This window comes from Mycetocola sp. Y442 (genome assembly GCF_056898615.1).
In genome coordinates this window covers 802115-858678 of record NZ_JBXHBV010000001.1, presented here as the reverse complement: position 1 = coordinate 858678, position 56564 = coordinate 802115, and the positions used below count along the sequence as shown (strand labels likewise).

Annotated in this window: 54 protein-coding genes and 2 tRNA genes (2 of these 56 running past the window's edge); 41 read left to right on the top strand and 15 right to left on the bottom strand. The window is 64.3% G+C overall.

The window, feature by feature from the left end; all coding sequences use genetic code 11:
- The 9 genes from otsA to serA all read left to right on the top strand — a co-directional run.
- On the top strand, nt 1–1095 hold the 3' portion of the coding sequence (gene otsA / locus AC1X6S_RS04065) for an alpha,alpha-trehalose-phosphate synthase (UDP-forming) (RefSeq protein WP_483404509.1). It extends 417 nt beyond the left edge of the window; 1095 of the gene's 1512 nt are visible here — the last part of the coding sequence; its start codon lies beyond the left edge, outside the window; it ends in the stop codon at nt 1093–1095.
- Complete coding sequence (otsB, locus tag AC1X6S_RS04060) at nt 1092–1877, top strand: trehalose-phosphatase (protein ID WP_483404508.1); 786 nt, start codon at nt 1092–1094, stop codon at nt 1875–1877. Before otsA ends, otsB begins: the two co-directional genes overlap by 4 nt.
- Nucleotides 1878–1912: 35 nt before the next feature.
- Entirely contained in the window at nt 1913–3607 is a 1695-nt protein-coding gene (gene ilvD, locus AC1X6S_RS04055; protein ID WP_108391398.1) for a dihydroxy-acid dehydratase, read from the top strand.
- 46 nt (nt 3608–3653) lie between these two features.
- On the top strand, nt 3654–5474 hold the full coding sequence (locus AC1X6S_RS04050; RefSeq protein ID WP_483404507.1) for an acetolactate synthase large subunit: 1821 nt from the start codon (nt 3654–3656) through the stop codon (nt 5472–5474).
- A gap of 2 nt (nt 5475–5476) precedes the next feature.
- Nucleotides 5477–5986, top strand: coding sequence for an acetolactate synthase small subunit (gene ilvN / locus AC1X6S_RS04045; RefSeq protein WP_483404506.1), 510 nt, complete (start codon nt 5477–5479; stop codon nt 5984–5986).
- A gap of 66 nt (nt 5987–6052) precedes the next feature.
- Nucleotides 6053–7081, top strand: coding sequence for a ketol-acid reductoisomerase (ilvC, locus tag AC1X6S_RS04040; protein WP_483404505.1), 1029 nt, complete (start codon nt 6053–6055; stop codon nt 7079–7081).
- A gap of 92 nt (nt 7082–7173) precedes the next feature.
- Nucleotides 7174–7662, top strand: a complete 489-nt coding sequence (locus tag AC1X6S_RS04035; RefSeq protein ID WP_483404504.1) for a hypothetical protein — start codon at nt 7174–7176, stop codon at nt 7660–7662.
- The gene (locus tag AC1X6S_RS04030; RefSeq protein ID WP_483404503.1) at nt 7659–8018 is read left to right on the top strand and encodes a hypothetical protein; all 360 of its coding nucleotides are present in this window, start codon (nt 7659–7661) and stop codon (nt 8016–8018) included. The genes AC1X6S_RS04035 and AC1X6S_RS04030 overlap by 4 nt, the downstream gene beginning before the upstream one ends.
- A 132-nt stretch (nt 8019–8150) precedes the next feature.
- A complete protein-coding gene (gene serA / locus AC1X6S_RS04025; RefSeq protein WP_483404502.1) occupies nt 8151–9740 on the top strand; it encodes a phosphoglycerate dehydrogenase in 1590 nt (529 codons plus the stop codon).
- Between the two features lie 72 nt (nt 9741–9812).
- Here the strand turns inward: serA and AC1X6S_RS04020 are convergent, their stop codons facing one another.
- Nucleotides 9813–10061 (bottom strand): DUF6458 family protein, encoded by a 249-nt coding sequence (locus AC1X6S_RS04020; RefSeq protein WP_483404501.1) that lies wholly within the window; start codon nt 10059–10061, stop codon nt 9813–9815.
- Between the two features lie 74 nt (nt 10062–10135).
- Nucleotides 10136–10723 (bottom strand): TetR/AcrR family transcriptional regulator, encoded by a 588-nt coding sequence (locus AC1X6S_RS04015; RefSeq protein ID WP_483404500.1) that lies wholly within the window; start codon nt 10721–10723, stop codon nt 10136–10138.
- A gap of 71 nt (nt 10724–10794) precedes the next feature.
- On the opposite strand from AC1X6S_RS04015, the gene AC1X6S_RS04010 reads away from it, so the two are divergent.
- The 8 genes from AC1X6S_RS04010 (at nt 10795) to AC1X6S_RS03975 (ending at nt 18907) form a co-directional block, all read left to right on the top strand.
- Nucleotides 10795–12342, top strand: a complete 1548-nt coding sequence (locus AC1X6S_RS04010) for an MFS transporter (RefSeq protein ID WP_483404499.1) — start codon at nt 10795–10797, stop codon at nt 12340–12342.
- 45 nt (nt 12343–12387) lie between these two features.
- A complete protein-coding gene (locus AC1X6S_RS04005; protein ID WP_483404498.1) occupies nt 12388–13443 on the top strand; it encodes a 3-isopropylmalate dehydrogenase in 1056 nt (351 codons plus the stop codon).
- 44 nt (nt 13444–13487) lie between these two features.
- Complete coding sequence (locus AC1X6S_RS04000) at nt 13488–14609, top strand: branched-chain amino acid aminotransferase (RefSeq protein WP_483404497.1); 1122 nt, start codon at nt 13488–13490, stop codon at nt 14607–14609.
- Between the two features lie 18 nt (nt 14610–14627).
- Nucleotides 14628–15386 carry a fumarylacetoacetate hydrolase family protein gene (locus tag AC1X6S_RS03995; protein WP_483404496.1) on the top strand — a complete coding sequence of 253 codons (759 nt, stop codon included), beginning with the start codon at nt 14628–14630 and terminating at the stop codon, nt 15384–15386.
- Between the two features lie 44 nt (nt 15387–15430).
- Nucleotides 15431–16951 (top strand): glutamate--tRNA ligase, encoded by a 1521-nt coding sequence (gene gltX / locus AC1X6S_RS03990; protein ID WP_483404495.1) that lies wholly within the window; start codon nt 15431–15433, stop codon nt 16949–16951.
- Complete coding sequence (locus AC1X6S_RS03985) at nt 16948–17856, top strand: NAD(P)/FAD-dependent oxidoreductase (protein ID WP_483404494.1); 909 nt, start codon at nt 16948–16950, stop codon at nt 17854–17856. The genes gltX and AC1X6S_RS03985 overlap by 4 nt, the downstream gene beginning before the upstream one ends.
- Before the next feature lie 58 nt (nt 17857–17914).
- Nucleotides 17915–17986 (top strand) — tRNA-Gln (locus AC1X6S_RS03980).
- A gap of 300 nt (nt 17987–18286) precedes the next feature.
- Entirely contained in the window at nt 18287–18907 is a 621-nt protein-coding gene (locus tag AC1X6S_RS03975; protein ID WP_483404493.1) for a DUF1345 domain-containing protein, read from the top strand.
- A 97-nt stretch (nt 18908–19004) separates the two neighbouring features.
- On the opposite strand, the gene AC1X6S_RS03970 is transcribed toward AC1X6S_RS03975, so the two are convergent.
- Nucleotides 19005–19127, bottom strand: a complete 123-nt coding sequence (locus AC1X6S_RS03970; RefSeq protein WP_483404492.1) for a hypothetical protein — start codon at nt 19125–19127, stop codon at nt 19005–19007.
- 423 nt (nt 19128–19550) lie between these two features.
- Entirely contained in the window at nt 19551–20204 is a 654-nt protein-coding gene (locus AC1X6S_RS03965; RefSeq protein WP_483404491.1) for a response regulator, read from the bottom strand.
- Between AC1X6S_RS03965 and AC1X6S_RS03960 the strand changes: the two genes are divergently transcribed.
- The 5 genes from AC1X6S_RS03960 (at nt 20116) to AC1X6S_RS03940 (ending at nt 26002) form a co-directional block, all read left to right on the top strand.
- Nucleotides 20116–22443 carry a GAF domain-containing sensor histidine kinase gene (locus tag AC1X6S_RS03960; protein WP_483404490.1) on the top strand — a complete coding sequence of 776 codons (2328 nt, stop codon included), beginning with the start codon at nt 20116–20118 and terminating at the stop codon, nt 22441–22443. The two genes, AC1X6S_RS03965 and AC1X6S_RS03960, sit on opposite strands and share 89 nt — an antisense overlap.
- 175 nt (nt 22444–22618) lie before the next feature.
- Nucleotides 22619–23356, top strand: coding sequence for an alpha/beta fold hydrolase (locus AC1X6S_RS03955; RefSeq protein WP_483404489.1), 738 nt, complete (start codon nt 22619–22621; stop codon nt 23354–23356).
- A 34-nt stretch (nt 23357–23390) separates the two neighbouring features.
- On the top strand, nt 23391–23753 hold the full coding sequence (locus AC1X6S_RS03950; protein ID WP_483404488.1) for a RidA family protein: 363 nt from the start codon (nt 23391–23393) through the stop codon (nt 23751–23753).
- Between the two features lie 64 nt (nt 23754–23817).
- The gene (locus tag AC1X6S_RS03945; protein ID WP_483404487.1) at nt 23818–24639 is read left to right on the top strand and encodes an alpha/beta fold hydrolase; all 822 of its coding nucleotides are present in this window, start codon (nt 23818–23820) and stop codon (nt 24637–24639) included.
- A 55-nt stretch (nt 24640–24694) separates the two neighbouring features.
- Nucleotides 24695–26002: an alpha/beta fold hydrolase gene (locus AC1X6S_RS03940; RefSeq protein WP_483404486.1), complete on the top strand. Its 1308-nt coding sequence runs from the start codon at nt 24695–24697 to the stop codon at nt 26000–26002.
- A 67-nt stretch (nt 26003–26069) separates the two neighbouring features.
- Here AC1X6S_RS03940 and AC1X6S_RS03935 read toward each other — a convergent pair whose 3' ends face one another.
- Complete coding sequence (locus AC1X6S_RS03935) at nt 26070–26696, bottom strand: DapH/DapD/GlmU-related protein (RefSeq protein WP_483404485.1); 627 nt, start codon at nt 26694–26696, stop codon at nt 26070–26072.
- Nucleotides 26697–26710: 14 nt separating this feature from the next.
- A complete protein-coding gene (locus AC1X6S_RS03930; protein ID WP_483404484.1) occupies nt 26711–27592 on the bottom strand; it encodes a helix-turn-helix transcriptional regulator in 882 nt (293 codons plus the stop codon).
- Between the two features lie 235 nt (nt 27593–27827).
- Here AC1X6S_RS03930 and AC1X6S_RS03925 point away from each other — a divergent pair, with 235 nt between their 5' ends.
- The gene (locus tag AC1X6S_RS03925; protein WP_483404483.1) at nt 27828–28244 is read left to right on the top strand and encodes a (R)-mandelonitrile lyase; all 417 of its coding nucleotides are present in this window, start codon (nt 27828–27830) and stop codon (nt 28242–28244) included.
- Nucleotides 28245–28323: 79 nt separating this feature from the next.
- Here the strand turns inward: AC1X6S_RS03925 and AC1X6S_RS03920 are convergent, their stop codons facing one another.
- Both AC1X6S_RS03920 and AC1X6S_RS03915 read right to left on the bottom strand, forming a co-directional pair.
- Nucleotides 28324–29235 (bottom strand): SDR family NAD(P)-dependent oxidoreductase, encoded by a 912-nt coding sequence (locus AC1X6S_RS03920; protein WP_483404482.1) that lies wholly within the window; start codon nt 29233–29235, stop codon nt 28324–28326.
- On the bottom strand, nt 29232–29873 hold the full coding sequence (locus tag AC1X6S_RS03915) for an NAD(P)-dependent oxidoreductase (protein ID WP_483404481.1): 642 nt from the start codon (nt 29871–29873) through the stop codon (nt 29232–29234). The genes AC1X6S_RS03920 and AC1X6S_RS03915 overlap by 4 nt, the downstream gene beginning before the upstream one ends.
- Before the next feature lie 57 nt (nt 29874–29930).
- On the opposite strand from AC1X6S_RS03915, the gene AC1X6S_RS03910 reads away from it, so the two are divergent.
- The 3 genes from AC1X6S_RS03910 (at nt 29931) to AC1X6S_RS03900 (ending at nt 32030) form a co-directional block, all read left to right on the top strand.
- The gene (locus AC1X6S_RS03910) at nt 29931–30494 is read left to right on the top strand and encodes a TetR/AcrR family transcriptional regulator (RefSeq protein ID WP_483404480.1); all 564 of its coding nucleotides are present in this window, start codon (nt 29931–29933) and stop codon (nt 30492–30494) included.
- 108 nt (nt 30495–30602) lie between these two features.
- On the top strand, nt 30603–31088 hold the full coding sequence (locus AC1X6S_RS03905; RefSeq protein WP_483404479.1) for an NUDIX hydrolase: 486 nt from the start codon (nt 30603–30605) through the stop codon (nt 31086–31088).
- Between the two features lie 168 nt (nt 31089–31256).
- On the top strand, nt 31257–32030 hold the full coding sequence (locus tag AC1X6S_RS03900; protein WP_483404478.1) for a carboxymuconolactone decarboxylase family protein: 774 nt from the start codon (nt 31257–31259) through the stop codon (nt 32028–32030).
- Between the two features lie 109 nt (nt 32031–32139).
- Here the strand turns inward: AC1X6S_RS03900 and AC1X6S_RS03895 are convergent, their stop codons facing one another.
- Both AC1X6S_RS03895 and AC1X6S_RS03890 read right to left on the bottom strand, forming a co-directional pair.
- Nucleotides 32140–33381 (bottom strand): multidrug effflux MFS transporter, encoded by a 1242-nt coding sequence (locus AC1X6S_RS03895; protein ID WP_483404477.1) that lies wholly within the window; start codon nt 33379–33381, stop codon nt 32140–32142.
- On the bottom strand, nt 33374–33859 hold the full coding sequence (locus AC1X6S_RS03890) for a cyclophilin-like fold protein (protein ID WP_483404476.1): 486 nt from the start codon (nt 33857–33859) through the stop codon (nt 33374–33376). The genes AC1X6S_RS03895 and AC1X6S_RS03890 overlap by 8 nt, the downstream gene beginning before the upstream one ends.
- A gap of 101 nt (nt 33860–33960) precedes the next feature.
- Here AC1X6S_RS03890 and AC1X6S_RS03885 point away from each other — a divergent pair, with 101 nt between their 5' ends.
- Together AC1X6S_RS03885 and AC1X6S_RS03880 are read left to right on the top strand one after the other, a co-directional pair.
- A complete protein-coding gene (locus AC1X6S_RS03885; protein WP_483404475.1) occupies nt 33961–34839 on the top strand; it encodes a helix-turn-helix transcriptional regulator in 879 nt (292 codons plus the stop codon).
- A gap of 7 nt (nt 34840–34846) precedes the next feature.
- A complete protein-coding gene (locus tag AC1X6S_RS03880) occupies nt 34847–35326 on the top strand; it encodes a PPOX class F420-dependent oxidoreductase (protein WP_483404474.1) in 480 nt (159 codons plus the stop codon).
- A gap of 45 nt (nt 35327–35371) precedes the next feature.
- On the opposite strand, the gene AC1X6S_RS03875 is transcribed toward AC1X6S_RS03880, so the two are convergent.
- Nucleotides 35372–36079 (bottom strand): NADPH-dependent F420 reductase, encoded by a 708-nt coding sequence (locus AC1X6S_RS03875; RefSeq protein WP_483404473.1) that lies wholly within the window; start codon nt 36077–36079, stop codon nt 35372–35374.
- A 288-nt stretch (nt 36080–36367) separates the two neighbouring features.
- On the opposite strand from AC1X6S_RS03875, the gene AC1X6S_RS03870 reads away from it, so the two are divergent.
- From AC1X6S_RS03870 to AC1X6S_RS03845, 6 genes are all read left to right on the top strand, one after another.
- Nucleotides 36368–36844 carry a DUF2975 domain-containing protein gene (locus tag AC1X6S_RS03870; protein ID WP_483404472.1) on the top strand — a complete coding sequence of 159 codons (477 nt, stop codon included), beginning with the start codon at nt 36368–36370 and terminating at the stop codon, nt 36842–36844.
- Nucleotides 36844–37104, top strand: coding sequence for a helix-turn-helix domain-containing protein (locus tag AC1X6S_RS03865; protein WP_108391368.1), 261 nt, complete (start codon nt 36844–36846; stop codon nt 37102–37104). The genes AC1X6S_RS03870 and AC1X6S_RS03865 overlap by 1 nt, the downstream gene beginning before the upstream one ends.
- The gene (locus tag AC1X6S_RS03860; RefSeq protein WP_483404471.1) at nt 37101–40853 is read left to right on the top strand and encodes an SCO7613 C-terminal domain-containing membrane protein; all 3753 of its coding nucleotides are present in this window, start codon (nt 37101–37103) and stop codon (nt 40851–40853) included. Before AC1X6S_RS03865 ends, AC1X6S_RS03860 begins: the two co-directional genes overlap by 4 nt.
- Before the next feature lie 138 nt (nt 40854–40991).
- On the top strand, nt 40992–41168 hold the full coding sequence (locus AC1X6S_RS03855) for a hypothetical protein (RefSeq protein ID WP_483404470.1): 177 nt from the start codon (nt 40992–40994) through the stop codon (nt 41166–41168).
- Between the two features lie 146 nt (nt 41169–41314).
- Nucleotides 41315–42727, top strand: a complete 1413-nt coding sequence (locus AC1X6S_RS03850) for an APC family permease (RefSeq protein WP_483404469.1) — start codon at nt 41315–41317, stop codon at nt 42725–42727.
- Nucleotides 42728–42769: 42 nt separating this feature from the next.
- Nucleotides 42770–43234: an SRPBCC family protein gene (locus AC1X6S_RS03845; RefSeq protein ID WP_483404468.1), complete on the top strand. Its 465-nt coding sequence runs from the start codon at nt 42770–42772 to the stop codon at nt 43232–43234.
- Nucleotides 43235–43315: 81 nt separating this feature from the next.
- Here AC1X6S_RS03845 and treS read toward each other — a convergent pair whose 3' ends face one another.
- On the bottom strand, nt 43316–45565 hold the full coding sequence (treS, locus tag AC1X6S_RS03840) for a maltose alpha-D-glucosyltransferase (RefSeq protein ID WP_483404467.1): 2250 nt from the start codon (nt 45563–45565) through the stop codon (nt 43316–43318).
- Nucleotides 45566–45733: 168 nt separating this feature from the next.
- Nucleotides 45734–46372: an MBL fold metallo-hydrolase gene (locus tag AC1X6S_RS03835; protein ID WP_483404466.1), complete on the bottom strand. Its 639-nt coding sequence runs from the start codon at nt 46370–46372 to the stop codon at nt 45734–45736.
- Between the two features lie 211 nt (nt 46373–46583).
- On the opposite strand from AC1X6S_RS03835, the gene AC1X6S_RS03830 reads away from it, so the two are divergent.
- The 6 genes from AC1X6S_RS03830 to AC1X6S_RS03805 all read left to right on the top strand — a co-directional run bounded on the left by AC1X6S_RS03830 (nt 46584) and on the right by AC1X6S_RS03805 (nt 53524).
- Nucleotides 46584–46656, top strand: a tRNA-Glu gene (locus AC1X6S_RS03830).
- A 282-nt stretch (nt 46657–46938) separates the two neighbouring features.
- A complete protein-coding gene (locus AC1X6S_RS03825; RefSeq protein WP_483404465.1) occupies nt 46939–48567 on the top strand; it encodes an ABC transporter substrate-binding protein in 1629 nt (542 codons plus the stop codon).
- Between the two features lie 73 nt (nt 48568–48640).
- Complete coding sequence (locus AC1X6S_RS03820; protein ID WP_483404464.1) at nt 48641–49762, top strand: ABC transporter permease; 1122 nt, start codon at nt 48641–48643, stop codon at nt 49760–49762.
- Between the two features lies 1 nt (nt 49763).
- Complete coding sequence (locus AC1X6S_RS03815) at nt 49764–50804, top strand: ABC transporter permease (protein WP_483404463.1); 1041 nt, start codon at nt 49764–49766, stop codon at nt 50802–50804.
- Nucleotides 50801–52489 carry a dipeptide ABC transporter ATP-binding protein gene (locus AC1X6S_RS03810; protein ID WP_483404462.1) on the top strand — a complete coding sequence of 563 codons (1689 nt, stop codon included), beginning with the start codon at nt 50801–50803 and terminating at the stop codon, nt 52487–52489. The genes AC1X6S_RS03815 and AC1X6S_RS03810 overlap by 4 nt, the downstream gene beginning before the upstream one ends.
- Nucleotides 52490–52498: 9 nt before the next feature.
- Entirely contained in the window at nt 52499–53524 is a 1026-nt protein-coding gene (locus AC1X6S_RS03805; RefSeq protein WP_483404461.1) for a DUF418 domain-containing protein, read from the top strand.
- Nucleotides 53525–53533: 9 nt separating this feature from the next.
- On the opposite strand, the gene AC1X6S_RS03800 is transcribed toward AC1X6S_RS03805, so the two are convergent.
- Both AC1X6S_RS03800 and AC1X6S_RS03795 read right to left on the bottom strand, forming a co-directional pair.
- Nucleotides 53534–55321, bottom strand: coding sequence for a glycoside hydrolase family 15 protein (locus tag AC1X6S_RS03800; protein WP_483404460.1), 1788 nt, complete (start codon nt 55319–55321; stop codon nt 53534–53536).
- Between the two features lie 78 nt (nt 55322–55399).
- The gene (locus AC1X6S_RS03795) at nt 55400–56125 is read right to left on the bottom strand and encodes a TIGR00645 family protein (protein ID WP_483404459.1); all 726 of its coding nucleotides are present in this window, start codon (nt 56123–56125) and stop codon (nt 55400–55402) included.
- A 281-nt stretch (nt 56126–56406) separates the two neighbouring features.
- On the opposite strand from AC1X6S_RS03795, the gene AC1X6S_RS03790 reads away from it, so the two are divergent.
- Nucleotides 56407–56564, top strand: partial view of a TerC family protein gene (locus AC1X6S_RS03790; protein WP_108962094.1) — the beginning only. 853 nt of this gene lie beyond the right edge of the window; only the first 158 of its 1011 coding nucleotides appear in the window; its start codon is at nt 56407–56409; the stop codon falls past the right edge of the window.

Genomic DNA, 56564 nt, shown 5'->3' with positions numbered 1-56564 from the left:
GCAACGGTCTGGGTTCACGACTACCAGCTCCAGCTCGTTCCTGGCATGCTCCGTGAGTTGCGGCCTGACCTCACAATCGGTTTCTTCAACCACATCCCTTTCCCCGCGTACGGGATTTTCTCCCAGCTCCCGTGGCGCCAGCAGATCATCTCGGGACTCCTCGGCGCCGACGTCATCGGATTCCAGCGTGTGGCCGATGCCGGCAACTTCACGCGAGCGGTTCGCCGTCTCTTCGGGTACGAGACCAAGGGCACGCGCGTGTGGGTTCCCGTCGGCGACTCATCAGACGCGACGACGGGCGACAGGTCGCACGTCAGTGGTGCACCGATGCGCCGGGTCATCGCCAGGGCATACCCGATTTCCATCGACGCTACGAGCTACGTCGAGCTGGCACAGCGCCCGGACGTGCAGGCGAGGGCACGGCAGATCCGCGAAGAGCTCGGTAACCCCAAGACGATCATGCTTGGCGTCGACAGGCTCGACTACACCAAGGGAATCGGCCACCGGCTGAAGGCATACGGCGAGCTGCTCGCCGAAGGGCGCCTCGACGCTCACGACGTGACGCTGGTACAGGTCGCCAGCCCCAGCCGCGAGCGCGTCGCAAGCTACATGCAGCTGCGCGATGAGATCGAACTCACCGTGGGGCGCATCAACGGTGACTACGGTTCCATCGGGCACACGGCGATCAACTACCTCCACCAGGGCTACCCCCGCGAAGAGATGGTTGCCCTCTATCTCGCTGCTGACGTCATGCTCGTCACCGCGCTCAGGGACGGCATGAACCTCGTCGCCAAGGAGTACGTCGCGACCCGCGCCGACCTCGGTGGTGTCCTCGTCCTGAGCGAATTCGCCGGGGCATCCGACGACCTCCGACAGGCCCTCCTGATCAACCCCCATGACATCGAGGGGGTCAAGGAAGCGATTTTGAAGGCGGTCGACATGCCGGTCGCTGAGCGGAGGAGGCGAATGCGCGCGCTCCGCAAGCGTGTTCTCGAGAACGACGTCGTGAAGTGGTCGCGGGTGTTCCTCGAGGAACTCACGCAGTCCGCCACTGAACACCCCGTATCGCACGAGCACCCGGACGACAGGCGATGACCGGGAACCTGCCCGCAGAGCTCGAGGGGGCGCTGACACGGCTGGCCGACACCGAGCACCTGCTCGTTGCCCTTGATTTCGACGGAACACTCGCCCCGTTCGTCGACAATCCCGACGATTCTCGCGCCATCCCCGAAGCCGCTGAGGCAGTGGCGAGACTCCTCGACGTGTCACACACCACTGTGGCGTTCGTGTCCGGTCGCGCGGTCGACAGCCTGCAGCGTGCCTCCCGCGCCTCAGACGGCATCCTGCTGGTCGGGTCCCACGGTGCTGAATACCGTTTCGACGGCGTCGACACCCACCCGCCGCTCAGCGACGCCGACCTGGCCCATGTCGCGACCCTCTCCGTCGCACTCGAACAGGTCAGCGAAGCCCACCCCGGAACCTGGATCGAAACGAAGCCGGCCGGGTTCGCGCTGCACACCAGGCACCTCGATGGTCACGCCGAAAACGCGGCCAATGACGCAGCGCGAGCAGCCGCTGATGCGGCCGGGGTTCCAGCCAAGGTCCGCGACGGCAAGAACGTCATCGAGTTCTCCGTACTGAGCGTCACCAAGGGGGATGCGGTGCGTCACCTGCGCGACTACACGGGGGCGACCGCCGTGCTCTACGCCGGCGACGACGTGACGGACGAAGATGCGTTCGCCGTGCTCGGCGAGGGCGACCTCTCGCTCAAGTGCGGCGAGGGGGATACGCTCGCGCGATACCGGGTTGGCAGTCCGGTCGAGGTCGCGGATGCACTGGCCCGTCTCGCCGAGCTCCGCGCAGCCACCGGCCGATGACTCTCCGGGCATGTTCGAGGTTCTAGACTCGAGGCATGTCAGAGATCGACCTGAAACCTCGCAGTAGAGCAGTCACAGACGGAATCGAAGCAACAACATCGCGCGGAATGCTCCGCGCCGTCGGCATGGGCGACGCAGACTGGGATAAGCCCCAGATCGGCATCGCGTCGAGCTGGAACGAAATCACACCGTGCAACCTGTCACTTGACCGGCTTGCGCAGGGCGCCAAGGAAGGCGTGCACTCCGGCGGGGGATATCCGCTGCAGTTCGGAACGATCTCCGTTTCCGACGGTATCTCGATGGGCCACGAGGGAATGCACTTCTCGCTCGTCTCCCGTGAGGTCATCGCCGATTCCGTCGAGACAGTCGTCATGGCCGAGCGCCTCGACGGCACAGTGCTGCTCGCCGGCTGCGACAAGTCGCTGCCGGGAATGCTCATGGCTGCGGCCAGGCTCGACCTCGCGAGCGTCTTCCTCTACGCAGGATCCATCGCTCCAGGCTGGGTGAAGCTCAGCGACGGAACCGAGAAGGACGTCACGATCATCGACGCCTTCGAAGCGGTCGGTGCCTGCAAGGCCGGCACCATGAGTGAGGAAGACCTCAAGCGCATCGAGTGCGCCATCGCTCCAGGTGAAGGTGCCTGCGGCGGAATGTACACGGCGAACACGATGGCATCCGTCGCTGAGGCACTCGGCATGAGCCTTCCGGGTTCTGCCGCGCCGCCATCGGCGGACCGCCGCCGTGACTACTTCGCGCACCGTTCGGGCGAGGCCGTCGTCAACATGCTCCGGCTCGGAATCACCGCCCGCGACATCCTGACCAAGAAGGCATTCGAGAACGCGATCGCCGTTGCCATGGCTTTCGGCGGATCGACCAACGTCGTCCTGCACCTGCTCGCCATTGCGCGTGAGGCCGAAGTAGACCTCACACTCGACGACTTCAACCGCATCGGCGACAAGGTGCCGCACATCGGTGACCTCAAGCCATTCGGCAAGTACGTCATGAACGATGTCGACCGTCACGGCGGAGTTCCCGTTGTGATGAAGGCACTGCTCGATGCCGGGCTGCTCCATGGCGACGCGCTCACGGTGACGGGCAAGACCCTCGCCGAGAACCTCGCCGAGCTCAACCCCATGCCGCTCGACGGTGAAGTCATCCGCACACTCGACAACCCGATCCACGCGACGGGTGGCATCACCGTGCTGCACGGTTCGTTCGCGCCGGAGGGAGCCGTTGTGAAGACCGCTGGCTTCGACGCCGACGTCTTCGAGGGTCCCGCTCGCGTCTTCGAACGTGAGCGCGGCGCGATGGACGCACTGACCAACGGGGAGATCTCCGCCGGGGACGTCATCGTCATCAGGTACGAGGGGCCGAAGGGTGGACCAGGCATGCGCGAGATGCTCGCCATCACCGCCGCCATCAAGGGCGCGGGGCTCGGAAAAGATGTACTACTATTGACCGACGGTCGATTCTCAGGCGGCACAACCGGCCTCTGCATCGGCCACATAGCACCCGAAGCAGTGGACGCTGGTCCCATTGCCTTCGTGCGCGATGGTGATCTGATACGGGTCGATATCGCAGCTCGGTCGCTCGACCTACTTGTCGACGAACAAGAGCTGGCAGCCCGCCGCAACGGCTGGGCACCGCTTCCCCCGCGCTATACCCGTGGCGTCCTCGCAAAGTACTCCAAGCTCGTGCACTCCGCCGCTGAAGGCGCGATCACCGGGTAACAGGACGTCCTCTTCAGATCTCCACTCTCACAAGGGAACCCATACGATGCCTGCGGATTCTTCTCCCGCCATATCGCCATCCAGCCTCAAGGCTGCCAAAACCACCGACGCCGCGGCGCCAGAGCTCCTGACCGGGGCCCAGGCCGTCGTCCGGACGCTCGAGCTGATCGGGATCACCGACGTCTTCGGGCTGCCCGGCGGTGCCATTCTTCCGGTCTATGACCCGCTCATGGACACGGAGAAGATCCGTCACATCCTCGTGCGTCACGAGCAGGGCGCCGGACACGCAGCCGAGGGTTACGCCGCGGCGAGCGGGAAAGTCGGCGTAGCCATCGCCACCTCCGGGCCCGGCGCGACCAACCTCGTCACCGCCATCATGGATGCCCACATGGATTCGGTGCCGCTTCTCGCGATCACCGGCCAGGTGTTCTCCACCCTGATGGGAACCGACGCGTTCCAGGAGGCCGACATTGTCGGCATCACCATGCCGATCACGAAGCACTCCTTCCTGGTCACGGATGCCGCCGACATCCCCGCGACAATCGCGGCGGCGTACCACATCGCGTCGACCGGACGCCCGGGACCGGTGCTCGTCGACATCACCAAGGATGCGCAACAGGACACCGTCCCGTTCATCTGGCCGCCGAAGATCGATCTCCCCGGTTACCGCCCGGTGACGAAGGCGCACGGCAAGCAGATCCTGGCCGCCGCCCAGCTGATGGTGGAGGCGAAGAAACCGGTTCTCTATGTCGGTGGCGGTGTCATCAGGGCACACGCTTCGGCCGAACTGCTCGAGCTGGCTGAGCTCAGCGGTGCTCCCGTTGTGACGACGCTGATGGCGCGTGGTGCCTTCCCGGATTCCCACCCGCAGCACCTCGGCATGCCGGGGATGCACGGGACGGTCCCTGCGGTGCTTGCGCTGCAGGAGTCAGACCTGATCGTCGCACTCGGCGCGAGGTTCGACGACCGGGTGACCGGTAAGACGGCGCTCTTCGCACCGAACGCCAAAGTTGTTCACGTCGACGTCGACCCGGCGGAGATCTCCAAGATCCGCACGGCAGACGTCCCCATCGTCGGCGATGCCAAGGATGTCATCGCCGATCTCACCGCGGCCATCACCTCGGCCCGTCGGGACACCGTCCCGGACATCGAGGTCTGGTGGACCTACCTCAATGGGCTCCGCGAGGAGTTCCCGCTCGGATTCACCACCCCGAGCGACGGCCTGCTCGCACCGCAGCACGTCATCTCGCGGATCGGCGAACTCACCGGACCCGAGGGAATCTTCGCGTCCGGCGTCGGCCAGCACCAGATGTGGGCAGCCCAGTTCATCAAGTACGAGCGGCCCAACTCCTGGCTCAACTCGGGTGGCGCTGGAACCATGGGTTACTCGGTCCCGGCGGCCATGGGCGCCAAGGTTGCCGAGCCTGACCGAACGGTCTGGGCGATCGACGGTGACGGATGCTTCCAGATGACCAATCAGGAACTAGCCACCTGTGCGATCAACAAGATCCCGATCAAGGTCGCGATCATCAACAACTCGTCGCTCGGAATGGTTCGCCAGTGGCAGACGCTGTTCTACGACGGCCGTTACTCGAACACCGACCTCAACACGGGCCACGACACCATCCGGGTTCCGGACTTCGTGAAGCTTGCTGAGGCATACGGATGCCTCGGCATCCGCGTGACATCGATGGATGAGGTGGACGCCGCCATTCAGCTGGCGCTCGAGACCAACGACCGGCCCGTCGTCATCGACTTCGTCGTGAGCGCAGACGCTATGGTGTGGCCGATGGTTCCCCAGGGTGTCAGCAACAGCTATGTGCAGTACGCCAGGGACCACAGCCCGTCGTTCGATGAGGAGGTCTAGAGATGACTACCCACGTTCTGAGTCTGCTCGTCGAAGACAAGCCAGGTCTGCTCACCCGTGTCGCCGGCCTCTTTGCTCGCCGCGGATTCAACATCGAGTCCCTCGCCGTCGGAAAGAGTGAAGTTCCCGGCCTGAGCCGCATCACCGTCGTCGTCACTGTCGAAGGCCTGCCGCTCGAGCAGATCACCAAACAGCTTAACAAGCTCGTCAACGTGATCAAGATCGTCGAACTCGATCCCGCGCAGTCTGTACAGCGCGAGCACCTCCTCATCAAGGTGCGCGTCGACAACACGACCCGCTCGCAGGTGCTCGAGGCCGTCAACCTGTTCCGCGCCCGCGTCGTCGACGTTGCAACGGACGCCCTCGTCATCGAGGTCACGGGAGACTCGGGCAAGACCAACGCGCTGCTGAGGGTCCTCGAACCTTTCGGCATCAAGGAACTCGCGCAGTCCGGGCAGCTTGCGATCGGCCGCGGGTCCAAGTCGATCACCGAACGCGTATTCAAGAACTAACGAGCGTGACGTCGCACTCTGCGACACAACGCACCGCACCAACCTCAACAACAAGGAGATAAACAAGTGGCTGAGATTTTCTACGACGCTGACGCCGACCTCTCGATCATCCAGGGCAAGAAGGTTGCCGTCGTCGGTTACGGCTCACAGGGGCACGCACACGCGCTGAACCTCCGTGACTCGGGTGTCGACGTCGTCATCGGGCTCAAGGAAGGGTCGAAGTCGATCGCAAAGGCCGAGGAGCAGGGCTTCGTCGTCAAGAGTGTTTCGGATGCTGCCGCCTGGGCAGACGTCATCGTCATCCTCGCTCCCGACCAGTTCCAGCGCACGATCTACGCTGAGTCCATCAAGGACCAGCTCGCCGAGGGCAAGGCTCTCGTCTTCGGTCACGGCTTCAACATCCGTTTCGGATACATCGAAGCACCCGAGGGTGTTGACGTGATCATGGTCGCCCCGAAGGGACCAGGACACACCGTCCGCCGCGAGTACGAGGCAGGCCGTGGCGTTCCCGTCATCGTCGCCGTTGAAAAGGACGCGACGGGCAATGCCTGGCCGCTCACCCTGAGCTACGCCAAGGCGATCGGCGGCCTCCGCGCCGGCGGCATCAAGACCACGTTCACCGAAGAGACCGAGACCGACCTGTTCGGTGAGCAGGCTGTCCTCTGCGGTGGCGCGTCGCAGCTCGTCCAGTACGGCTTCGAGGTCCTTACCGAGGCTGGCTACCAGCCGCAGGTTGCGTACTTCGAGGTTCTGCACGAGCTCAAGCTCATCGTCGACCTCATGTGGGAGGGCGGCATCGCCAAGCAGCGCTGGAGCGTCTCAGACACCGCTGAGTACGGCGACTACGTTTCAGGCCCCCGCGTCATCGACCCGAGCGTCAAGGAGAACATGAAGGCCGTTCTCGCCGACATTCAGTCCGGAGCGTTCGCGAAGCGCTTCATCGACGACCAGGACGCAGGAGCCCCCGAGTTCCTCGAACTGCGTGCCAAGGGTGAGGCGCACCCGATCGAGGAGACCGGCCGCGAGCTGCGCAAGCTCTTCGCGTGGAACGCCTCGAACGACGACGACTACACCGACGGTTCGGTCGCCCGCTAGTCACCCTCACAGATCACCCGGTCCGTGCCCTGTCCGCTTCGGCGGCAGGGCGGGGACCGGGTGTTTGTTTGTGCAGCGGTATTCTGGATGCCATGCCCCGAGACAGTGATGATGAGGCCCTGAGCTGGGCCGGTGACGATGAGCCGGCCCTGAGTGAGCGGGCCGTGAGCGTGCCCACCGACGCTCCCGCGGCAACAACGCCGACGGACCGGGCCGTAGCGCCGGGCTGGAAGGTTGTCGGCAACCCGGGCACAACAGCCGCGTCCGGGAACGACCAGCCGCGGGGCCAGATGGGTTCTGTTGCTCTCGTCGCGCACGGGGTCATCGCCGGAATCTACCTGCTCTACAGCATCGGCTGGCTCATCGTCGTGCAGCGCGACACTGCGTCACCCTCCGACATCATCGGGGGCGCGATGTACAGCCTCGGCCTGTGGCTCGCCGTACTGGCTCCAGCTCTCTGGTTCGGCGCCACGCTCTGGCTCACGCGGACGTCGGTCACGTCACGGGCGCGCCTGATCGTGCTCGCCGTCGGCGTCGTCGTGCTCGCCCCGGTGCCGTTCCTCCTGGGAGGCGCATCATGAGCGCCGAACCGACCCAGGCTGCACCAGCGCGCAGGGCTCTTCCTCGCTGGCTGGCCACGACGCTCGCCGTTCTCTTTGGTCTCTTCTACGCCTACGACGTGTGGGAGGCCGTCGGCAACGTTGTCGGCATCAGCACACTGGCATCCGGTCTCGACACGTCGATCTCCGTGCTCGGCTGGGCAGTGCTCAGCATCGGCATCGCTGTGCCGATTGTCGTCTTCCTCATCGCGCTTCGGCTCGGTCGGGGGCGGGACATTCTGGCTCAGGTCCTCGTCTATCTCGCCGGGCTCGGCGTGGTCGCCGTGGTGTCGCTCGGGATCATCGCTCTCTTCGGCGCGGGTGAATTGCTGACGTAACGCCGCTGGCTCGTGACGTAATACCGCTGACTCGTCCAGTACAACCGCTGGCTCGTCCAGTAAAGTCGAGAGAACGAGCGCTCCGACGGCTGCAGCGCCCGACATCCCCGTTGCAAACAAAGGATTTCACCTGTGTCAAAACCGGTCGTGTTGATCGCCGAAGAACTCTCCCCAGCAACTGTTGATGCCCTCGGGCCCGACTTTGACGTTCGCACCGTCGACGGCACCGACCGCCAGGCGCTTCTCGCGGCACTTGCCGACGCCAACGCTGTGCTCGTGCGCTCGGCGACGAAAGTCGACGAGGAGGCCATCGCTGCGGCTCCGAACCTCAAGGTGATCGCCCGCGCAGGCGTCGGGCTCGACAATGTCGACATCAAGGCGGCGACCACCGCCGGCGTCATGGTCGTGAACGCGCCCACCTCGAACATCATCTCGGCGGCCGAACTCACCGTCGGTCACATCCTCAGCCTCGCCCGTCACATCCCGCAGGCTCACAATGCCCTCGCCGGTTCACAGTGGAAGCGATCGAAGTACACCGGCACCGAACTGTACGAGAAGACCATCGGCATCATCGGCCTCGGCCGAATTGGCGCCCTGATCACCGCTCGCATGCAGGCGTTCGGTACCAACGTCATCGCATACGACCCCTACGTGACGAGCGCACGGGCGCAGCAGCTCGGCGTCCAGCTCGTCACCCTCGACGAGCTGCTCGCACAGTCGGACTTCATCACGATCCACATGCCCAAGACCCCCGAAACCACCGGCATGATCGGCGCCGAGCAGTTCGCTCTGATGAAGCCGACGGCGTACATCGTCAACGTCGCCCGCGGCGGGCTCATCGACGAAGACGCGCTGTACGACGCGCTGCTCGACGGAAAGATCGCCGGCGCCGGCCTCGACGTGTTCGTCTCCGAGCCGCCGACGAACGACAAGCTCCTCTCCCTCCCGAACATCATCGTCACACCGCACCTCGGTGCGTCGACGGGCGAAGCACAGGAGAAGGCCGGTGTTTCCGTCGCCAAGTCGGTGCGCCTCGCCCTCGGCGGCGAGCTGGTGCCGGACGCCGTGAACGTCGCCGGCGGTGTCATCGACCCCTACGTCCGCCCCGGCATCCCGCTGGTCGAGAAGCTCGGGCAGATCTTTGCCGCCCTCACCACGTCGCCGCTCACGAGCATTGACGTCGAGGTGCACGGTGAGCTCAGCGAATACGACGTGAGCGTTCTCAAGCTCGCGGCTCTCAAGGGCATCTTCACCAACATCGTCAGCGAGACCGTGTCGTACGTCAACGCTCCGTTGCTGGCCGAGCAGCGTGGCATCGTTGTTCGGTTGATCACGGATGACGAGAGCAACGAATATCGCAACGTCATCACCCTGCGCGGTGCGCTGAGCGACGGTTCCCAGGTATCGGTGTCCGGTACGCTGACGGGCACGAAGCAGATCGAGAAGCTCGTCGAGATCAACGGCTACGACGTCGAGGTCCCCATCTCGAGCCACCACATCGTCATGCTCTACACCGACCGACCCGGGATCGTCGCCGTCTACGGCCAGCGTTTCGGCGAGGCAGCCATCAATATTGCGGGCATGCAGGTCGCACGCCGCGAGGCCGGGGGTCAGGCGCTCAGCGTGCTCACCGTTGACTCGCCGGTGCCGGACGAAATCCTCGAGGCCGTTCGCGCGGATATTGACGCAACAGTGCTTCGCGAGATCGACATCACGGAGTAGCGGCGCACGCACGTGGCATAAAGAAGAGGGAGGGCAACGAGTGTTGCCCTCCCTCTTCTGTGCGCCTGTCGCTTAGAGCGAGTCGTTGCGCTCCGCGGTCTCGACGCGGGTTCCGGTGGTCGGGTCAACCGCTGTGCGGTTGGTCACGACGGAACGACGCTTGCGTGTCATGAGCGCGAGGCCGACGATGAAGACCACGAGGCCGGCACCCATGAGGATGTACCCGATCAGGTCGAGGTCCACCCATGCCACCGAAACGTTCACGGCGAATGTCAGGATCGCTCCGACCGCAAACAGGAAAATTCCCAGGCCAATACTCATCGTGTGTTTCTCCTCATAATTCGGTGGATCGTGCGGTGAGATCGAGTTCGATCCGAGGTCACACTACTGGCATGTCAATCGCGGGCGCTAGGGGGAGCGAGCCGCGCCAGAACTGTGAGAAGGCCGTCGATCGCCCCGGGCGAGACGTCGGCGGGGTCCGGCGTGCCCATGCCGAGCATGGCCGAATTGAAATACAGGCCGTCGCTGACGAGCATGATGGCTCGAGCCACGGCCGGGTCGCCAATGGACTCAGTGATCACCGCGAGCCACTCGCCACGAATGGCGGTGAGCGCCTCGCTCGCGCGGGGATCGTCGGCCTGGGCAAGCCGTGACGTCGCAACGAGCGACCGGTCGAGGGCGCTTCCCGAATCGATCGATGTGCGAATGAGGTAATCGACGGGTCCGGCCGGCGCTGCCCTCATCTTTCTCACGTCGAGGCCAGTGAGCTGCTGCAGTCGCTCGACGAGGCCAGCTGAGAGAGCGTCCTTTGAACCGAAGTGGTAGAGCAAGCCGCCCTTGGACACCCCGGCCCGCGCGGCGACGGCGTCGAGCGTCGCGCCCCGTTCGCCTGCCTCGATGAGCAGGTCTTCATAGGCGACGAGAATTCGGTCGCGCGTGGAAGCAGGCTCCGGCATCCGTTTCTGCTGTCCGTTGCTGGTCATGCGATTACTGTACCGTCCAGCCGGTACACTAGTCGAGCCCCGTTTTTGAGCACCCGAAGGGAAGTGACCCCATGAGCACCACAGTTCCGGCAGTTACCGAACCGACTGACGTACGCGTCGGCGTCCGTGGCTGGGTCGCCCTCGCCGTGCTGATGCTTCCCGTGCTCCTGGTCTCCGTGGACAACACAGTGCTGAACTTTGCGCTGCCCGCGGTGTCGGAGGACCTCACGCCAACGGGGGCCCAGCTGCTGTGGATGATCGACATCTACCCGCTCGTCCTCGCGGGCCTGCTCGTCTCGATGGGCAGCCTGGGCGACAGGATCGGCCGACGGAAGCTTCTCCTCATCGGCTCGGCCGGGTTCGGCGTCGTCTCGGTCATCGCCGCGTTCGCGCCGTCCATCGAGTTGCTCATCACCGCCCGCGCCATCCTCGGGTTCTTCGGTGCAATGCTCATGCCGTCGACGCTCTCGCTGCTCCGCAACATCTTTCAGGACCGTAACCAGCGTCGGCTCGCGGTGGCCGTCTGGGCGAGTGGTTTTGCCGCCGGCAGCGCCCTCGGTCCGATCATCGGCGGTTTTCTGTTGGAACACCTCTGGTGGGGGTCCGTCTTCCTCATCGCGGTTCCTGTCCTCGCGCCGCTGCTGATTCTCTCTCCCTTCCTCGTCCCCGAGTCGCGCGACCCCAACCCTGGCCGGCTTGACGTCGTGAGTATCGGGCTCTCGCTCGCCACGATGTTTCCCCTCGTCTACGGGATCAAGCACGCTGCGACCGAGGGAATCGACCTCCTTGCTGTTCTCTGCATTCTGATCGCCGTGGCATCCGGACTCGCCTTCGTCCGCCGTCAGTTCCGGGTCCAGACCCCGATGATCGACATGGCCCTGTTCCGCATCCCGCAGTTCAGCGGTGCCATCGTGGTGAACCTGTTCAGCGTCATCGCGCTTGTCGGCGGACTGTTCTTCGTCACCCAGCACCTGCAGCTCGTGCTTGCGCTGTCGCCGCTTGCGGCAGGCTTCACTCTCGTGCCGGGACTCGTGACGATGATCGTCGCCGGACTCGTCGTCGTGCCCATCGCTGCGCGGGTGCGGCCGTCGATCGTCGTCCCCGTTGCGCTTCTCTTCTCCGCTGCCGGTTACGGCGCGATCGCGGTGACAGGGGGAGATGTCTCGGCGTTCGGGATCGGAGCGTGCTTCGTCGCCCTTGGCCTCGGCATCGGTGCAGCGGAAACGGTGTCGAACGAGCTGGTTCTCGCTCACGCGCCCGCTGCCAAGGCCGGTGCAGCGTCAGCGGTGTCCGAGACCGCGTACGAACTCGGTGCCGTTCTCGGCACCGCGATCCTCGGGACAATCCTCACCGCCAGCTACCGGAACGCTGTTGTCGTACCTGACGGGCTCACCGCCGAACAGTCGCACGCCGCGTCGGAGACCCTCGGGGGAGCCGTGTCTGTGGCGGGCGAACTGCCCGCTTCGGTCGGTGACGCGTTGCTCGAATCGGCGCGGGTCGCCTTCGACAGCGGTGTCGGCCTCACAGCCTGGGTCGGCTTCGGGCTCATCGTCGCTGCGGGAATCGTCGCACTGGTGTCGCTTCGACACGTGCCGGAGGGCGTCAAGACGGCGCAGTAGGCTGGATGGCAGTCACACCCGCCTTCTCGCACACATGGAGCGTTCATGCCAGGTCCCGTCAAGCTTGCTGTCATTCCTGGCGACGGGATCGGCCCTGAGGTCGTCGCTGAGGCGATCAAGGTACTGGATGCCGTGACGGCGGCGAGCGGGACGACGTTCGAGAAGACGTGGTTCTCGCTTGGTGCGGCCCGCTTCCTTGAGACGGGTGATGTGCTCACCGACGCAGACCTCGCGAGCATCTCAGCGCACGACGCCATCCTTCTCGGCGCCGTCGGTGGAGTGCCGGGAGACCCGCGGCTGAAGGACGCGAATATTGAACGAGGACTCCTCCTCGGGCTGCGCTTCGCCCTCGATCACTACGTCAACCTGCGGCCGACGCGCGTCTATCCCGGCGTGCCCAGCCCGCTCTCGAACCCCGGCGACGTCGACTTCATCGTCGTCAGGGAGGGAACAGAGGGGCCATACGTCGGAAACGGCGGGGCGATTCGCCGCGGTACCCCGCACGAGGTGGCCAATGAGGTATCCGTCAACACAGCGTTCGGGGTCGAGCGCGTCGTGCGCTTCGCCTTCGCGCAGGCCGCCCAGCGCCGCAACAAGCTCACCCTCGTGCACAAGACCAACGTGCTCACGTTTGCCGGCGGAATGTGGCAGCGCATCGTCAACGAGGTGGCCGCGGAGTTCCCCGGTGTGAGCGTCGATTACCTCCACGTGGATGCCGCAACGATCTTCCTCGTCACCGACCCTGCTAGATTTGACGTCATCGTCACGGACAACCTCTTCGGCGACATTCTCACCGACCTGGCCGGCGCAATCAGCGGCGGTATCGGGCTGGCGGCCTCGGGAAACATCAACCCGGATGGCGCCTTCCCGAGCATGTTCGAGCCGGTCCACGGTTCTGCCCCCGACATCGCCGGGCAGCAGAAAGCGGACCCGACCGCGGCAATCCTCAGCGTCGCGCTCCTGCTCGAGCACCTCGGCCTCACCGAAGAAGCAGCGGCGGTCACCTCGGCCGTTACCGCGGATATCGCCGGCCGTGGCTCAGGGGCGAGAACAACCTCCGAGATCGGGGATGCCATCGCGCACGCTCTCGGCGCACACTAGACACATCGCGAAACGAGCATTCGCTCACTGAAGGATTGAAGATCATGGCACTGGCATCAGAGATCGAAACCGAGTACTTCCCGCTGTCGTACGAGCAGCGGCCGAATGACAGCGTCGTTGCCGAGGTCGAGCGCGAGGTCATCCTCGCCAACCCTGGGTTCGGAAAACACTTCACCGACCACATGGTCGCCATCGACTGGACGCTCGATGAGGGCTGGCATGACGCCCGCGTCCAGCCGTACGGTCCGCTCCTGCTCGACCCAGCGGCATCCGTCCTGCACTACGCGCAGGAGATCTTCGAGGGACTCAAGGCCTACCGTCACGCCGATGGTTCGGTCTGGACCTTCCGGCCGGAGAAGAACGCCGAGCGGTTCCAGCGCTCAGCGCACCGGCTCGCGCTTCCCGAGCTTTCGACCGAGGACTTCCTCGAGTCGCTCAAGCAGTTGGTCCGTGCCGACATCAGCTGGGTGCCCGACGGTGAAGACACGAGCCTCTACCTCCGTCCGTTCATGATCGCCAACGAGTCATTCCTCGGCGTTCGGGCCGCGCAGAAGGTCAGCTACTACGTCATTGCCAGTCCGGCGGGAGCGTACTTCCCCGGCGGGGTGAAGCCGGTGTCGATCTGGCTGTCCACCACGTACAGCCGCGCCAGCCGTGGTGGAACGGGTGCCGCCAAGTGCGGCGGCAACTACGCAGCGTCGCTGCTCCCGCAGCAGGAAGCCGCGGAGAACGGCTGCGCCCAGGTGCTCTTCCTCGATTCCGAGTCGGGAAACCGCATCGAGGAACTCGGCGGCATGAACATCTTCTTCGTCCACAAGGACAAGAAAGTGGTCACGCCGGAGCTGACCGGAAGCATCCTCGAGGGCGTCACCCGCGACAGCATCATCCAGCTGGCACGTGACAGGGGCTTCGAGGTCGAGGAGCGGGCGGTGACGATCGACGAGTGGCGTGACGGCGTCGAGTCCGGTGACATCACCGAGGTGTTCGCCTGCGGCACGGCAGCCGTCATCACCCCGATCGGTGAGCTCAAGGGTCCCGACTTCTCCCTCGGCAGCCCCGACGCCGAACCGGGCGAACTGACCATGAGCATCCGTGACGAACTGACCGACATCCAGCACGGGCGCCGCGAAGACGTTCACGGCTGGCTGTACCGGCTCGACGCTTAACCCAACCTAAGGACCTCTGTGAAAATCGCACGCTTCAGCCACGACGGCGCCATCAGCTTCGGAATCCTCGACGAGAGTGACTTCGTCGTTCTCGCCGGTGACCCGATGTTCCAGGGCTTCGAGACCACGGGGGAGCGGGTGCCGCTCGCCGACGCCGTGCTGCTGGCACCGGTCATCCCTCGGTCGAAGGTGGTCTGCGTCGGGAAGAACTATGCCGACCACGCGAAGGAGATGGGTGGGGATGCTCCTGCTGAGCCGCTGCTCTTCCTCAAGCCGAACACCTCGGTGATCGGGCCAAGCGACCGCATTATTCTTCCCTCACTGTCGCAGCAGGTGGAGCACGAGGGCGAGCTCGCCGTCATCATCGGTTCTGTGGCGAAGAACGTTCGTGCCGAAGACGCCGACAGTGTGATCTTCGGGTACACCATCGGCAACGACGTCACGGCCCGTGACCTCCAGCGCACCGACGGCCAGTGGACGCGGGCCAAGGGCTTTGACACCTTCTGCCCGCTCGGTCCAATCGTCGAGACCGAGTTTGACCTGAAGAGCGCGACGCTCGAGACCCGGGTCAACGGCGACGTTCGCCAGCACGCGCCGCTGTCAGACATGATCCACTCGGTCGCCGAGATCATCGCGTACGCTTCTGCGGTGTTCACCCTGCTGCCGGGTGACGTCATCCTCACCGGAACACCGGCCGGGGTCGGACCCATCGTCTCGGGCGACGTCGTCGAGGTCGAGGTCAGCGGGCTTGGCATCCTGAGGAACTCCGCCGTCTAAGCCGCAGAGGGGCGTGAGAGCGCGAGCGGCTAGGATTGTGCTCGATGTCAAGCGCAACTACACCCCAGTTTTCCACCGCCACCGGCACCGACGTTCGCGTTCGGTTCTGCCCCTCTCCGACGGGGACGCCCCACGTGGGCCTCATCCGTACTGCCCTCTTCAACTGGGCATACGCGAGGCACACCGGCGGCAAGCTCATCTTCCGGATCGAAGACACGGATGCCGCGAGGGACAGCGAAGAGAGCTACCAGCAGATCATCGACGCCCTCACCTGGCTGAAGCTCGACTGGGACGAGGGCGAGGGTGTCGGCGGAGACCAGGGACCATACCGCCAGTCGCAGCGCGCCGACATCTACACCGGCGTCATCGAGCGACTCAAGGAAGCCGGTCACGTCTACGAGAGCTTCTCGAACGCTGAGGAGATCGACGAGCGCAACGCTGCCGCCGGCCGGCCGAAGCAGTTCGGCTACGACAACTTCGACCGCGACCTGACCGAGGAGCAGAAGGCGGCCTTCCGGGCCGAGGGCCGTTCGCCAGCGCTGCGCCTGAAGGTGCCGGACACCGACCTCAGCTTCGACGACCTCGTCCGCGGCGAGATCACCTTCCCTGCCGGATCGTTCACCGACTTCGTCGTGGTGCGGCCCAACGGGCAGCCGCTGTACCCGTTCGTGAACCCCGTCGATGACGCGCTCATGGGCATCACCCACGTACTCCGCGGCGAAGACCTGCTGCCGTCGACACCGCGGCAGATCGCGCTGTACCACGCACTCATCGACATTGGGCTGACCACGTTCGTTCCCCGTTTCGGCCACCTGCCCTACGTCATGGGCGATGGCAACAAGAAGCTCTCGAAGCGTGACCCAGAGTCGAACCTGTTCCACCACCGGGACCGCGGCTTCATCCCCGAGGGACTCGTCAACTACCTCGCCCTCCTCGGCTGGGGCCTGTCGGCCGACCGCGACGTCTTCTCGCTCGACGAGATGGTTGCGGCCTTCGACGTGGTCAACGTCAACCCGAGCCCGGCCCGGTTCGACCTCAAGAAGGCCGAGTCGATCAACGGCGACCACATCCGCCTCCTTGCCGCCGATGACTTTGCGGAGCGCACGATCCCGTACCTCGTTCGTGACGGCATCCTGAGCGAACCGCTCACTGAGAGGCAGCGTGCGATCCTCGCTGAGGCCGCGCCGCTCGTCCAGGAGCGCATCGCGCTGCTCGGCGAGGCACCAGGCATGCTCGGATTCCTCTTCACGGATGCCACGGGCATCGAGTATCAGGATGACGCGCTGAAGAGCCTTCCGAAGAATGCCGTCGAGGTGCTCGACGCTGCTCTCGCAGCCCTGGGCGACGTCGATGATGCCGTCTGGAAGGCGGAAAGCATTCAGGGTGCGCTTGCCGCGTCGCTCATCGACGGACTCGGGCTCAAGCCACGGATCGCGTACGGGCCGCTTCGCGTCGCGGTGTCCGGCCGCCGGGTCTCCCCGCCGCTGTTTGAATCCATGGAGATCCTCGGAAAGGCCGACTCTCTGGCGCGCCTGGAGCGGCTGAAAGCGTTCCTCGAGTCGTGAGCGACACGTTCGACGTCGTCGTGATCGGGGGAGGGCCCGCCGGGCTCTCCGCCGCGCTGAACCTCGTGCGGGCCAGGCAGCGAGTGCTGCTGCTCGATGGCAACCGGCCGAGAAACGCCGCGACGTTGAACTCGCACGGCTTCCTGACCCGCGACGGTGTCTCGCCGCTTGAGCTGCGGAAGCTCGGTCGTGAGGAAGTGGCCGGGTACGACAACGCCGAGGTGCAATTCGGCACCGTCACCGAGGTCAGCGCCGACGACGCGGGATTCCGGGTGAAGGCAGACGGCATCCGCGGGTCGGCGGATCGCGATGTGCGGGCCCGGCGGGTCCTCGTCGCGACCGGGCTCACCGAAACGCTGCCGTCGATCGGCAACATCCGTGCGTACTACGGGACTGCGCTGCACAGCTGCTACGAGTGCGACGGTTTCGAGAAGGCGGGGGAGCCGCTGGCCATTGTCGGCGAGAGTGATGACCTGGCCCAGCAGGCGCTGCTCGCTACAGTGTGGTCACGCGACGTCATGGTCTTCACGAACGGGGTCGGAGCTGTAACGGATGCCGATGAGCGCATGCTGGCGGAACGGAACATTCCCGTCGAGCGTCGTGAGGTTGCCGAGTTCGTGGGCGAGCGCGGTGTCCTCACCGGACTGAGGCTGACCGACGGAACCGTCGTCGAACGAACCGCAGGATTTATTCGTCCGCTCTGGCACGCGACCCACTCATACCTGAGCGGCCTCCAGCCGCTCACTGACGAGCTCGGGCTGCTGCTCGTGGACGCGGGTGGGCGAACGAGTGTTACTGGCTTATATGCCGCTGGAGACATCACCCCGCCGGGGCCGGAGCAACTTATCGTTGCCGCTGGTGCCGGTGCGCAGGTCTCGGCGGCCATTGTTCGCGACTCAATTTGAGAGTGGGTCGCGGTTAGGCTACAGTTGACTCTCGGCCGGGGGTAACACTTTTGGCCATTGGGGTATGGTGTAATTGGCAACACGGATGATTCTGGTTCATTTGTTCTTGGTTCGAGTCCAGGTACCCCAGCAGTAAAAACCCTCGCTTCGGCGGGGGTTTTTTGTTGCCGTGATGGCGTCATTTCAGTCCGATTCGCGCTGGCTAGCGGTTGCGCGGTACTCAGCGCCCCGCAATAAGGCGGAGTGCGACCCCAGGTTCTGGGCACATGGTCAAGGTCAGCGCAAAAATCGCCCCGGTCGTACACGCGAGGATGACGCACCTGTGTGCGAGCATGGATGCGTGGTCGTACGGTATGTGAGTGATCTTGCGAGAGCCAACTGGAGCACGCTGATTTCCAGCGCCGCGGGACTCGCATCGGCGGCATTTTTCGTGAGCACTCGTGGTGGCAGCGATGAGCTCGAGACGTCGACGGTGCTGATGGCGGCTTACCTTGCGGCATGGCCGGCTTTCGTCGCGATTTATCTCGTGTGGACGCATGTTGTCTATGCCCAACGCGGCCCCCGCGCTCTTGCCGTGGTGGCACGACAGGAGTCCCGGTCCCTGCGACGCGTATCGGTGCGCATCTTCGGCTACGGCGGTGCGTCAAACTGGGCACTCCTGGGCGCTCTGGTCGCCGTTGCGCTGACGATCGTCGTCGCACAGAACCCGGCGTTCCAGGGCGATTGGGTCTTCATTCTGCTCGGGCTGCTCACGGTGGCGAGTTCGTGGGCTCTCATGGTGTACTCCTTTGCGCTGGAGTACCTGCGTCTGGCATTGGTGGAAGACGAGGACGGGGCCCTCATCGAGGTGAACGTCGACGGCGATCCGCAGTTCACCGATTACCTGACACTAGCCATTCTTCTTTCCACCATGGCAGCGACGGTATCAGCGAACATCCGCTCGCGACGCGCATGGACGCTCGTCCGAGTGAACGTCCTCTTCGCTTTCACCTTCAACACGGTGATTGTCGCGATGATGGTGTCATTGCTGTTCGGCGGCGCTCTCGGCTAATTCTCCGCACTCGCGAGACGAAAGGTCCACCGGCTCACCGCGATGGGTGGAGAATCGTCGCTCGTGGGTCATCCCGCTGACCGCCTCAGGGCGGCTGTCACGGTTTGTAGATTCTCAGTTCGTCCGCGGAGAAGTAGTTCTGCGCCTGAGGGGTGACCATTACCAGGTACTTTTCGCGCTTCTCGTCGATCCAGATGACGGTTCCGACGTTGCCGGTCATCACGGATCCGGTGGCCTGAACGGTGTCCCCGATCTTGAATTCGTTCTGACAGCGGAGAGCAGCAGTGGGGCAGTCAAGGCAGTAGCGTTGTTCACCGCGTGAACCATGACACCCGGCCAGACGGATTGCGTTTTACGGAAGAGCAGGCAGTGACGATGCCGACGACGAATGCGACGGGCAGAACGGGGGTCACGCCGTGTGCGACCGCGAATATCGCAGGGCTGACGAGCACGCGGAGCCAGGCTCCATATCGCTGAAGGGCGTTTGTTCTTGGTTCGAGTCCAGGTACCCCAGCAGTAAAAACCCTCGCTTCGGCGGGGGTTTTTGTTGCCGTGATTCGCGTTTCGGCGACGTTTCTGCCACGGCGCTGTGATCAACCACGCACATGCCTCCGGCACGCGCTCCGCGAATCCACCTGTGACGTCAGTGTGCCTGGTCCAGGTAGGTGAGTACGGCGAGTACTCGGCGGTGGCTGGTGTTTTCGCTGCCGAGGTCCATCTTGGCGAGTATTCGGTGCACGTGCTTTTCAACAGTGCCTTCGGAGAGATACAGGGCCTTACTGATGCCGAGATTCGATCGACCTTCCGCCATGAGTACGAGCACTTCTCGTTCTCTGGGGGTAAGTAGGTCGAGAGGGTTACGAGTCCGGCGAGCACGCACAAGCTCTTCTACGAGCGCCGGGTCGATGACAGATTCGCCGGCCACGACCCGGGCAAGTGACGCGATGAAGGTGTCGATCTCGGTGATCCGTTGCTTAAGCAGATACCCGATGCCGGAACCGCTCGTGAGGAGGTCAATGGCGTGCTCCACCTCGACGTAGGACGACAGGACCAGTATCCGGACAGCTGGACAAACCGCCCTCACGGATTTCGCGGCAACGAGTCCCTCTATCGTGTTGGTCGGTGGCATCCGGATGTCAATGATGAGCAGGTCAGGCTGGAGCACACGCACCACATCCAGAACCGCGACGGTGTCGGAGGCCTGGGCAATGACGTCCAGCCCCGTGCGAGCGAGAAGGCTCGCTAGGCCTTCCCTAAGCAGCACGTCGTCATCGACGATTACCACTCGACTTCCCATGCGCTCCGCCCCCTATCGCGGACTCAGCTTTTACTGCATTCTTGGTCTTGAATCTTCCCAGATTAGCCAACGGGACGCGGTCGGAGTCACGGTGATGGGCGAACCTCGTGTGAATGGCATCGACGGCGAACTGGCTGCGTTGCGCGCAGCTGCCGCTCTTGTAGCGGAGGGGGCTTCGCCTCGGGTGGTTCTGGAGACAGCGGCCCACCATGTGGCGGACACGGTTGACGCGGATTTTGTCGAAATCTTGCGCGTTGACAGTCGAGATCGGACTGCGGTGTTCGCAGCTTGGGCTGCGCGGGATGCGAAGATCATCGATCTCGATCACTGGTTACTCGATGATGATCACCTGGCCCGGGAGGTGATTCGCACCCAAAAGCCCGTACGTCAGGATTTTGCTCCTGACCCCACGGCAGCGGATGTGAACGTGGCCGGAAGAGGGCTCGGCATTACGTCATCTGTCGGGGTTCCGATTGTGCTCGGCGGCAAAATGTGGGGGGCGATATTCGTTCACTCGGTCGGCCGTGTCATGCTGCCAGCTGACACGGAAGAGCGGCTGAGCGGTTTTGACGAGCTGATCGGTTCCGTGCTCGCGAACAGCCGAACTCAGGAGGAGATGGAACAACTCATCGCTGAACAAGCAGCTCTGTTGCGGGTCGCCGATTTAGTCGCCAGGGAAAGTGCGGCTGACGATCTGTTTCACGCGGTCGCAGAGCAGCTTGGTCGAGTGACTCACGTGTCGGGCACGCACGTGCTGCGATTCGACGACGAGGACATGGTGACGTCTGTGGGCAGCTGGGGCACAGTGGACGGCGGCATCACAGTCGGGAGGCAACTCAGTACCCTCGGCAACAGCGTCACCGGCCAAGTCCGTGCCACAGGCTTGCCAGCGCGGGTGGAAGATGACGGTTCCATCGAAGGTCAACTCGGCGGCCTCCAACGCGCTGTGGGACTGCGTTGTGCGGTTGGAGCACCGATCCGTGCTGCCGGGCGCCTGTGGGGCGCGTTGGTGGTGGGGTCAGTCACCGGGACGCCGCTACCAGCCGAGACCGAGGCGCGAATGGTCAAGTTCGCTGACCTGGTCGGGGTGGCTCTCTCCAACCTGGACGCGCGCAACTCTCGGCAAGTTCTCGCTGACGAACAGGAGGCGCTGCGACGCGTGGCTACGGTTGTCGCGCGTGAGGAATGGAACGTAACCCTCCCCACAATCGTCCGCGAACTCGCGCTCCTGCACCGTGTTGAGGGGGCCGTTATCATCCGTTACGAGAACGACGAATTCGGGACGATCGTAGCCGCCTGGGGAGAGCCAGACCTGGACAGATTCATCGGCCAAACGCTCCCCTTTGGCGGCGATAATCCTGGCGACTACGTTTACCGCACACATCGCCCCGCCCGACAACATGGCTTCGAAGGAGGTGAGGGCCTCTTCGCACAGCTCTCTGTTCGCATGGGAATCACCGAGACACTTGCCGGACCGGTGTTTGTGGAGAACCGGCTCTGGGGGGCCATCGTCGTGGTCTCCATGGCTCCGGGTCGACTGCCGCCCGAGACCGAGGCGCGACTCGGGCAATTCGCGGAACTTATCGCGACGGCAATCGGAAACATGAAGTCCCGGCTGGAGCTCATCGAATCCCGCGCCCGCATCGTTCAAACCGCCGACCAAACACGACGTCGATTCGAGAGAGACCTCCACGACGGCATCCAACAGCGCCTCGTCTCGATCTCGATGGACCTGCGAACCGTCGAACAGCAGCTTTCTGCTGACGCGGATGCCCGCTCACGCGTGGCGGAGATCACAGACAGCCTTGTCGCAGCACTCGACGGACTCCGCGAGCTGTCCCGCGGGATTCACCCGGCAATCCTGTCAGAGGGCGGCCTTGTGCCAGCGGCTCGTTCCCTCGCCCGGCGATCCACCATCCCGGTCATGCTCAACCTGCCGAAGCCCGCACGGCATCCGGACAGCGTGGAAGTCGCCGCGTACTACGTCATGTCGGAAGCGCTCGCCAATACGGCAAAGTACGCGCAGGCGTCTACCGCTGAAATTTCGATCACCCCGACCGAAGATGTACTCATTGTCACCGTCGCCGACGACGGAATCGGCGGCGCAGACATGACCAGGGGTTCGGGCCTGATCGGGCTAGAGGACCGCGTGGAGGCCCTTGGCGGATCGCTAACGGTTCAGAGCCCGCCACGGGGTGGAACCACGATCACGGCCAGGCTGCCTTTGATCTTTGTTTAACCCCCGCCAGCAGGGGGCCACACACCCCGGAAATCATCGCCCTGGGAGGGGCGCTGGCATGGGCGACCCCGCGCTTCAAACCCGGGACCATGGGTGTTACCGGGCGAGGAAGTTCCTGGCGGGATCACTCCTCCTCGGGATCAACAACGATCCCCGACATCCAGGAGGAAGCACCATGTCCATCACCGAAACCGCCCGCGATAAGCCGACCGTCGTTCTCGTGCACGGCGCCTTCGCCGAATCATCGAGCTGGAACGGGGTGATCTCTGGGCTTCTCGCCGAGGGGTACCCGACAATCGCGGTCGCCAACCCGCTCCGAGGAGTCACGTTCGATTCCGAGTATCTCCGCGCTCTCCTGGTCGACGTCACGGGCGATATCGTGCTCGTAGGACATTCCTACGGCGGTATGGTCATCAGTGGCGGCGGCACCGACAACCCGAACGTCAAGGCGCTCGTCTTCGCTGGCGCATTCGCACCGGAAGAGGGCGAGACACCCGGCGATCTGGCCGGCAAGATGCCCGGCTCGACGCTGGGGGAGACCCTCACCAAGGTCGAGCAGCCCGACGGTGACAACGACCTCTACATCATGCAGTCCCGGTACCACGCACAGTTTGCAGCTGACTCTCCGGCCGACGTCGCCAGCGTCATGGCCGTCACGCAGCGCCCGATCCTCGAATCGGCGTTCGGGCAGAAGGCTGGAAAGGCCGCGTGGAAGACGATCCCGTCGTGGTTCCTGTTCGGATCAAAGGATTTCAACATCCCTGCAGCCGTGCACCGGTTCATGGCAGAGCGCGCGGAATCGCGCAAGACGGTCGAGCTTCCCGAAGGGTCGCACACCGTCGCAATTCCCGAAGCTGCCAAGCTCGTCGACCTGATCAGGGAAGCGGCAGACGCAACCTGCGGCGGCAACTGACCCTTGTGGACACCGGCACCGACAGCGAATGATCATGGACTACATCCGGCGCGGAGCCTCACCCGCTGCTCCCTACGTATCAGCCGTTGTGGCAGAAGGCCGGTTCGTGTTCGTCTCCGGACAGAGGCCCACGCGACGCGGGGAGTTAGTCACCGGGACCATCGCAGAACAGACCGAGCTGGTGATGGCAAACCTCTCGGCGATCCTCGACGCTGCCGGTGCCACGCTTGCCGACGTTGTCAAGTGCGGCGTGTTCCTGGCCGACCTCGCTGACCTCCCCGAATTCAACGAAGCATACGTCCGCCTATTCGGATCCCGAACCCCGGCCAGGACAGCGGTAGGAGCAAACCTCCCCGGATACGGCGTAGAAATCGATTGCATCGCCGCGATCAGCTGACCATTCCCGCACCCCACACCCCGTCCGCTCGCCAGCTCGAGCACACCAATAAGGAGAAATAACGATGAGTTACATAACCACGGAAGATGGAACGCAGATCTATTACAAGGACTGGGGCGAGGGCCCCGTCATCACCTTCTCCCACGGCTGGCCGCTCAGCGCCGACGCCTGGGACGGGCAGCTGCACTTCCTCGCAGAGCAGGGGTACCGGGTCATCGCCCATGACCGGCGCGGACACGGCCGATCCAGTCAGCCCACCAACAACAACGATATGAATGGCTACGCTGATGACCTCGCCGCCGTCATTGATGCGCTCGGAGTCACGGACGTGGTCGCCGTCGGTCATTCCACCGGCGGGGGTGAAGTCGCGCGCTACATCGGCCGGCATGGCACAAGCAAGGTTGCCAAAGCGATCCTCGTGTCCGCCGTCCCTCCGATCATGGTGCAGTCGGACGCGAACCCCGAGGGTCTGCCGATCAGCGCATTCGACGAACTCCGAACGAACCTCGTGAAGGACCGCTCCCAGTTCTATACGGACCTGGCCACTCCTTTCTACGGCGCCAACCGGGAAGGCTCGAACGTCTCCGAGGGTGTGTTGCGGCAGTTCTGGCTGTGGAGCATGCAGTCCGGCCTGCGCAACGCGTACGCGAGCATCAAGGCCTTCTCGGAGACCGATTTCACCGAAGATCTGAAGGTATTCGACGTTCCGACGCTGGTGTTGCACGGAGATGACGACCAGATCGTCCCGGTGAAGGACTCCGCCCACAAGTCCGCCCAGCTGATCAAGGGGGCGAAGGAGATCTACTACCCCGGCGCCCCGCACGGGCTCATGGACACCCACACCGACCGCTTCAACGCGGACCTGCTCGAGTTCATCAGGAGCTGAGAACCAAGCCAACGAACGCCATGTCGTCTCACCGACACGGCGGGAAGGAGGCGTCATGTTCGAGAGATTTGAACAGAAGTACGTGAAGACGGAGCGCGGAAAGATCTTCGCCCGCGTCGGTGGCAGCGGCTCACCGGTTCTGCTCCTGCACGGATATCCGCAAACCCACATCATGTGGCATACGGTGGTCGATGCCCTGGCCGGTGAGCACACGGTCATCGCCGCAGACCTGCCCGGATATGGCTCCTCCTTCCACCCACCCCTGACTGGCGATCACTCCGCCTACTCCAAACGACAGATCAGCAACGACCTCGTCCAGATGATGCGGTCGCTCGGACACGACGAGTTCGCGGTCGCAGGTCACGATCGCGGTGGTCGTGTTGCCTACCGGATGGCGATTGACCACCCGGAACGCGTCACCGCCATCGCCGTACTCGACGTGGTACCCACGGCGGAGGTGTGGCGGAGGGCAGACGCCGAGTTTGCCCTCACCTACTGGCACTGGGTATTCCTCGCTCAACCGGCACCGCTGCCCGAAGCCCTCATCAACTCCAACCCATCCGCATTCTTCGACCTGCATGTGCGCGCGCTCGGTCTCGGTCGCAAAACCGAGCAATACCCACCGGAGCTAATGGCGATCTACCGCGCCCTGCTGGACGACTCCAGTGTGGTGGAGGGGATCTGCGAGGACTACCGGGCCGGGGCAAGTCTCGACCGCATGCACGACGAAGCCGATCTCAGCGCCGGCAATGGCATCCGGTGCCCCGTCCTCGTCCTCTGGAGCGCCACAGGTGCGCTGCCGAAGTTGTACGGCGACGTCCTCGCTGTGTGGCGGCCATGGGCCGATGACCTCCGTGGACGAGGACTGGCCGCCAGTCACTTCCTCGTCGAGGACGAACCCGAACTGGTGGCACATGAGCTCAACGCGTTGCTCCTCAACGAGTCGCGGAATTTCTCTCCCCGCCAACAAAAGGAATCAATCATGACCGACCGGACCGCCTCTGCAGACAACGCCAATCCCCGGGACACAGACGAGCTGCGGGGCGTGCTCAAACGTACCGAGATCCAGCACGTCCCCTCCTCGATCCCCGGCCGTGACATCGTGCAGGTTCTGACCGAGATCCCGGTGAATGTTTCCTCAGGCTGGCACCACCACCCTGGCGAAGAGGTCGGCTACATCGTCGCCGGCAAGGTGCAGATGGAGCGGGAAGACCACACCACCCAGATCCTCAACACCGGCGACGGATTCCTCATACCGCCCGGGGTGTCCCACAACGCAACCGACCTGGGACCCGACACCGGTCGGATGCTCTCTACCTACATCGTGGAAAAGGGTCAGCCCATCGCCACGCTCGAAACCTGATCATGTTCAACGGGCTGGCCATTGCGCCCTCTGTTGCCGCTGTGCCGTCCGTAGGGTCCGGCTTCAGCTAGCCGACAGGATCCATTGGTTCCGTGTCGTTTCCGCTCGCCGGCTCCTCCACGGAGTCCGGGGTCAGCGTACGGACTACGCGGGCCGGCGACCCGACCACGACGGCGTTGACCGGGACGTCTTTGGTCACAACTGAAGCCGCCGCGACGACGGAGTTGTCACCTATCGTCACGCCGGGAAGGATGGTTGCGTTCGATCCAATCCACACGTTACGGCCGATGATTATGGGCGCGGGATGGACGTCAGCGCGCCGGGAGGGGCTCATATCGTGGTTCAGCGTTGCGAGAACCACGTTGTGCCCGATTAAACTGTCGTCGCCGATCGTCACGCCACCCTGGTCCTGGAACTTGCACCCCGAGTTGATGAAGATCCGTTTCCCGAGAACGATGTTCTTTCCGAAGTCCGCGTACAGCGGCGGAAACACCGTCACCGAGTCGTCAACGTCGCGTCCGGTCAATTGCGCGAGGAGTTGTCGCACCCGCCCGGGTTCGTGATACCCGTTGTTCATCTCTGCGGTGATCTTCAGGGCATCCTGGCTGACCTCGAGCATGACGCTGTGCAGCGGCGACCCTCCTTCGATCGTGCGTGCCGCGTTGAGCGCTGCGAGCAGATCGTTCAGTTGCATATTTGCTCTCTCCTTCAAAAAATGTTCCGGCTCGGCGTCGACGCTTCCGGGATTCCCCAGCTGGCCAGCACCTGCAGCCTTTCGGCGCTGGGGGAGCCAGGCTCAGCGGTGTAAACCATGAGGACAAGCCCAGGGTCTGCGGTAATCATGAGCTCTTCGTAGGCGAGTGTAAGTTCGCCGACCACGGGATGGTGAAAACGTTTGGTTCCAGACCCGTGAGTCCGCACATTATGTGCTCCCCAGAGCTGACGGAAGGTGTCGCTGCGAGTGGAGAGCTCGCCGACGAGATCCTGTAGGGCCGTATCGTTCGGGTCACGGCCCGCGTCGGTGCGCATGATCGAGACGCACATCTCAGCGAACAGGTCCCAGTCCGGGTAGAAGTCGCGTGATGAGGGGTCCAGGAACTGGAACCGAGCGAGGTTCGGAGTGCGGCCGCCGTCGCCGATGAGGGGCGAGTAGAACGCGCGGGCGAGGTCGTTCGTGGCCAAGAGGTCCTGGTGCTGGTTCCGGACGAAGGCAACCCCGCCGGTAATGGTGCTGAGCACCCAGTGCAGACTGGGCCGATTCACCGTGTTCTTGTGAGACCGGCCGCGTGGGCGCCCGGACAGTGGGATGCCGTCAGCCGCGCGGGCGAGGTCGAACAGGTGTGTTCGTTCCGTGTCATCGAGGCTGAGGGCTCGGGCGATGGCCTCGAGTACCGACGATGAGGCTCCGCTGATGGCACCGCGTTCGAGCTTGGCGTAGTACTCGACGCTGACGCCGGCGAGCGTTGCAACCTCGGTGCGGCGAAGCCCGGTAACACGCCGATTGGGCCCGGCGGGCAGCCCCGCCTGCTCCGGAGTGATTCTGGCGCGGCGCGACATAAGGAACTCTCGAACCTCAGCGTGATTGTCCATGCCCCGAGACTACGTCGCCGCGCCAACGCAAGGGGTTCTCTGTTGATACACCCTTCCACAGAGACTCCCTCACGGACAGGTTGTCGCGTTCACTGGACGTCGGGCCTCGACGCTGTGCCCGACGCGAACGGGCAATGGATGACCGCGAAGCTCTCAAGGTTATGATCGCCCTCTAACCGCCGAAGCGACGGCACGGAGCCGAAGCGACGGCACGGATCAGGAAAGAAGCAGCCCGATGAATATTGAGCCGACTCAGCCGACGATCAAAAACCCGCCGGAGCAGTTCGCCGGCGACGTTTGGTTCGACCCCATCACGGTCCCGCACGACGACGACCAGCGCATGGTTGTCGGCATCGTTCGGTTCGCTCCTGGTGCTCGCACCGCCTGGCATTCCCATGCCCGCGGGCAGTACCTCCGGGTCACCAGCGGCATTGGCCGGTTCGGTACCCGCGACGGCAAAATCGTCGAAGTGCACCCCGGGCAGACAATCTATACCCCGCCGGGCCAGGAACACTGGCACGCTTCCGCCGCTGGTACCTTCATGGAGCACCTGGCCATGTTCGAAAATGCGGACGATCCCGCGGAGACGACAACGTGGTTCGAGCACATCACGGACGACGACTTCCGGGGTTCGACCTCGACCCCGGCGTGACTTGGCTCGAGAGCCGTGCAGGTACTTCGGTTCGAAATGCCAAGGGCATAACGCGAAGTTCGCCCATTGCGGCTTCGTCTCAATCTCCGGCGAGAAACCGATCGCTGGCGTCGCGTAGTCCAGCTTGCGCGATCAGGTCATACGAAATGGGCGGTGTGCGGGTCTCGGCACCATGAACGAAGTAACGCCCGGTCACTCCCTTCAACCCGGCGGTGGTAGCCAGGTGCAGCGTCGCAGCCGCCCCCTGTGCGGGGGTGAGCATGGACCGGCGGATCAGGCCCCCCACCGGACGGAGAACGGCAGGAATGAGGTCATTGATGATCTCGGTTGCCACGATTCCGGGGTGCAGCGCGTTCAGAGTTACACCGTCTGACGCAACCGTGCGGGCGAGGTCGTAACCGGCCATCACCGTGAGCAGTTTCGCCCGCGCATACGCCTCGAACGGCACGAACCCCGGCGCGGGGTTGAGTCTTGTGAGGTCGCCCAGGTCACTGCTGTCGAGCGTCGCTGGTCGCGGTTTGCCGCTCAGCTTCACCTGTCGGGTGTCGCGGAGGCTGTCGGATGCCACGTTGACCACTCGCGCCCGACCCCGCCGAAGGGCGGGTAGAAGGAGCGTGGTCAAGCCGTAAGCGGCCAGGTAGTCCACGGCGACATGCATTTCCAGCCCATCGGGGGAAACGCGGCGGTCGCGGAAATGGGCACCGGCGTTGTTCACCAGGAGATGGATGGATGTGTGCTGCGCAAGGATGGCGCGACTGGCACCGATTATTCCGTCGCGCCTCGACAAATCGCCGACGACGACCTCGAAGCCGCCGGGGCCCTCTTCACCCCGGATCTGCGAAGCGAGGGTATCGGCAGTCCGCGGGTTCCTGGCAATGGCAATCACGAGAGCGCCGGCCCGGGCCAGCTCGAGGGCGATGACCTGCCCCATGCCTCCGGTCGCCCCCGTAACCACCGCGACCTTCCCCTCGAGCTCGTATGGGGCCGTCATCGGCGGATCCTCGGGTATTGACGGACAAACCGGGCCATCTCTGCCTCGTGTATCAGGAACGCTGCGAGGTCTGCCCGGCCGATGGCGTGCCACGGACGAATGGGAAGATCCTCGCCGACCTTATAGTCGCCAGCCGGGGGAGCGTTCTTCAGCGTCGGCGGGCGAACGATTGTCCACTCCAGCCCGGAAGAAGTGATCAGCGGTTCCATCGTCTCCTTGTCCTTCAGCTTTTCACCCACCCCCGCCCACGCCAAGATCGAAAACAGGGACCGATCGTGGCTCTCAAGAACGCCATGAGCGCTGACCACGATCAGACGCGACACCTCCGCCTTGACCATTGCCGGCACAGCCGCATTTATCGCGTCGGTGCACACCGTGGTCGGCCCCCTGGCTGGTCCGCCGATGGTGCTGATAACTGCGTCCACACCCAAAAACGCATCCGCCAGCGGACCGGGATCCGTGACGTCGGGCCACGCGAACTCCGTGAGCCCCCGTGAAGGCTCGAAAGAGCGTGGCCTGCGCGTGAGGGCGACCACGTCGTGGCCGGAACGAAGACCAGCGGCAACGACGTGGCGACCAGTGGCACCGGTCGCCCCGAGAACCGCCACTCGCAGCGCTTGTGAGACATTATGCGTCATAAGACAAAGCCTCACGGGATATCGTGTATAAGTCAAGATGTCTCATAGACTTTGAGCATGAAGAAGGAAACGGACCCGAGGTTCCAGCGGAGCAGCGAAGCGATACTGGACGCGGCGCGACACTTGCTTGTGACCGCGGGGCCGAGCGCGGTGACTCATGCGCGAATCGCTGAACACGCGGGGATCGGACGCGCGACGGTCTATCGTCACTGGCCAACCAGCGCTGAGCTGCTCGCGGAGGCGATGGCCACCGTTCCCATGCCCTTCTTCGATAGCCCCGCGATTCCCACACGGGAGTGGCTCCGTGCGCAACTCGTCTCGCTGGCCCGTCAACTCGATCACCATGATGTGCGCGTCGTCGCGGCGACGCTTGCCAGCACCGCACTCTGGGACGATGGCATGGACGCTCGCCGAAGCCGATTCGCCCAAACGCTGTCCGAGCGCCTGGCCGCGTGCCTCGTCGATGCGCAGAACCGCGGCGAGATTGTCCTTCTCCGTGATCCCTTGCTTGCAGCCGCCCAGGCAATCGGCCCCATTTACTACCGCAGCACCATCGAGCACAAAGCCACGGACTACGACATGATTGACGCCTCGATCGCCAGCCTCGGTGCGTGGCAGTAGAACCGGCGGGCGCCGCCGCAGCGGAAGCTCATCGGACCCCGTGAGGCGCATAAGCTCGGGGTGACCGGTGGGTCAGTAGGTGAGAAATCGGAACGGAGGGGCGAGCTGATGGTCGTGCACAGCGCCGGCATCCTGCTGTATCGGCTGACGGCTGCAGGTGAGCCGGAAGTGTGGATCGCCCACATGGGCGGACCGTTCTGGGCGGGCAGGCAGGCTGCGGCCTGGTCCATTCCGAAGGGAGAGTACGAGCCGGACGAGGATCCTTTTGCGGCCGCACGGCGCGAGTTCGCGGAGGAGATCGGTGCGCCCGCGCCTGATGTGCGGTATACCAGCCTGGGGGAATTCCGCCAGCCATCGGGAAAGGTGGTGACCGTCTTCGCCGCAGAAACAGACTTCGCCGTCGATCGGGTGGTGAGTAATACGTTCGAGCTGGAGTGGCCCAGGGGGTCAGGGGTCGTGAAAGAGTTCGCCGAAATCGACGATGCGCGGTGGGTGGGGCTGGCAGAAGCACGAGCGAAGCTGGTCAAGGGACAGTTGCCTGTCCTGGATGTTCTCACGGAGAGGCTCCGCGCAGAGAGTCGTTTCGGTACCTAGCGCGGGCATCCGGCGTGCATTTAACACGTCGGCGTTCCATGGTTTCGCGGCGTCGCGGATAGAGTCGGGGCATCGCTCGAACAATCGCTACCTCAACCACCGTCGATCACGACGAAGTCCTCGACTTCATCTGACGTCACTGTCGACGCAACAGCGCAAAGGAACACGATGACCATCCGCGACGAAGCCCGGCGAGAACGTGAGATTGTCCATCCCACTACACGAGTATCCTCGGGACCGCCGCTCTCGGAGACCGATCCCGAGTTCTTTGCGCTCTACCAGGATTTTGCTTTCGGCGAGACCCTCCGACACGTCGATCTGGCCCGCACGGACCGACTCATCTATCAACTCGCGGCAGCGATCGCCGTTGGCGCCGTGCGCGAGTTCCGGCTTCTTCTCGGCGCAGCGCTCGACGTTGGCGTCACAGCCATCCAGGTGAAGGAGCTGACTTATCAGTCCGTCGCGTACGTCGGGATCGCGCGCGCCCTCGACGCCATTGTGGCCACCAACGAGATTTTCGCCGAGCGGGGCATCCCGCTTCCCGTGGACGGCCAGGCGACGACGACTCCCGATACACGGATGGCCGCCGGGCTGGCACTGCAGAAGGAGATATTTGGGTCGGAGACCATCGATGGACTCTACGCCCGTTCATCAGCCGACACTCTCCATTTCCAGCACTTCCTCTCGGGGAACTGCTTCGGTGATTACTACACCCGCACCGGCTTCGACCTGAAACAGCGGGAACTCATCACCTTCGCTCTGCTCGCTGCGCTCGGCGGGGCCGACAGCCAGGTAAAGAGCCACGTGACTGCCAACCTCAACGTTGGTAACAGTCGCACCGACTTGATTGGCGTACTCACCGCCCTGGTCGCGTACATCGGCCACCCCCGCACGCTCAACGCGCTGGCACAAATCGAGGCGGTCGCCCCGGCGCCTCGCTAACGCTGCACCGAGAACGACGGCAAGCGAGGCGCCGGGGTTGAGGGTGGCCGACGCGGCACACCGCGCCCGGGTTGCCCGCCAGAAAACAGGTTTGGTGCGCAAGCCCTGATCATGGTTCCGTTCTCACGGGCGCCGGGTGGACGAGCCTCATGTACACGACCGTGGCGGTTGTGGCGGTTCCCAGGACGACCAGTGCCATGGGCACCATGCTCTGAGGGCCAGCGAGGCCAACGAACGGTGCTGCAATTCCTCCCGCTGCGAATCGCGCGAGCCCGAGGATGGCCGCGGCGGTGCCTGCGTATTGGGGATAGTCGACGAGTGCGAGGGTCGTCGCAGGGGGTGACACCGTTGCCGCCCCGGCGGCGACCAGGAAGAGCGCAACGAGCGTCAGCGGAAGCGGTAGTCCAGTCAGAACGGTGGTTGTGAGGATCGCGCCACCGAGAATCATCAGCACAAGTCCGATCACGAAGACCCGGCGTTCGCTCCATCGCTCGGCCGCGCGTCCGGCAAGGAAACCGAAAGTGGCAAATCCTGCCGCGTTTGCCCCAAAGACGAGGGCGAACTGCGCGGGTGCCAGCCCGTAGATGTTCTCGAGCACGAACGGGGAGCCAGCGAGATAGGCGAAGTAGGCGGCCGACGTGAGCGAGCTGGAGATGGTCGCACCAACGAACAGTCTGTCCCGCAGCAGCACACCGACGTGGCCCGACATCTGACGCATCCCGCCAGCGAGCCGCGCATTCATGGGAAGGGTCTCGCCGAACCCTGCCGCGACGGCTGCGGTGACGAGTACGCCCAACACCGTGAGGATGACGAAGAAACCGCGCCAGTCGATGATCAAGGCGATCAGCCCACCGATCACGGGAGCGACGATTGCTGCAAGGCCGGAAAGGACGATGATGCGACTGTAGTAGCGCGTGAGTTTGTTCCCGTGATAAATGTCCCTGCCGACGGCTTGCGCGATCACCAGTCCGACGCCTCCGGCGAGTCCCTGCACGAGTCGAAAAGCGACGAGCGCAGCAATGGACGGGCTGAGTGCGCACAACAGAGACGCGATCGTGTAAATGACCAGGCCGGCGACGAGGGGGCGTCGACGGCCATACCGGTCGGAAAGCGGACCAGCGATGATTTGCCCAAAAGCGAGGCCAAACAAGCAGGTCGTCATGGTCAGTTGCGCCGCGGAAACCGTGGTGCTGAGGTCGTCCGCAAGGCTCGGGAGAACCGGGAGGTAGAGATCCATCGACAACGGACCAAACACCGTCAAGGTTGCGAGAATCGTCGCGATCCAGACAGGTGCGGATCGGAGGCGAAGCAGGTAGTTACCTCGACTTGTCGAGGGGGCGGTGTTATCCATCGGTTTCCTCTACCCCGGCGCGTCCGTCCGGTGAATGGTCAACGAACACGAGACAGTTCCGATTGCATCCGGCCAATCCGCCCAGGCCATCCGAGACGTGCCCCACGAGTACAACGCTGTCGTGCGGGATGCCCGCGCCATCGGTGACGAAGATGACGATACTGTGCTCAGCCGCCCAATAGCCGACGTCACCGGCCCGGTAATCGCTGATGGAATCGACAGCCGAAGTTGCAGGCGGTTCGGCCAGATAGGCGACCTGGGCGGTGCCCATACGGTCGCCGAACAGCAGCGATCGTGGGAGCCGCTCGGCGAGTTGCATGGCGGCTCTGGAATCGTTCAGTTGAATCCGAGGACTTGTGGCGGTGCTCAAGTCGCTGGCGGTGTGCGCGTCGCTGGCAGTGGTCGCGTTGCTCGCAAACGCTGCAACGCTCGTGAGCAGCAGAACCGCCACTGTTGCGGCAAGGAATCGAACGGGCATGACCTCAGGAAACCGTGTGATTCGTGCGCGCGGGAGTCCCCGTCTTAACGTGCCCCGACAGGGCATCCCACTCGCGATCCGTGTCGACCTAAACTTCAGTGATGGAGCACCAAGCGGAGGTTCGCGACTTCCTCATGACGCGGCGGGCCCGGGTCGAGCCCGAGCAGGTCGGATTGCCTCGTGGCAGCGACCGGCGGGTACCCGGTTTGCGTCGGGGCGAGGCGGCTGCCCTGGCAGGCGTCAGTGTGGAGTATTACGCGCGCCTGGAACGCGGCGCTATTGGTGGCGCGTCTGACGCGGTACTTGACGGTTTAGCGAAGGCGCTGCTCATGGGCGTCGCTGAACGCGAGCATCTGTACCGGCTCGCGCGCCAAACGGAAAGCGCCGCCGCGGCCCCTCGGGCAAGCGCGAAGGTCGCGAGACACTGGCGGCCATCGCAGAGCATTCAGTGGTTCCTCGACTCGATGCAGTCTGCGGCCGCCCTGATCGGGAACGGTCGGACAGATCTGCTGGCGTGGAACCCGCTCGGCGGTGCTCTGATGAACGAAATGATCGCGAGTTCGACCACATCGCCGCCGAACTTTGCCAGGTTTATCTTTCTTGAGCCGGTTGCCCGACGCTTTTACCCCGACTGGGAAACCGTGGCCGGGACAAATGTTGCGCAGCTGCGCACCGAAGCCGGCCGCGACCCGCACAGCAAGGAACTCCACGACCTCGTCGGTGAGCTTTCGACCCGTAGCGATCACTTCCGGCAGCTCTGGAGTCGTCACGACGTGTGGCAACACGCTACGGGACTGAAACGGATCAATCACCCCGTGGTCGGCGAACTGACGTTGCGCTACAACGGCCTCGATCTTGTGGGAGATTTACCCGCACAACTCACGGTGCTCACGGCGGAACCCGGGTCGCGCGACTACGAGGGGCTTCAGCTCCTCGGCACCACAGTGATGCCTGTCCCGTCCATGCCGGCGGAGATATAGTCGGGGCATGGCTCGAACGATCGCAACCTCAACCCCCGTCGACCGCGACGAAGTCCTCGATTTCATCCGCCCCCGTCACCGGATGCTTCTCGCAACGACGCGTGCGGACGGCCGGCCCCAGATGTCTCCCGTGACCGGGGGAGTCGACGCCGAAGGTCGCATTGTGATCTCTACCTATCCGGCTCGCAGCAAGACCCGCAACGCTGCCAGGGACCCGCACACCTCAGTCGTGGTCTTCTCAGATGACTGGGACGGCCCCTGGGTACAAATCGATGGCGATGCGGAGGTCCTGAACATGCCGGAGGCCGCAGACGGACTGGTTGACTACTTCCGGTGCATCGCGGGCGAGCATCCGGACTGGGACGAGTACCGTGCGGCAATGGCCGTTCAGGACAAGTCGTTGATCCGCATCACGCCCACCCGGTGGGGTCCGATTGCCACCGGTGGTTTCCCGCCCGAGGTTGCTGAGCGGCTCGACGCCCAGTAACTCGCGGGCCACACCGATTCTTTTCAAAGTCCCAGCGCCCGTGGGTCAGAACTGCCGGGCCGCGACGTCGGGTCGGTGTGATGCGGCGATCAGCTCACGCAGACGCTCCGCAGCGACCGGAGCTCCTCGGTCGGCGAGGAAGTCCTTCCCGAACCCGTCCTCGTCCGCGGCGTAGACCGCCGTATACGCGCCCGACTCGGGCTCGAATCGCCATGACTCGGCCAGGGTCCCGGCGTCGACGGTGTCGAAGCCCAGCGCATGCACGACGCTCGAGACCTCCGTCTTCGCGGCAACGTCGTCACCGGCGACCGGGAGGGCTGTACGCGGCTCCGAGTGGGCGAGGAGTGGGATGTGGTGGGCGACGATGTTGTTGAAAGCCTTGACGATGTGCGTGTGGGGGAGGAGTGACTGCTCGTACTCCGCCGTCGTGGTCTCAAGGGCGTCCAGCTCAGCGATACGCCCGTCGCGGTACGGATAATAGTTCCCGGTCGAGAGAATCGTTCTGCCTGCAAGGCTGGCCACCGGCAGGTTGGAGTATGAGCTCAGCGGGATGGCCAGGACGACGAGTTCGCCGAAGGTCGCCGCATCCTGGACCAAGCCGGCCCGAGCATTGGGTCCGAGTTCGTCGACGAGGTCTGTGAGTGATTCTGGCCCACGCGAGTTCGCGATCATGACGGTGAAGTCGGCCTTGACGGCGAGGCGAGCGATAGCGGATCCGATCGCTCCGCTGCCGATGATTCCGATGTCTGTCATGTCGTTCTCCCTGGTATTGATCGGTCAGTGTTGTGTTGTGTTGTGTTCAGTCTGGGGCACGGCGAACTCGAGGCGGCCGGGCAACGGCAATCGAGCTCTTTGCGTCCTAACCAGTTGCGGCGACCATGCATTCCAATTTCTGTCCGACGAGTCCTGACGCGAAGAACAAACGCAGGCTGCGTCAACGTGAGGCGACCGGAGCGGAGAGTAAGAATGTCTAGCCCTGCCCGCCCCAGTGTGACTATATTGTTTTTCGATAGATAGAAATCGATAATCGATAGGAGCCACATGGACCGGACAGCGATCGTCGCCCTGAAAGCGCTCATCGTCGTGATGATCGCGCTGTTGCTGGTGTGCCAGGTGTTCGTGGTTCCCGCCGTCGCTGATCAGATGGCGGAGAGGTCGCCCGAACTGAGCTATCTGGAAGGGCCGGGCATCTTCATCACAGTGGCGTTCCTGCTCTGCGTGCAGGTCGCGCTCGTCTGCGTGTGGCGACTCGTGTCTCTGGTCCGCGGCTCGAGCATCTTCAGCCTCGACGCGTTCAAGTGGGTCGATATCATCCTGGGCGCCGTCGCCGTTGCGACCCTCCTCATCGCAGGATCCTTCATCACCCTTGCTTTGGCCGGTGTTGCCTCGCCGTCCGTCACCATCCTGTGTGCGCTCGGGATCGTCCTCGGTTCCGGATTTGGCTTGCTAATCGTCGTCATGCGCGGGCTTCTGCGCAAAGCATCGCAGCTCGAACAAGACCTGGCGGAAGTGGTCTGATGCCCATCGTGATCAACCTCGACGTCGAACTGGCGAAAAAGAAAATGTCGGTCGCTGACTTCGCCGCCGCCATCGACATCACCCCCGCCAATGTTTCGGTTTTGAAGAACGGGCGCGCGAAGGCCGTGCGTTTCTCGACTCTCGACGCAATTTGTCGCGTGCTCGAGTGCCAGCCGGGCGACATCTTCGTGTGGGTTCCTGACGAAGAGGGCGGTGCGGATGCCGGTACCGGCGCCAGCACGGAAGGCGCGGACGCGTGACCACGCTGCGCACCCTGCGCCCGTGGAGCACTGTCGCTGTCAACCATCTCCTCGACGGCACGTCGTGCCCGGTCTGCGAGGTCGACGCGCTGGTGGATCGACGGTGCCGCAACTGTGGAGCTGAACTGTCAGACGACATGGCAGCCGAGCTGTGGACCGCCTCGAAAGCGGCCGCTGAGGCGCTCATGGCGCGCCAGGAGGTTCTCGAACGCGTGCTGCGCCCAGCCCCTGCAGGCAAGACGGCGACAGTGCCGGGGATGCAGGCGCCCCCGCGCGTGCCCGTACCACGTCAGCCGAAAACCGAAGCGGTCGTTCGCCCCGAACCGCGCTCCAGTGCCACAGTGCAGTCGGTGCTCGCGGTGGCAGGTGCCGGACTTTTCGCCGTCTCCGCATTTGTCTTCACTTTCGTCAACCCCGACCTCACAGATCGCGCCCTCCGGAGCGTGATTGTCGGCCTGATCACGATTCTCTTCCTCGGCGGAGCGTGGCTGCTTGCGCGCCGCAAACTCCAGTTCTCGGCCGAAGCCGTCGGAGGGCTGGGGATGCTCTTCCTCGCCCTCGATATCTCCGCTTTCTCGGAGCTTGCGCCGACCGGAGCCGGCCCGTGGGTGTTGGCCGCCACCGGGACCCTGATCGGCGGCACCGTGATGGTCATCGCGTCGGTTCGCGCGCGCATCCGCAGCTGGCTCTGGATCTCTCTCTCGGGTCTCGCACTGGTTCCCGCGATGCTGGGATACGCGGGTGGAACCTCGCTGTCGGCGACGCTCGGACACCTTGGAGTTGCGTTTGCCGCTCTCGCCCTGATGAGGCTGATACCACGCGTCGAGCAATCGTTTGGCGAGCGGATCGAGTCGGAGCGCACAGCGCTTGAGATGCTCCAGATCCTCGCGACAGTGATCGTGCTCGCGCAGGTGTGGTTCGTCGGGTCTCGCTCGACCACGGAGTACTGGCTGACGATATCTGCTGTCCTGGCCGTCGTCGCCGTGCTGGCTGTCCTCACGACGCGGCAGTTCGCCAGGACCTTCTGGAGTGCGACGGCCGGTGCCGCCGGTGTGGGTGCCGCCATCAGTCTCCCGCTCGCCCTTGCGCTCGGCAGCCACGGGGTCGGCGAGTGGGATCAGGCGCTGTTGCCCGCAGCGGGAGTCGCCGCGGTGCTCGTGCTGAACGCGCTCACGCGAACAGTGCCTTCGCTGGGGCGGCGGTCGTTTCTGGGCGGTGCACTCGTTGTTGCCTTCGTGAGCGTGCTCTCACCGGTTCTGCTCGCGATGCAGATCGGGACGTCTACGGTCCTCGAGGCTCTCGTGGATCCCGCCGAGGGGCGGATCCTGACCGTGCCGCCGGGCAGCATTGTCGCCGTTGTGGTCGGCCTCGCGGCCGCGGCGGCGGGGCTAGGAGCGTTCTCGGCGATTACGGGGCGTGGTGGTGGCACCTGGGCTGATGACACGCTGTCCAAAGCCGCCTCCGTTCGACTGGCGTCGGTCATCGGCACCCTCGCCCTCTGGCTCATCGCGCTCGCCGGGCTCACCTTCGCCTGTCTGAGTGTCCTTCCGGTGTGGGTGCGCATCGCGCTCGCCCTGGGCCTGGCGGCGACGGTGAGTATGGCGATCGTGGCTGTGCCACGGATCAGGGATGCCGCGATGAGAACGCGGCTGCCGCTCATCGTCGGCAGCCATTTTGCTGTGCTGCTTGCGATCGTATATTCGCGGACCGACGACAGCGGCACAGTGCCGGCGGGCATCGCGGTCGTTGTGACCATCGGTGTTCTCAGCCGGACAGTGCCGACCCGGGCGCGGTTTCTCCATGTCGGCGCAGGCTACGCATATGCGCTGGTCATCGTCGCCACGGCGCTCGCCGAACAGGGCGTCGAAACCATCCCATTGCTCTGTCTGACCACATCCGTTGCCTCGATCGGCGCCATCGCCGCAACCTTCATCCGCAGGGTAACGCCGCCGTCGTGGCACGCGATCCTCGTTGTGACGAGTGTGCCGTTCCTGATCGGCATCCTGCAGGTGGTCTTTGAGCGCAGCGGTTGGACAGCGCTCTCCACCTCCCTGATCTTCCTGCTCGCGCTCACCCTCCTGGTTTCGCGCCGTCCCGGTCTCAGCGTGGTGCTCCGTGCGATTGCTGCCGGCCTGCTCGTTCCGTCACTCGCGGTAGTGGTGGTGTGCCTCGGCGCCCAGGTGCTCCTCGGCAGCGCGTCCCCCGTGACGCTGCCGGTCATCGCCGCGATCGCGGCTACCGTGTTGCCCAGCACGAGCCTCATCGGCTCGGTTCTCCGTAGGCGTGGCATTGGGGCAGCGGATGCCACGGCGGCGCGCATCGCGATCGAAGCGTCCACCGCTCTCACCGCCGTCATCGCGGTTGTACTGGCGCTCGTGCGTGACGCGGCGGGATTGCCGACCACCTTTATCGTTCTGGTGATCCTGGGATTCGGCGCAGCGGCCACATCGGTCTGGGCGAACCGTCGCTACGGCTGGTGGGTCGCCGGGGCGTCGTTCACTGGTGCACTCTGGTGCCTGTGGGCCATCGCCGGTATCGATGTGCTGGAGCCGTACCTGCTTCCGCCGAGCCTCGCAGCCGCAACGATCGGCATGATCCTCACTGCGCGCGGTCACCGGGCCAGCCCTCTCTACGCGACGGGCCTGGTCATGGCCGTCGCACCCGTTTTGGTCGTACTGGCGGGTTTGGGCACAGGCCAGTTCGCCCTGGCGCCGTGGCGGGGCTACGGCCTTGTCGCTGCGTCCTGGGTGCTGCTCGCGCTCGGCGCGGTGCTCGGGCGCGGCTCTTCACCCCGTGGGCGGTTGTTACGCACCCTCCGCACTCCGACCCTGTGTGTTGCGATAGCGGCCGGTGCGGCCGGTGCGATCCAGGGCGTGAGGTTCGGACTCGGCGCTGACCCGATCATCACCGGAGGGATACCGCTCGTCCTGCTGTGTTTCGGAATCGGACTGGCGGGTGCTTTGCCGGCGGCCGCTGCCGCGAGGTCACTTCGGTCGGCGGCGGTTGAGAAATCGCTGCTGGCTCGCACCCGCTGGCTGTATGCGCCCGCGGCGCTTTACGTCGCCGTCGCAACCTGGACCGCGATCGAGCGCGACTGGTTCACGATCTGGGCGATGTGGTTGCTCATGCTCGCGTACCTGATGACCGTTGTCATCATCGCGTGGCGGTTGCGCACGCGGCCGTCGAGCCTGCCTCCGGTCTGGTTCATCTTCGGGATCGCCTTTATCACCGCTATCGTCGGCTGGAGCCCACGTGATCTGCGGGTCGAGTGGTTCTCGGTACCTCTCGGGGCCTTTCTGCTCGCAGCCGGAGCGATCATCCTGGCTGCTCGTCAGCATCCGGATGCCGATCGAAGGGCCGACGCCACGGTTAGCAGCTGGCCCGCAGGCTGGGGCGGCTCGTGGGCGCTGCTTGCTCCGGGCCTCGTGACGCTGCTGTCGGCATCCGTCACCGCCACCTTCACCGACCCACAAACGTGGCGCGCGATTTTCGTGATCGTCGTCGCGCTCGTTGCCATCCTCGTCGGTTCGAGTCTGAAGCTCGCGGCTCCCTTCCTGCTCGGTATCACCGTGCTTCCGATCGAGAACGTGGTCGTCTTCCTGGTGCAGATCGGCCGGGGGATCGAGTCAATGCCGTGGTGGATAACACTTGCCGTCGTCGGCGCAGTGCTCCTGATCATTGCGGTCACCTATGAGCGTCGAGCCGGCGACGGGAACACGGTCACCGACCGGCTCCGTGACCTGGCTTAAGCCACGGGCAACGGCGCCAGGGCGGAAGGGACCTAGGGCCTTACGTTCCAGTGACCGAAGCTGAAAGAGTGATCGCAAACGTCATCGCCGATGACGTTTTCGTGCACCTCTTCAACGACATCTGGCGAAAGGACTGCCATGACCGACTTCGAATCAGAGTCATTCATCGCTGACGCTCGGAAATACGCGAACGCGGCCACCTTTGCGGTTCAACAACTGCGTGAGGACTCCATAGAACGCCAGGCGCTCCACGAGTTGCTGAACGCGGTCGACGCCCTCATCTCGGCGGTCGATCATTCGACTGAGACCTCGTGAGTGCGCGGACATAGTCGCCAGCAGTCCCACCCGCAACCGGCTCGAACATCGACCAGTTGCGGGTGTGCCCGGCGACATCTCGTCAAAAAGGCTTGATGTAGATCGCCCAATGTGATCGGCTAGGTGCCCGACGAAGGAGGCACAACATGAGTGATCCGTCCTGGACGCAAGTCGTCAAGACTGTCGAGCCCGAGAAGCACGAACTCAAACGGGTGCTTGGGCCTGGCCTGTTGCTCTTGTTCATCGTCGGGGACATCCTCGGTACCGGCATTTACGCTCTCACGGGGCAGGTCGCAGCCGAAGTCGGAGGGGCCGCCTGGCTGCCGTTCCTCCTCGCCTTCGCAGTGGCAACAGTGACGGCGTTCTCCTACCTGGAACTCGTGACGAAGTTCCCGCAGGCTGCCGGCGCCGCGCTGTACACGCACAAGGCCTTCGGCATCCACTTCCTCACCTTCATCGTGTGCTTCATTGTGATGAGCTCTGGCATCACCTCCGCGTCGACCGCCTCGCGTGCGTTTGCGGCGAACCTCGCTGTCGCCTTCAACCTCCCCGACGAGACCGTGATGACCATGTTCATCGCGCTCGCATTCATCCTGCTGATCATGCTGGTCAATCTCCGCGGTGTTACCGAGAGCGTGTGGCTCAACGTCGTCCTGACCCTCGTTGAGCTGTCGGGTCTGCTTCTCGTCATCCTCATCGGTATGTGGGCGATCGCCGGCGGGAACGCCGACTGGTCACGGGTCGTTGCTTTTGAAACCCCCGAGGACAAGAACGTGCTGCTCGCCGTGAGTACCGCCACATCCCTGGCGTTCTTTGCGATGGTTGGTTTTGAGGATTCCGTCAACATGGCCGAGGAGACCAAAGACCCGAGTCGGATCTTCCCGAAGATGATGCTGGGCGGACTCGGTATCGCCGCGGTCATCTACGTTCTCGTATCGATCACCGTCGTCGCGCTTGTGCCCATCGGGCAGCTGGTCGGGAGTGAGACACCGCTTGTGACGGCCGTCGAAGCTGCAGCGCCCGGCTTCCCGATCAACAACCTGCTGCCGTTCATCTCTATGTTCGCTGTCGCCAACACCGCCCTCATCAACATGATGATGGCTAGCCGGTTGCTCTACGGCATGAGCAGGCAGAACGTCCTGCCGCCCTTCCTGGCGAAAGTGGCACCGAAACGACGCACGCCGTGGGCGGCGATCCTCTTCACGAGCGTGCTCGCGGCTGGCCTCATCGTCTATGTTTCGCTCGATGCCGAGGGCTCCATCGTCGCCCTCCTTGGCGGCACGACTTCACTCCTGCTGCTCACCGTGTTCGCTGTCGTCAATGTGACGGTTCTGGTGCTGCGGCGACAGCCCGTCGAGCACAAGACCTTCCGTACACCCGTCGTTCTGCCGGTCATCGGTGCGATCACGTGCCTCTACCTGGTGCTTCCGTGGACCTCGGGCCGACCCGGCGGGCAGTACGGGATCGCGCTCGCGCTCCTCGCCATCGGTGTTGTGCTGTGGGTAGTCGAGCGGATTTACACGGCACGGCAGCGCAGCCGCACGCGAGCTGAGTCGTAGCGCAAACCTTGGAAAGACGCTCCTGCTGGTAGGTTGTGCGCCATGCCGGTCTCCTTTGAATGCACCACGGAGTCGGTGCTGCCCGTTGACCGGCTCTTCGACCTCTCCCGCGACATCACAGCCCACACTGCCTCAATGTCGAGGTCACGGGAGACGGCGGTCGGAGGCGTGACGGAGGGACTCATCGGCCTCGATGAGGAGGTGACGTGGCGGGCATGGCACTTCGGGCTGCCGCTCCGCATGACGAGTCGCATCACCGCGATGAGCGCACCGCACTCGTTCACCGACGAGCAGGTTCGCGGTCCGTTCCGGTGCTTCCGGCACGAACACCTGTTCCGCCCGCACGGAACGGGTTCGGTCATGGTCGACCGGGTCTCGTTCGCCGCGCCGTTTGGGCTCCTCGGCCGCCTGGCCGAGCGGTTCGTGCTCGCCAGATACATGCGAAGGCTGATCGAGCAGCGCAATGAGTTTCTCACGGACGCCGACCATGAGCATCGATCGGCCTGAACGGCGCGTCAGCGCGCCCCGGTTAACGACGCAGGGCGCCCCGGCGGTGTCTGCCCGGGCGCCCTGTGCTGGAGTCGAGAGTTACTCGTCGAGCTCGCTGAGGTCGACCTGCTCCTCGTCGGGGGCCCGGCCGAGGAGGCAGAGGCCCGCATAAGGCTCGAGGCGCACGGTGAAGCTCTGGAGATCGTCGACGTGACCGATGTCCTCCCTCGTCTGCGCGTCGTACACAACGTGACGCGGTGTGAAGGCCTCGGAGCGCACGGTGCCCTCGATCGTCTCGCCGGTGAAGTTGAGCACTGTCACCTGGAGAGGCGCATCCTCGAGTGTCGCGTCACCACCGTCGAGACGGTGGACCATCACGAGCATTCCCGGGTGGGCAACGTCGGGAATGTCGAGCTGGGTGCCGACGTCGATTCCGAGCGATGACCTGACGGAGAGGATTCGTGACACCTGGCTGGCGAAGGAGTTCTCGTCCTCGAGCTGTGTCGGCAGTGAGCCGTACAGCGAACGACCGCGGGGCATCCCCGAACTCGACGCCGTGGCATCCGGCTCGACGTCCATGAGGTCGTGCGCACCGCGGTGCACCCAGCGGGTGTCTCCCTCGGCGATGAGGTCCTTGACCTCGCTCGACGGCAGGGGGAGCATTCCGAGCAGGTCCCACGCGGAGAGCGCGAAGACGCCGGGCTGCCAGGCGTTGAACATGACGAGGACGAGGTGCGCGCGCCGGATGTCATCGATGTGGTCATCGGTGATCGCGTCGAGCGTGGTCAGGCCCTGTGCCGCGGCGATGACGGATGCCGTGGTGCAGGCGATTCCGTTGGTCGTGAACACGAGGTTGTAGTCCGCAGCCTCACCGGTGAGCTTCTCCAGGAGGTCGGCCCTGATGGTTTCGGCCAGCTGCGCTCCCGTCATCTCCTCATCGCGGAACGGGTACAGGTCTGCGCGGTGCAGGGTTGCCCAGTGGACGAGTTCATAGGTCAGCTCGTCGTGGTTCTGCATGGCGTGGACGAGGCTCACCGGCTCGACCCCGGTGGACAGTGACGTCCGGAGGGTCAGGCGGAGGAACTCGGTGTCGCCCATCGCGAGAGCGTGCTGGTAGGCAGGCCTGTTGATGAAGTCGTACGACAGGTCAGCGCCAACCCGGCCGGTGTCGCGGATGTCTTCCATGGTGAGGTTGAGCTCCTGGAAGGAGAACCCGCCGACCTTGCGTACCATGCTCGCGATGACGTGGTTGGCCGCTTCGGAGAGCGGGTGTCCCTCTGACCACGCGGGGGAGCCCTCGGCGCTCTTCTCCACGCCGAGGAATCCGTTCGCGTCGAGGCGGAGCGCACTCGAACCCAGGTCGCCGAGCGAGTGAAGGGCGTCGCCGATCACGAGTCGCATTCCGGCGAACGTTGGGTCGAGCCAGTTGATCGACGGCTGACCCTGCTTGAAGTAGTGCAGGTACACCCAGCGACGGGTCCGGCCGTCCGGCCCGAGCACGGGAGCGGTGACGCTCCAGTTCGTCTCCTTGGTTCCCGGCGAGTAGAAGATGACCCGCTGCAGCTGGCCGATGATGTAGCCGAGCTCCGCGAGCCGGGCTTCTGTAGCCGGGTCGAGGTTCACTGAATCGCGGTGGTCGGGTACCTCGGGAAGTTCGTGCCAGTCTTCCTCCGGGATCTCGATCATGTGGTAGATCCCGGGGTAGTCCTTGTAGCCCATCTCGGCGAGACGGAAGTCCGCACCCTTGCCGGTGTGCCCGGGAACGATGTCGTCGATGACACTTCCACCGTGGTGCTCGGCGACGTCGGAAAGCTGCCTGAACTCGTCGTCCGAGCCGAAGGCGGGGTCGATCTGCGTGCTGATCCGGTCGAAGTGGCCGTCGACGCTGGCCGTTGACGTCCAGCCGGTGATTCCACCGGCCTGCTTCACGGGGCCGGTGTGGACCGCTGTGATGCCGATCTTCTCGAAGGCATCCCACAGGGCGTCATCTCCGAGGGCAGCGAGGTAGGACTGGTGTCCGGTGATGAGCGAAATGGGGTATGCAGTGAACCAGACGGATGCCGTCTGGATCGCCCGCCGCGCGTCGGGACGCGCATACGGGTTACGCCACATGCTGGGCTGGCCGGACAGTCCTCGCCCGAGCACCTCTGCGTCACGCAGCATGGACTGCCGGATGAGCCACTCCACGTACGACGGGTTCGATGCGTCGGCGGAACGGGGGTCGGAGAACGAGCGGCGGATGCTGCTGGTCCTCATGTTGGACCGTGGACGGAGCCGTTGAGGGCGAGCCGGGTAGCGATCCTCGTCGTAGGTGATCTCGATCGGCTCGATCTCTGGTTCGTCTGTCATCGTTGCGTGCTCCTCTAGCCCTGTGCGTGCGGAGCGGCGCTCGACCGTTCCGCGTATGCACGAGTATGCCCGCATTCAGAGCGGAGTGGTAACGCACGCGTCACCGTGGCGTTGCGAACGGCTGTGGTGTATGGAGAGCGAGTACCCGTCCCGATGCCGCCCCGACCGTCAGATATCCAGGGTGTCGCCCGGGCCCAGGGGGAAGAACACCCCTCCGTTTTGGCTGGTGGCCCATTCGATCCGGGCGTTGGCCATGTCCTTGCCCGCTTTCGCGAGAACCATCTCGTGGGTCGGGAACGTCCTCCGGGGTTTCACCGCGAGAACGAAGTCCATGACTTCGCCGATCTTGAGCCACGGGGCGCCAGCGGGAACGGCCATCACGTCGACATCGACGCCCGCGGGGATCGTGTACGAATCGCCGGCGTAATAGACCCTGTCGTTGACGAGTACGCCGACGTTGTCGACGATCGGGATCGACCGGTGAATCTCGTTGTGCCTGGCGCCAAAGAACTCGAGTGAAAACGGCCCGACCTCGACCCTGTCACCCTCTTTCACCACCCGAACATCGAACCCGGATGCCGCGAGGGCGAACCCGGCGGGGCCGAAGATCTGTACGTCTGGACTCTTCGATCTGATGCGCTCCAGCTGCTCCGGCGTCCAGTGGTCGGCGTGCTCGTGCGTGACGACAATGGCATCCGCCTGGGCGCCGTCCGTGATCGGAGTCGTGAATGATCCGGGATCGATAAAAAGTTTCCTCCCTGACTCTTCGAGAACGAGGGCGGCGTGTTCGAGCTTGGTCAGTTTCATACTCAGAGCTAATACCGTTGGCGTCCCGCGGGGCAAGAGGCTGGCTGAGCTTGAAATATTCTCCGTAGTGCATAGAATCCGGCCCGGCAATTCGGCCCCTGCGCACGTGGGGGAGCGGGAAAAGACTCTGAGCGTGCCCGCGCTGGGCGCCGGCGCCCCGCTCAATTTGAAAGTGTGTGATTCGTGTGCCATACTCGAACACGTTGTTTCCGGCCCCATCGTTTAGCGGCCTAGGACACCGCCCTCTCACGGCGGCAGCACGGGTTCAAATCCCGTTGGGGTCACAACTCACCAAACCCTCGTAACAGGTAACTGTTGCGGGGGTTTTGTGTTTAACCGCTCGAACTGATGAACGGATGAATTACGAACGGATCGCCCTCGGCCGGGTATCCGTCGCAGGATCTTCATCCCAATGTTGCGACTGTGTAAATCCATCGTGCTGAAGAGGACATAGCCTCACCTCCTGCATCGTCCTGTGCTAGTAAAGGATCACACCAAAACACTGCGGCGCTGCAGACACCCGTCTGCGCTGTCGTGTCCGCACATTCACAGAAGGGGAGACGGATATGGCATCCGCATCCACCAACGGCAAGCGAATCGCGACAGCCACAGCAGCGTTCGCTGTCACTGCCCTCGCGATCTCCGGCTGCGCAGGAACCTCGGGCAACAACTCGTCGGGCTCCGGGGGAGACTCGATCACCGTCGGCACGACCGACAAGGTAACCACCCTCGACCCGGCAGGCTCGTACGACAACGGATCATTCGCCGTCATGAACCAGGTGTTCCCGTTCCTCATGAACACCCCGTACGGCAGCCCGGATGTCGAACCGGACATCGCGGAGTCGGCCGAGTTCACGTCGCCGGCACAGTACACGGTGACGCTCAAGGAGGGACTCACCTGGGCGAACGGCAACGAGCTCACGTCATCCGACGTCAAATTCTCGTTCGACCGTCAGCTCGCGATCGCCGATGACAACGGTCCGTCGTCGCTTCTCTACAACCTCGACAGTGTCGAGACCCCTGACGAGCTCACCGTGGTGTTCAACCTCAAGCAGGAGAACGACCAGGTCTTCGCTCAGATCCTCTCAAGCCCCGCCGGGCCGATCGTCGACGAGGAGGTGTTCGCCGCTGATGCCCTGACGCCCGACGACGAGATCGTGGACGGTGAGGCGTTCGCCGGGCAGTACACGATCGCGAGTTACGACTTCAACAACCTGATCTCCTACAAGGCGAACCCCGACTACCAGGGTCTCCTGGGCGAGGCAGAGACGGAGACCGTCAACGTCAAGTACTACGCGGAGTCCTCGAACCTCAAACTCGCCGTCCAGGAGGGCGACATCGACGTGGCGTTCCGCAGCCTGAGCGCAACGGACACGGCAGACCTCGAGGGCAACGACGACGTCACGGTGCACCAGGGACCTGGTGGTGAGATCCGCTACATCGTCTTTAATTTCAACACCCAGCCGTTCGGCGCAACGACCGCTGAGGCCGACCCGGCCAAGGCGCTCGCCGTCCGCCAGGCTGTCGCCGACCTCATCGACAGGGAAGAGATCGCGGAAGAGGTTTACAAGGGCACCTACACGCCGCTGTACTCGTTCATGCCCGAGGGCCTGACCGGAGCAACGACGATCCTCAAGGATCTCTATGGCGACGGCAACGGCGCTCCCTCTGAGGAGAAGGCGACCGAGCGGCTCGAAGCGGCGGGCATTACGACGCCGGTCGAACTGAACCTGCAGTACTCGAACGACCACTACGGACCGTCGTCCGGTGACGAGTACGCGCTGATCAAGTCGCAGCTCGAAGCGTCAGGCCTGTTCACGGTCAACCTGCAGACCACCGAGTGGGTGCAGTACTCGGAGGACCGCACCACCGACGTGTACCCGGCATACCAGCTCGGCTGGTTCCCGGACTACTCCGACGGTGACAACTACCTGACACCGTTCTTCCTGCAGGAGAACTTCCTCGCCAACCACTACGACAACCAGGAAGTCAACGACCTGATCCTCGCTCAGGCCTCAACGGTCGACCCGGACGAGCGGGCGGCGATCTTCGAGGAGATCCAGGCCAAGGTGGGCGCCGAGCTGTCGACAGTGCCCTACCTCCAGGGTGCCCAGGTGGCTGTAGCCGGATCCGACGTCGACGGGGTCACTCTCGACGCGTCGTTCAAGTTCCGTTACGCACCACTGAGCAAGTAAGCACACCGCCGAAGCGTCTTCGGCACACGCTGCAGGGCGACCGGTTCCGTCCGGTCGCCCTGCACCTTTTCGATTGGCAGGTCGACCCCTGAGTTCCCTCACCCTCCCGGCGACGAACGGACAACCCAGCCCCGTTCCGAAGCCGGAACCCAAGTCCTCCAGGACATCCTCGAGCGGCGGTTTCTGGCGTTACCTCGTCGTGCGCTTCCTCCTCATCATCCCGACGGTATTCATCCTCGTCACGCTGGTCTTCATCCTGATGAGGACGACGGGTGATCCCATCACGGCGGCCCTCGGTGACCGCCTCACGGCCGACCAGCTCGCCGAACGCGTCGCTGCCGCCGGATACGACCGGCCCATCTTTGTGCAGTACCTCGAATACCTCGGCCAGATCTTCACCGGCAACTTCGGCACGACGCTGAGCGATAACCGGCCGGTTCTCGAAGTCCTCCTCACCTACGGTGCCGCCACGCTCGAGCTCGCGTTCTACGCACTCATCGTCGCGTTCATCGTCGGCATCCCGCTCGGCATGGTCGCCGCGTATTTTCGTGACAAGACTCCGGATGCCATCCTGCGAGTGCTCGCGATCCTCGCGTACGCCACCCCCGTGTTCTTCGCGGGAATGCTCCTCAAACTGATCTTCTCGGTCTGGCTGAAGGTGCTCCCGGTCTCGGGCAGGGGGACAACGAACACCGAACTCGAGATGCAGCTCCTCGAGGGCAAGACGGGAATCTACCTGTGGGACGCGCTCCGCATCGGGGACCCCGGGATCATCGGAGATGTGCTAGCCCACGCCGTTCTCCCCGGGCTGACCCTCGGACTCCTTACAGCGGGAATCTTCCTTCGGCTCGTCCGAACCAACGTCATCGGAACGCTGTCGACCGACTACGTCGACGCCGGCCGCTCCCGCGGAGTCAGCGAGTTCAGGCTCGTGACGAAGCACGCCTACCGTCCAGCCCTCATCCCGATCATCACCGTCATCGGCCTGCAGATCGCCCTTCTGCTCGGCGGTGCGGTCCTCACCGAGACCACGTTCGAGTGGAAAGGCCTCGGCTTCCAGCTCAGCGAATACCTGCAGGCCCGTGACTTCGTGGCCGTGCAGGGCATCGTCGTGTTGCTCGCCGTCATCGTGGCCCTCACCAACTTCATCGTCGACGTGATCGCGGCACTCATCGACCCGCGAGTGAGGTACTGATATGGCTACCGAAACACCCACGTCCAGGAACGGCCGCTGGCGCCGCCTGCCCGTCGTGCACCAACTCTTTCAGAGCGTTGGAATTCAGCGAGGGATGCTCGTTGCCGGCCTCGTCCTGACGGCGATCTTCGTGCTGACAGCGATTTTCGCGCCCATCCTGGCGCCGTACGGCTACAACCAGCTGCGCGACGACGCGGGCGCATTCGGGGCTCAGCGCCCGCCGAGCCCTGAGCACCTGCTCGGCACGACGGTCGGCGGGTACGACGTGCTGTCCCGGGTCATCTGGGGTGCACAGACCGGGCTCAGCGTTGTGGTCGTTGCCGTGCTGCTGTCGATCTTCGCCGGGGTGGCCCTCGGGCTGGTCTCGGGTTACTTCGGGGGATGGCTCGACCGCGTCCTCGTCGTCGTCTGCGACGCAATTTACGCCTTCCCGACGCTGCTGCTCGCGATCGTCATGTCGATCGCCATCTCCGGCGGACAGTCGAGCCTGTGGGGCGGCATCTTCGCCGCCGCCATCTCGATCACCGTTGTCTTCATTCCCCAGTACTTCCGCGTCATCCGTGCCGAGACGGTTCGGATCAAGAGCGAGGCATACGTGGAGAGCGCCAAGGTCGTCGGTACCGGCAACGTGCGCATCATGTTCAGGCACGTGCTCAGGAATGCCACCCGCACGCTCCCGCTGATCTTCACGCTCAACGCCTCCGAGGCCATCCTCACCCTCGCCGGGCTCGGGTTCCTCGGCTTCGGCATCGAGCCGACCTCGGCGAGCGAGTGGGGCTTCGACCTCAACAAGGCGCTCTCGGACGTGTCGAGTGGTATCTGGTGGACGTCGGTTCCGCCCGGACTCGCCATTGTGCTGACCGTGCTCGGCGTGACCCTCGTCGGCGAGAGCCTCAACGACCTCGCAGACCCGAGGCTTCGCGGCCGCAGGGCGGTCAGTGCCGCGTCCGGCACGGTCGCTGAGACGTCGGTGGTACCCGGCGGAACGCTCACAGCCGGGCCGGGCGGACTCGCCGGACTCGAGAACGAAGGACGATCATGACCGACGTACTGCAGATCAGGAACCTGGACGTCTCATTTGCGACGGATGCCGGTGCGGTCAAGGCCGTCGACAATGTCAGCCTCAGCGTCGGTCCACGTGAGGTCGTCGCGATAGTGGGGGAGTCCGGCAGCGGCAAGACCGTGACCGCGAAGACGATTCTCGGGCTCCTGCCCGAGACGGCGACACGGGCGGGCGCCGTCATCCTGAGGCACAAGGACGGAACAGGGGAGAACGACGTTGTTTCCGTGTCGAAGGACCAGCTGCGTCGCATCCGCGGCAGTGACGTCTCCATGGTCTTCCAGGAGCCGTCGACCGCTCTCAACCCCGTGTACACGGTCGGCTGGCAGATCGCGGAGGGGCTCCGCGCCCACGACGCCAAACTCAGCCGAAAGGTGGCGCGGTCCCGCGCGGTCGAGATCCTGACAAAGGTCGGGATCCCCGATCCCGAGACCCGGGTGGACTATTACCCGCACCAGTTCTCGGGTGGGCAGAAGCAGCGCGTCGTTATCGCCATGGCGCTCGTCCTCAATCCGGGACTCATCGTGGCCGACGAGCCGACGACGGCGCTCGACGTGACGGTCCAGGCCGAGATCCTCGATCTGCTCAGGCGTTGCCGAGACGAGTTCGGCTCGAGCATCGTTCTCATCACCCACAACATGGGCGTCGTGGCTGATCTCGCCGACCGGGTCGTCGTCATGTACCAGGGCGCGGTGGTCGAAGAGGCCGACGTGCACAGCCTTTTCACTAACCCGCAGAACGAGTACACGAAAAAGCTCCTTGGGGCTGTGCCGCGAATCGGCCAGAAAATCGAGGCTGCCGAACGCAAAGCGCCGATCGACCGCGAAACTGCTCCGGTGGTCGCCGCAGACAACCTGCGGATCGAATACCCCGGTCGGCTCGGGCAACCGGGTTTCCTCGCCGTCGACGGCGTCAGTTTCACCATCGCGCCGGGCGAGGTGCTCGGACTGGTGGGGGAGTCGGGGTCGGGGAAGACGACGATCGGGCGAGCCATCGCCGGGCTCACGAAAGTGACGGGCGGGTCGCTCAGCGTGCTCGGCTCCGAAATGAACGGAATGAAGGAGCGGTCGTTCCGCAAGAAGCGAAGCTCGATCGGCTTCGTCTTCCAGGATCCCGCATCGAGCTTCAACCCGCTGCTGACCATTAGCGAGTGCGTTGCAGAGCCGCTGAGGGTGCACCGCAGGGATCTCGACTCCCGCGCCGTGGCGCAGAGGGTCGGTGAACTGCTCGAGGCTGTCCAGCTTCCGAAGTCGTACGGTGGGCGATACCCGCATGAGCTGAGCGGAGGACAACGACAGCGTGCAAGTCTCGCGAGGGCCCTCGCGTTGAACCCGAAACTGCTGATTGCCGATGAACCGACGAGCGCGCTCGACGTTTCGGTACAGGCACGGGTGCTCGAGCTCTTCGCGGAGCTCCAGGCCGAACTCGGCTTCGCCGCGCTCTTCATCAGCCATGACCTCGCCGTCGTCGACATCCTGGCCGACCGGATTGCCGTGCTGTACCACGGCAGGCTCGTCGAAGAGGGGACGGGAGCCGAGGTCCTCGGCGCGCCTCGGGAGGCATACACGCAACGGTTGCTCGCTTCGCTCCCGGTGCCGGATCCCGTTGCCCAGGCGGAGCGCCGCCGCGTCCTGGCGGGGCTGACGCACACCACTCCGCCGGTGTAGGTCACACCCATGAGTGGCGATGTCCGCCTCGGCCGGTCCGGTTCTCCCCGGATCGTCGGGGTCGACATCGCCCGAGGGCTGGCGATCATCGGAATGTTCGTCGCCCACACCATGCCGAATCCCGGCGACAGGGAATTGCTCGTCGACGGCCGGTCCTCCATCCTGTTCGCCACCCTGGCCGGGGTGTCTCTCGGTATTCTGTCCGGGCAGGATTCGCCCACGCCGCGAGGATCACGCTCCGGCGTTTACCGGCGCATCCTGATCAGGGCACTCGCGATTTTTCTGCTCGGCGTGGTACTGACCTCGCTCGGCAGCGAAATCGCGATCATCCTCGACTACTACGCGATCATGTTCCTCGTCGCCCTGCCCGGGTTGTTCCTGCCGCGGATCTGGCTGGGCGTGCTCCTCCTGACCTTCGCATTCGTCGCCCCCGTTCTTGCCTCGATCGTCACCGATGACTCGAGCAGATCGCCGTCGATCTCTGAGATTCTCCGTGAGTACTTCCTCACCGGGTTCTATCCCGTGCTGATCTGGCTTCCCTTCGTCTTTGCCGGGTTGATCGCCGCCCGGTCGGGGCTCGCCCGGCCCCGCACCCAGGTGATCATGATCGGCTGCGGGACCGGGGCAGCGCTGGCCGGCTACGGTGCTGCCGCTGTCCTGCCGGGGGTGACGGCGGCGGCCCACTCGGGTACGACCGCGGAAGTGTTCGGCTCCGGGGGCGTCGCTCTCGCGGCAATTGGGATTCTGGTTGCCGCGACCACGACCGCCCCCGCGGCTGTTCGTCGAGTCGTCGGAACGGTGCTCGCTCCCGTCGGGGCCGCTGGAGCGATGGCGCTGAGCGTGTACACGGCTCAAATCGTGATCCTCGCGATCGCCGTGCAGATTCGTGACAGCTCGGGACTCGTCGACTACCCGGGCTGGCCTCTCCTCGGCGGTCTCGTGATCGGTTCCCTCATTGGCTCGTGGCTGTGGCAGCGTTACCTTGGCAAGGGCCCGCTCGAGCGGGCGATCGCGCTCGCTTCCGGCCCGGGCTGAGAGCGGAGATCACCCATGTTCGCGAGCCTCAGCGGCGCGGATGGCCCTCACCGCAAGCGCCAGGGCGAGGTGTGAGAACGCCTGTGGCGTGTTCCCGGCCTGTCTGCCGTGTCCGACGTCGTATTGCTCTGACATCAGGCCGACGTCGTTGGCCAGGCCGACGAGGCGATCCATCAGCGCCCTGGCCTCAGCAAGCCGTCCGCTCGCCGCATACTGCGAGACGAGCCAGAATGAGCAGGCGAGAAACGGATGCTCGTCGCCGGGCAGCCCGTCAACGCCTGCCTCTGTTCGGTAGCGGAGCAGTAACCCGTCACGCAGAAGATCGGCCTCGATGGCGGCGACGGTTCCAAGCATCCGCGGATCGCGGGCATGGCAGTACCCGACCTCGACGAGCTGAAGCAACGATGCGTCCACTTCGGTTGTTCCATAGAACTGGGTGTAGCTGTTGCGTTCGGTGTCGAAACCCTCTGTCTCGATCTCTTCGCGGATCAGCGCGCGCAGCTCGACCCACCTGTCCACCGGCCCGTCGAGGCCGAACTCGGTGACCGCGCGAATCGCCCGATCGAAGGCAGCCCACATCATCACGCGCGAGTGGGTGAATCGCTGGGGTGAGCCACGGGTCTCCCAGATGCCCTGGTCCGGCGCCTGCCAGTGGGTTTCGATGTAGCTCACCAGGGCGCGCTGCAACGCCCAGGAGTACGAGGTCTCTGCGACCCCGGCGATACGGGCGTCGTGGAGGGCGACCATCACCTCGCCGATGACATCCGACTGCACCTGCAGCGCTGCGGCGTTGCCGATACGCACCGGCCGGGACTCCAGATATCCGGGCAGGGCAGTGAGCTCACGTTCGGGCAGGTCACGTTCGCCGCTCAGTCCATACATGATCTGCACGTCTTTAGGATCACCGGCGATCGCCCGCAACAGCCAGAGCCGCCAGCGGTCGACGCCCTCGGTGACTCCGCAGGAGACGAGAGCTGTTACCGCGAGGGAGGCGTCACGGAGCCAGACGTACCGATAGTCCCAGTTGCGGCTGCCGCCAAAGTCCTCGGGAAGTGACGTGGTCGCCGCGGCGACGATTCCGCCCGTCTCCTCATGGGTCAACGCGCGCATGACGAGTAAGGACCTGGCCATCTCGGCGGCGTATGGGCCGTGCTGTTCGAGGATCGATGACCACTCGCGCCACCAGTCGCGCGTTCGCGCCAGGTGCTCGTCGACATCGAGCGGCGCCGGCGGTTCACGGTGCGAGGGATACCACGTCATTGTGAGGTCGACCGTCTCGCCGGCGCCAACGGTGAACCTGTTCGAGTGCTCCCTGTTGGACGCGAACAGCTCGGGGCCACGCACGACGACGGCGTCGGGGCCGGCGACAGCGATCAGCGCGGCTCCGTTGTCGTCCCTGACCTTGCGGACCCAGGGCATCGCCGTTGCGTAGCCGAAGCGGAAGCGCATCTCCTGGGCGAACTCGACGCGTCCGGAAACCCCCCGTACCCGGCGAATCACATCGGCGCGATGGTCGGATCTCGGCATGACGTCCGTGACTTCGGCTACACCGTCAGTGGAGGTCCAGGTGGTCACGAGGGTGAACGACTCTCCGTCGTATCGCCGACGGCCCGTCGCCTCTTCGGCTGATGGTGCCAGTTTCCATCGACCGTGATCCTCGGTGCCGAGGAGCGCAGCAAACATCGACGCAGAGTCGTACCTCGGCATACACAACCAGTCGATGCTACCGTCGCGACCGACGAGCGCAGCCGTGTAGCAGTCGCTGATCAGTGCATAGTCTTCGATGCGGGATGCCATCGGTTCAGTCTGGCATCCTGACTTTGCCTTGGCACCACCTGATTTCGCGCCCCGGAAACCCCGACTGGCTGACCGCGACTAGATTCGCGAGATTTCGCGCTCTCCGGCGGCGCGCGACAGAGCGTCAGGGGCAACACGGGTATCGGTCAGGTGGTGCTCCGCCTGTGCGTCCCCCGCGGGGTCGGCTCCGGGCGCAGCACCAGGGGCACCGTGCCCGAGCGGGGGCGTGTACTTCGACATCCTGTCGATCGCAGCGAGGGCGAGGGCGGAAACGATGAACACCATGTGGATGACGACCTGCCAGAACACGCCGAGGGAGGTGTATGCCTCGTCGGTGACCTCCTGGCCGCTTCCGGCATCCGTCATGTTTCCCACCTCGATGAACGTCTTGAGCAGGTGGATCGACGAGATACCGATAATGGCCATCGCGAGCTTGACCTTGAGCACGTTGGCGTTGACGTGCGAAAGCCACTCGGGCTGGTCGGGATGCCCGTTGAGGTTGATCTTCGACACGAAGGTCTCGTAGCCACCGATGATGACCATGATGAGGAGGTTCGCGATCATCACGACGTCGATCAGACCGAGAACGGCGAGCATGACGCTCGCTTCTGTCACATCCGCAGAGTGGTTGATTACCTCGTCGCCGAGGTGCCACAACTCCTGGACGAAGACCCACACGTAGATCATCTGGGCGGCGATGAGCCCCAGGTACAGCGGGGCCTGCAGCCACCGGCTGAAGAAGATCATGTAACCGATGCTCGAGACAGCGAGGCTGCGGCCGGCGGGGGGAGGGACGGAAGACATGGGGCTCCTGGGCAGAGGGCGGAAGGCGGCGCGCGAGGGATACGCGGGATAAATCCTAGAGCGGGAAAGCTGCGAGTTCCCGGCGGAGAGCAGCTGACGCGCGAAGTCGACTAAAGTGGACACCGCGAAGGGGAGTATCCCTCTGCACGGCATCCGTCATCACGGGTCACATCGTTGAGACCCCGGGCGCCGTGGCACGGCCTGTTGTGGCCGATGCGGGAGAGACTTTCGGGCGTTTCTCGTACCCACCCCCCGTCACACCCTCCACCGAAAGGTCCCGGATGCACCCGGTATTGCCCCTCTGGTTTGAAATCGGCTCATACGTCGTACTCGGCCTGATCCTGATCGCTGACCTCGCCCTGGTGGTGAAACGTCCGCACATTCCATCGATGAAGGAATCGACCCTGTGGGTCGTCTTCTACGTCACGCTCGCGCTCGT

Coding starts and splice junctions, on each gene's coding strand:
- AC1X6S_RS03850 (WP_483404469.1), top strand. CDS start 41,315: ATGAGTGATCCGTCCTGGACGCAAGTCGTCAAGACTGTCGAGCCCGAG.
- AC1X6S_RS03970 (WP_483404492.1), bottom strand. CDS start 19,127: ATGACCGGCAACGTCGGAACCGTCATCTGGATCGACGAGAAGCGCGAA.
- AC1X6S_RS04050 (WP_483404507.1), top strand. CDS start 3,654: ATGCCTGCGGATTCTTCTCCCGCCATATCGCCATCCAGCCTCAAGGCT.
- AC1X6S_RS03955 (WP_483404489.1), top strand. CDS start 22,619: ATGTCCATCACCGAAACCGCCCGCGATAAGCCGACCGTCGTTCTCGTG.
- AC1X6S_RS03800 (WP_483404460.1), bottom strand. CDS start 55,321: ATGGCATCCCGCATCGAAGACTATGCACTGATCAGCGACTGCTACACG.
- AC1X6S_RS03925 (WP_483404483.1), top strand. CDS start 27,828: ATGAATATTGAGCCGACTCAGCCGACGATCAAAAACCCGCCGGAGCAG.
- AC1X6S_RS03865 (WP_108391368.1), top strand. CDS start 36,844: ATGCCCATCGTGATCAACCTCGACGTCGAACTGGCGAAAAAGAAAATG.
- AC1X6S_RS04015 (WP_483404500.1), bottom strand. CDS start 10,723: ATGACCAGCAACGGACAGCAGAAACGGATGCCGGAGCCTGCTTCCACG.
- AC1X6S_RS04005 (WP_483404498.1), top strand. CDS start 12,388: ATGCCAGGTCCCGTCAAGCTTGCTGTCATTCCTGGCGACGGGATCGGC.
- AC1X6S_RS04000 (WP_483404497.1), top strand. CDS start 13,488: ATGGCACTGGCATCAGAGATCGAAACCGAGTACTTCCCGCTGTCGTAC.
- AC1X6S_RS03965 (WP_483404491.1), bottom strand. CDS start 20,204: ATGGGAAGTCGAGTGGTAATCGTCGATGACGACGTGCTGCTTAGGGAA.
- AC1X6S_RS03900 (WP_483404478.1), top strand. CDS start 31,257: ATGACCATCCGCGACGAAGCCCGGCGAGAACGTGAGATTGTCCATCCC.
- AC1X6S_RS03795 (WP_483404459.1), bottom strand. CDS start 56,125: ATGTCTTCCGTCCCTCCCCCCGCCGGCCGCAGCCTCGCTGTCTCGAGC.
- AC1X6S_RS03815 (WP_483404463.1), top strand. CDS start 49,764: ATGGCTACCGAAACACCCACGTCCAGGAACGGCCGCTGGCGCCGCCTG.
- AC1X6S_RS03885 (WP_483404475.1), top strand. CDS start 33,961: ATGGAGCACCAAGCGGAGGTTCGCGACTTCCTCATGACGCGGCGGGCC.
- AC1X6S_RS03920 (WP_483404482.1), bottom strand. CDS start 29,235: ATGACGGCCCCATACGAGCTCGAGGGGAAGGTCGCGGTGGTTACGGGG.
- AC1X6S_RS03855 (WP_483404470.1), top strand. CDS start 40,992: ATGACCGACTTCGAATCAGAGTCATTCATCGCTGACGCTCGGAAATAC.
- gltX (WP_483404495.1), top strand. CDS start 15,431: ATGTCAAGCGCAACTACACCCCAGTTTTCCACCGCCACCGGCACCGAC.
- AC1X6S_RS03930 (WP_483404484.1), bottom strand. CDS start 27,592: ATGGACAATCACGCTGAGGTTCGAGAGTTCCTTATGTCGCGCCGCGCC.
- AC1X6S_RS04035 (WP_483404504.1), top strand. CDS start 7,174: ATGCCCCGAGACAGTGATGATGAGGCCCTGAGCTGGGCCGGTGACGAT.
- AC1X6S_RS04020 (WP_483404501.1), bottom strand. CDS start 10,061: ATGAGTATTGGCCTGGGAATTTTCCTGTTTGCGGTCGGAGCGATCCTG.
- AC1X6S_RS03935 (WP_483404485.1), bottom strand. CDS start 26,696: ATGCAACTGAACGATCTGCTCGCAGCGCTCAACGCGGCACGCACGATC.
- AC1X6S_RS03845 (WP_483404468.1), top strand. CDS start 42,770: ATGCCGGTCTCCTTTGAATGCACCACGGAGTCGGTGCTGCCCGTTGAC.
- AC1X6S_RS04030 (WP_483404503.1), top strand. CDS start 7,659: ATGAGCGCCGAACCGACCCAGGCTGCACCAGCGCGCAGGGCTCTTCCT.
- AC1X6S_RS03940 (WP_483404486.1), top strand. CDS start 24,695: ATGTTCGAGAGATTTGAACAGAAGTACGTGAAGACGGAGCGCGGAAAG.
- ilvD (WP_108391398.1), top strand. CDS start 1,913: ATGTCAGAGATCGACCTGAAACCTCGCAGTAGAGCAGTCACAGACGGA.
- AC1X6S_RS04010 (WP_483404499.1), top strand. CDS start 10,795: ATGAGCACCACAGTTCCGGCAGTTACCGAACCGACTGACGTACGCGTC.
- AC1X6S_RS03950 (WP_483404488.1), top strand. CDS start 23,391: ATGGACTACATCCGGCGCGGAGCCTCACCCGCTGCTCCCTACGTATCA.
- AC1X6S_RS03835 (WP_483404466.1), bottom strand. CDS start 46,372: ATGAAACTGACCAAGCTCGAACACGCCGCCCTCGTTCTCGAAGAGTCA.
- ilvN (WP_483404506.1), top strand. CDS start 5,477: ATGACTACCCACGTTCTGAGTCTGCTCGTCGAAGACAAGCCAGGTCTG.
- otsB (WP_483404508.1), top strand. CDS start 1,092: ATGACCGGGAACCTGCCCGCAGAGCTCGAGGGGGCGCTGACACGGCTG.
- AC1X6S_RS03890 (WP_483404476.1), bottom strand. CDS start 33,859: ATGCCCGTTCGATTCCTTGCCGCAACAGTGGCGGTTCTGCTGCTCACG.
- AC1X6S_RS03870 (WP_483404472.1), top strand. CDS start 36,368: ATGGACCGGACAGCGATCGTCGCCCTGAAAGCGCTCATCGTCGTGATG.
- AC1X6S_RS03825 (WP_483404465.1), top strand. CDS start 46,939: ATGGCATCCGCATCCACCAACGGCAAGCGAATCGCGACAGCCACAGCA.
- AC1X6S_RS03905 (WP_483404479.1), top strand. CDS start 30,603: ATGGTCGTGCACAGCGCCGGCATCCTGCTGTATCGGCTGACGGCTGCA.
- AC1X6S_RS03805 (WP_483404461.1), top strand. CDS start 52,499: ATGAGTGGCGATGTCCGCCTCGGCCGGTCCGGTTCTCCCCGGATCGTC.
- AC1X6S_RS03945 (WP_483404487.1), top strand. CDS start 23,818: ATGAGTTACATAACCACGGAAGATGGAACGCAGATCTATTACAAGGAC.
- AC1X6S_RS03960 (WP_483404490.1), top strand. CDS start 20,116: ATGACGTCCAGCCCCGTGCGAGCGAGAAGGCTCGCTAGGCCTTCCCTA.
- AC1X6S_RS03810 (WP_483404462.1), top strand. CDS start 50,801: ATGACCGACGTACTGCAGATCAGGAACCTGGACGTCTCATTTGCGACG.
- AC1X6S_RS03915 (WP_483404481.1), bottom strand. CDS start 29,873: ATGACGCATAATGTCTCACAAGCGCTGCGAGTGGCGGTTCTCGGGGCG.
- treS (WP_483404467.1), bottom strand. CDS start 45,565: ATGACAGACGAACCAGAGATCGAGCCGATCGAGATCACCTACGACGAG.
- AC1X6S_RS03875 (WP_483404473.1), bottom strand. CDS start 36,079: ATGACAGACATCGGAATCATCGGCAGCGGAGCGATCGGATCCGCTATC.
- AC1X6S_RS03880 (WP_483404474.1), top strand. CDS start 34,847: ATGGCTCGAACGATCGCAACCTCAACCCCCGTCGACCGCGACGAAGTC.
- AC1X6S_RS03895 (WP_483404477.1), bottom strand. CDS start 33,381: ATGGATAACACCGCCCCCTCGACAAGTCGAGGTAACTACCTGCTTCGC.
- AC1X6S_RS03910 (WP_483404480.1), top strand. CDS start 29,931: ATGAAGAAGGAAACGGACCCGAGGTTCCAGCGGAGCAGCGAAGCGATA.